The organism is Cellulomonas sp. ES6 (assembly GCF_030053835.1).
Taxonomy (GTDB): Bacteria; Actinomycetota; Actinomycetes; order Actinomycetales; family Cellulomonadaceae; genus Cellulomonas.
This window is the reverse complement of sequence record NZ_CP125655.1, coordinates 2,848,683-2,905,099: the sequence shown is the minus strand read 5'-3', so window position 1 is coordinate 2,905,099 and position 56,417 is coordinate 2,848,683. Positions and strand designations below refer to the sequence as shown.

General features: G+C 72.9%; 55 protein-coding genes (2 of these 55 cut by a window edge). 38 read left to right on the top strand and 17 right to left on the bottom strand.

Features of this window, described 5'->3' with window-relative positions:
• Nucleotides 1-278: the start of a TetR/AcrR family transcriptional regulator gene (locus P9841_RS13520; RefSeq protein WP_283319168.1), read on the bottom strand. The gene continues 361 nt to the left of window position 1, outside the view; 278 of the gene's 639 nt are visible here — the first part of the coding sequence; its start codon is at nucleotides 276-278; its stop codon lies off the left edge, out of view.
• 83 nt (nucleotides 279-361) lie between these two features.
• Here P9841_RS13520 and P9841_RS13515 point away from each other — a divergent pair, with 83 nt between their 5' ends.
• Nucleotides 362-1,837: an MDR family MFS transporter gene (locus P9841_RS13515; RefSeq protein ID WP_283319167.1), complete on the top strand. Its 1,476-nt coding sequence runs from the start codon at nucleotides 362-364 to the stop codon at nucleotides 1,835-1,837.
• A 135-nt stretch (nucleotides 1,838-1,972) separates the two neighbouring features.
• Here P9841_RS13515 and P9841_RS13510 read toward each other — a convergent pair whose 3' ends face one another.
• The 5 genes from P9841_RS13510 to P9841_RS13490 form a co-directional block, all read right to left on the bottom strand.
• On the bottom strand, nucleotides 1,973-2,557 hold the full coding sequence (locus P9841_RS13510) for a DUF305 domain-containing protein (protein WP_283319166.1): 585 nt from the start codon (nucleotides 2,555-2,557) through the stop codon (nucleotides 1,973-1,975).
• Nucleotides 2,558-2,663: 106 nt separating this feature from the next.
• Complete coding sequence (locus P9841_RS13505; RefSeq protein ID WP_283319165.1) at nucleotides 2,664-3,290, bottom strand: peroxiredoxin family protein; 627 nt, start codon at nucleotides 3,288-3,290, stop codon at nucleotides 2,664-2,666.
• Nucleotides 3,287-4,255 (bottom strand): cytochrome c biogenesis CcdA family protein, encoded by a 969-nt coding sequence (locus P9841_RS13500; protein ID WP_283319164.1) that lies wholly within the window; start codon nucleotides 4,253-4,255, stop codon nucleotides 3,287-3,289. The genes P9841_RS13505 and P9841_RS13500 overlap by 4 nt, the downstream gene beginning before the upstream one ends.
• 210 nt (nucleotides 4,256-4,465) lie before the next feature.
• Complete coding sequence (locus P9841_RS13495) at nucleotides 4,466-5,614, bottom strand: sensor histidine kinase (protein ID WP_283319163.1); 1,149 nt, start codon at nucleotides 5,612-5,614, stop codon at nucleotides 4,466-4,468.
• Nucleotides 5,611-6,342 carry a response regulator gene (locus P9841_RS13490; protein WP_283321958.1) on the bottom strand — a complete coding sequence of 244 codons (732 nt, stop codon included), beginning with the start codon at nucleotides 6,340-6,342 and terminating at the stop codon, nucleotides 5,611-5,613. The genes P9841_RS13495 and P9841_RS13490 overlap by 4 nt, the downstream gene beginning before the upstream one ends.
• Before the next feature lie 309 nt (nucleotides 6,343-6,651).
• Between P9841_RS13490 and P9841_RS13485 the strand changes: the two genes are divergently transcribed.
• From P9841_RS13485 to P9841_RS13475, 3 genes are all read left to right on the top strand, one after another.
• On the top strand, nucleotides 6,652-6,927 hold the full coding sequence (locus P9841_RS13485) for a glutaredoxin family protein (RefSeq protein ID WP_283319162.1): 276 nt from the start codon (nucleotides 6,652-6,654) through the stop codon (nucleotides 6,925-6,927).
• A 699-nt stretch (nucleotides 6,928-7,626) separates the two neighbouring features.
• Complete coding sequence (locus P9841_RS13480) at nucleotides 7,627-8,301, top strand: hypothetical protein (protein ID WP_283319161.1); 675 nt, start codon at nucleotides 7,627-7,629, stop codon at nucleotides 8,299-8,301.
• Nucleotides 8,302-8,715: 414 nt separating this feature from the next.
• Nucleotides 8,716-10,218: a ParB N-terminal domain-containing protein gene (locus tag P9841_RS13475; protein ID WP_283319160.1), complete on the top strand. Its 1,503-nt coding sequence runs from the start codon at nucleotides 8,716-8,718 to the stop codon at nucleotides 10,216-10,218.
• Here P9841_RS13475 and P9841_RS13470 read toward each other — a convergent pair.
• The gene (locus P9841_RS13470) at nucleotides 10,178-11,071 is read right to left on the bottom strand and encodes a DNA adenine methylase (protein ID WP_283321957.1); all 894 of its coding nucleotides are present in this window, start codon (nucleotides 11,069-11,071) and stop codon (nucleotides 10,178-10,180) included. The genes P9841_RS13475 and P9841_RS13470 overlap by 41 nt on opposite strands.
• A gap of 527 nt (nucleotides 11,072-11,598) precedes the next feature.
• Between P9841_RS13470 and P9841_RS13465 the strand changes: the two genes are divergently transcribed.
• The 30 genes from P9841_RS13465 to P9841_RS13325 all read left to right on the top strand — a co-directional run bounded on the left by P9841_RS13465 (nucleotide 11,599) and on the right by P9841_RS13325 (nucleotide 40,751).
• A complete protein-coding gene (locus P9841_RS13465; RefSeq protein ID WP_283319159.1) occupies nucleotides 11,599-12,126 on the top strand; it encodes a pyridoxamine 5'-phosphate oxidase family protein in 528 nt (175 codons plus the stop codon).
• 44 nt (nucleotides 12,127-12,170) lie between these two features.
• Complete coding sequence (locus P9841_RS19190; protein ID WP_502847667.1) at nucleotides 12,171-12,488, top strand: transposase; 318 nt, start codon at nucleotides 12,171-12,173, stop codon at nucleotides 12,486-12,488.
• The gene (locus P9841_RS13460) at nucleotides 12,428-12,739 is read left to right on the top strand and encodes a hypothetical protein (RefSeq protein ID WP_283319158.1); all 312 of its coding nucleotides are present in this window, start codon (nucleotides 12,428-12,430) and stop codon (nucleotides 12,737-12,739) included. Before P9841_RS19190 ends, P9841_RS13460 begins: the two co-directional genes overlap by 61 nt.
• A gap of 188 nt (nucleotides 12,740-12,927) precedes the next feature.
• Nucleotides 12,928-13,128, top strand: coding sequence for a hypothetical protein (locus tag P9841_RS13455; protein ID WP_283319157.1), 201 nt, complete (start codon nucleotides 12,928-12,930; stop codon nucleotides 13,126-13,128).
• A gap of 99 nt (nucleotides 13,129-13,227) precedes the next feature.
• Nucleotides 13,228-14,043, top strand: coding sequence for an abortive infection family protein (locus P9841_RS13450; RefSeq protein WP_283319156.1), 816 nt, complete (start codon nucleotides 13,228-13,230; stop codon nucleotides 14,041-14,043).
• A gap of 1,187 nt (nucleotides 14,044-15,230) precedes the next feature.
• On the top strand, nucleotides 15,231-15,812 hold the full coding sequence (locus tag P9841_RS13445) for an LbetaH domain-containing protein (protein ID WP_283319155.1): 582 nt from the start codon (nucleotides 15,231-15,233) through the stop codon (nucleotides 15,810-15,812).
• 211 nt (nucleotides 15,813-16,023) lie between these two features.
• Nucleotides 16,024-16,905 carry a tyrosine-type recombinase/integrase gene (locus P9841_RS13440; protein ID WP_283319154.1) on the top strand — a complete coding sequence of 294 codons (882 nt, stop codon included), beginning with the start codon at nucleotides 16,024-16,026 and terminating at the stop codon, nucleotides 16,903-16,905.
• On the top strand, nucleotides 16,905-17,912 hold the full coding sequence (locus tag P9841_RS13435) for a hypothetical protein (protein ID WP_283319153.1): 1,008 nt from the start codon (nucleotides 16,905-16,907) through the stop codon (nucleotides 17,910-17,912). The genes P9841_RS13440 and P9841_RS13435 overlap by 1 nt, the downstream gene beginning before the upstream one ends.
• 250 nt (nucleotides 17,913-18,162) lie before the next feature.
• Nucleotides 18,163-21,411: a hypothetical protein gene (locus P9841_RS13430; protein ID WP_283319152.1), complete on the top strand. Its 3,249-nt coding sequence runs from the start codon at nucleotides 18,163-18,165 to the stop codon at nucleotides 21,409-21,411.
• Nucleotides 21,408-21,551: a hypothetical protein gene (locus tag P9841_RS13425; RefSeq protein WP_283319151.1), complete on the top strand. Its 144-nt coding sequence runs from the start codon at nucleotides 21,408-21,410 to the stop codon at nucleotides 21,549-21,551. The genes P9841_RS13430 and P9841_RS13425 overlap by 4 nt, the downstream gene beginning before the upstream one ends.
• A gap of 270 nt (nucleotides 21,552-21,821) precedes the next feature.
• A complete protein-coding gene (locus P9841_RS13420; protein WP_283319150.1) occupies nucleotides 21,822-22,265 on the top strand; it encodes a hypothetical protein in 444 nt (147 codons plus the stop codon).
• Entirely contained in the window at nucleotides 22,262-23,281 is a 1,020-nt protein-coding gene (locus P9841_RS13415) for a helix-turn-helix domain-containing protein (RefSeq protein WP_283319149.1), read from the top strand. Before P9841_RS13420 ends, P9841_RS13415 begins: the two co-directional genes overlap by 4 nt.
• Nucleotides 23,278-24,093 (top strand): DUF2637 domain-containing protein, encoded by an 816-nt coding sequence (locus tag P9841_RS13410; protein WP_283319148.1) that lies wholly within the window; start codon nucleotides 23,278-23,280, stop codon nucleotides 24,091-24,093. The genes P9841_RS13415 and P9841_RS13410 overlap by 4 nt, the downstream gene beginning before the upstream one ends.
• A gap of 17 nt (nucleotides 24,094-24,110) precedes the next feature.
• Entirely contained in the window at nucleotides 24,111-24,800 is a 690-nt protein-coding gene (locus P9841_RS13405; RefSeq protein ID WP_283319147.1) for a hypothetical protein, read from the top strand.
• Nucleotides 24,801-24,923: 123 nt separating this feature from the next.
• The gene (locus tag P9841_RS13400; protein WP_283319146.1) at nucleotides 24,924-26,060 is read left to right on the top strand and encodes a C40 family peptidase; all 1,137 of its coding nucleotides are present in this window, start codon (nucleotides 24,924-24,926) and stop codon (nucleotides 26,058-26,060) included.
• Complete coding sequence (locus P9841_RS13395) at nucleotides 26,057-26,707, top strand: hypothetical protein (protein ID WP_283319145.1); 651 nt, start codon at nucleotides 26,057-26,059, stop codon at nucleotides 26,705-26,707. Before P9841_RS13400 ends, P9841_RS13395 begins: the two co-directional genes overlap by 4 nt.
• Before the next feature lie 7 nt (nucleotides 26,708-26,714).
• The gene (locus P9841_RS13390; protein WP_283319144.1) at nucleotides 26,715-27,005 is read left to right on the top strand and encodes a hypothetical protein; all 291 of its coding nucleotides are present in this window, start codon (nucleotides 26,715-26,717) and stop codon (nucleotides 27,003-27,005) included.
• 93 nt (nucleotides 27,006-27,098) lie between these two features.
• Nucleotides 27,099-27,431, top strand: coding sequence for a DUF6112 family protein (locus tag P9841_RS13385; RefSeq protein WP_283319143.1), 333 nt, complete (start codon nucleotides 27,099-27,101; stop codon nucleotides 27,429-27,431).
• Between the two features lie 7 nt (nucleotides 27,432-27,438).
• A complete protein-coding gene (locus P9841_RS13380; RefSeq protein WP_283319142.1) occupies nucleotides 27,439-29,292 on the top strand; it encodes a hypothetical protein in 1,854 nt (617 codons plus the stop codon).
• Nucleotides 29,292-30,740, top strand: coding sequence for an SCO6880 family protein (locus P9841_RS13375; RefSeq protein ID WP_283319141.1), 1,449 nt, complete (start codon nucleotides 29,292-29,294; stop codon nucleotides 30,738-30,740). The genes P9841_RS13380 and P9841_RS13375 overlap by 1 nt, the downstream gene beginning before the upstream one ends.
• Nucleotides 30,737-32,215, top strand: coding sequence for a putative type IV secretion/conjugal transfer ATPase (locus P9841_RS13370; protein WP_283319140.1), 1,479 nt, complete (start codon nucleotides 30,737-30,739; stop codon nucleotides 32,213-32,215). Before P9841_RS13375 ends, P9841_RS13370 begins: the two co-directional genes overlap by 4 nt.
• Nucleotides 32,212-34,029, top strand: coding sequence for a type IV secretory system conjugative DNA transfer family protein (locus P9841_RS13365; RefSeq protein ID WP_283319139.1), 1,818 nt, complete (start codon nucleotides 32,212-32,214; stop codon nucleotides 34,027-34,029). Before P9841_RS13370 ends, P9841_RS13365 begins: the two co-directional genes overlap by 4 nt.
• The gene (locus P9841_RS13360) at nucleotides 34,026-34,250 is read left to right on the top strand and encodes a hypothetical protein (protein WP_283319138.1); all 225 of its coding nucleotides are present in this window, start codon (nucleotides 34,026-34,028) and stop codon (nucleotides 34,248-34,250) included. The genes P9841_RS13365 and P9841_RS13360 overlap by 4 nt, the downstream gene beginning before the upstream one ends.
• Nucleotides 34,247-34,840 carry a hypothetical protein gene (locus P9841_RS13355; protein WP_283319137.1) on the top strand — a complete coding sequence of 198 codons (594 nt, stop codon included), beginning with the start codon at nucleotides 34,247-34,249 and terminating at the stop codon, nucleotides 34,838-34,840. Before P9841_RS13360 ends, P9841_RS13355 begins: the two co-directional genes overlap by 4 nt.
• Nucleotides 34,837-37,125: a hypothetical protein gene (locus P9841_RS13350; protein WP_283319136.1), complete on the top strand. Its 2,289-nt coding sequence runs from the start codon at nucleotides 34,837-34,839 to the stop codon at nucleotides 37,123-37,125. The genes P9841_RS13355 and P9841_RS13350 overlap by 4 nt, the downstream gene beginning before the upstream one ends.
• A gap of 85 nt (nucleotides 37,126-37,210) precedes the next feature.
• Nucleotides 37,211-37,720 (top strand): HNH endonuclease, encoded by a 510-nt coding sequence (locus P9841_RS13345; RefSeq protein WP_283319135.1) that lies wholly within the window; start codon nucleotides 37,211-37,213, stop codon nucleotides 37,718-37,720.
• Nucleotides 37,717-38,628 (top strand): glutaredoxin family protein, encoded by a 912-nt coding sequence (locus tag P9841_RS13340; RefSeq protein ID WP_283319134.1) that lies wholly within the window; start codon nucleotides 37,717-37,719, stop codon nucleotides 38,626-38,628. Before P9841_RS13345 ends, P9841_RS13340 begins: the two co-directional genes overlap by 4 nt.
• 5 nt (nucleotides 38,629-38,633) lie before the next feature.
• Entirely contained in the window at nucleotides 38,634-39,488 is an 855-nt protein-coding gene (locus tag P9841_RS13335) for a bifunctional DNA primase/polymerase (protein ID WP_283319133.1), read from the top strand.
• A gap of 181 nt (nucleotides 39,489-39,669) precedes the next feature.
• Nucleotides 39,670-40,005 (top strand): hypothetical protein, encoded by a 336-nt coding sequence (locus P9841_RS13330; RefSeq protein WP_283319132.1) that lies wholly within the window; start codon nucleotides 39,670-39,672, stop codon nucleotides 40,003-40,005.
• Entirely contained in the window at nucleotides 40,002-40,751 is a 750-nt protein-coding gene (locus tag P9841_RS13325; RefSeq protein ID WP_283319131.1) for a nucleotidyl transferase AbiEii/AbiGii toxin family protein, read from the top strand. The genes P9841_RS13330 and P9841_RS13325 overlap by 4 nt, the downstream gene beginning before the upstream one ends.
• A gap of 186 nt (nucleotides 40,752-40,937) precedes the next feature.
• Here P9841_RS13325 and mobF read toward each other — a convergent pair whose 3' ends face one another.
• Entirely contained in the window at nucleotides 40,938-45,848 is a 4,911-nt protein-coding gene (gene mobF, locus P9841_RS13320; RefSeq protein WP_283319130.1) for a MobF family relaxase, read from the bottom strand.
• A gap of 11 nt (nucleotides 45,849-45,859) precedes the next feature.
• On the bottom strand, nucleotides 45,860-46,318 hold the full coding sequence (locus P9841_RS13315; protein ID WP_283319129.1) for a hypothetical protein: 459 nt from the start codon (nucleotides 46,316-46,318) through the stop codon (nucleotides 45,860-45,862).
• A 348-nt stretch (nucleotides 46,319-46,666) separates the two neighbouring features.
• Between P9841_RS13315 and P9841_RS13310 the strand changes: the two genes are divergently transcribed.
• From P9841_RS13310 to P9841_RS13300, 3 genes are all read left to right on the top strand, one after another.
• Entirely contained in the window at nucleotides 46,667-47,584 is a 918-nt protein-coding gene (locus P9841_RS13310) for a hypothetical protein (RefSeq protein ID WP_283319128.1), read from the top strand.
• A gap of 251 nt (nucleotides 47,585-47,835) precedes the next feature.
• Nucleotides 47,836-48,132, top strand: a complete 297-nt coding sequence (locus P9841_RS13305; protein ID WP_283319127.1) for a hypothetical protein — start codon at nucleotides 47,836-47,838, stop codon at nucleotides 48,130-48,132.
• Nucleotides 48,129-48,938 carry a hypothetical protein gene (locus P9841_RS13300; RefSeq protein WP_283319126.1) on the top strand — a complete coding sequence of 270 codons (810 nt, stop codon included), beginning with the start codon at nucleotides 48,129-48,131 and terminating at the stop codon, nucleotides 48,936-48,938. The genes P9841_RS13305 and P9841_RS13300 overlap by 4 nt, the downstream gene beginning before the upstream one ends.
• Before the next feature lie 413 nt (nucleotides 48,939-49,351).
• Here the strand turns inward: P9841_RS13300 and P9841_RS13295 are convergent, their stop codons facing one another.
• The 6 genes from P9841_RS13295 to P9841_RS13270 form a co-directional block, all read right to left on the bottom strand.
• Complete coding sequence (locus tag P9841_RS13295) at nucleotides 49,352-49,747, bottom strand: hypothetical protein (protein ID WP_283319125.1); 396 nt, start codon at nucleotides 49,745-49,747, stop codon at nucleotides 49,352-49,354.
• Nucleotides 49,748-49,947: 200 nt separating this feature from the next.
• On the bottom strand, nucleotides 49,948-50,373 hold the full coding sequence (locus P9841_RS13290; RefSeq protein WP_283319124.1) for a hypothetical protein: 426 nt from the start codon (nucleotides 50,371-50,373) through the stop codon (nucleotides 49,948-49,950).
• 32 nt (nucleotides 50,374-50,405) lie between these two features.
• Entirely contained in the window at nucleotides 50,406-50,714 is a 309-nt protein-coding gene (locus P9841_RS13285) for a hypothetical protein (protein WP_283319123.1), read from the bottom strand.
• Between the two features lie 61 nt (nucleotides 50,715-50,775).
• Nucleotides 50,776-51,189, bottom strand: coding sequence for a hypothetical protein (locus P9841_RS13280; RefSeq protein ID WP_283319122.1), 414 nt, complete (start codon nucleotides 51,187-51,189; stop codon nucleotides 50,776-50,778).
• A gap of 31 nt (nucleotides 51,190-51,220) precedes the next feature.
• Nucleotides 51,221-51,721, bottom strand: coding sequence for a thermonuclease family protein (locus P9841_RS13275; RefSeq protein WP_283319121.1), 501 nt, complete (start codon nucleotides 51,719-51,721; stop codon nucleotides 51,221-51,223).
• 38 nt (nucleotides 51,722-51,759) lie between these two features.
• Nucleotides 51,760-53,289 carry a hypothetical protein gene (locus tag P9841_RS13270; RefSeq protein ID WP_283319120.1) on the bottom strand — a complete coding sequence of 510 codons (1,530 nt, stop codon included), beginning with the start codon at nucleotides 53,287-53,289 and terminating at the stop codon, nucleotides 51,760-51,762.
• A 440-nt stretch (nucleotides 53,290-53,729) separates the two neighbouring features.
• On the opposite strand from P9841_RS13270, the gene P9841_RS13265 reads away from it, so the two are divergent.
• On the top strand, nucleotides 53,730-54,026 hold the full coding sequence (locus tag P9841_RS13265; RefSeq protein ID WP_283319119.1) for a hypothetical protein: 297 nt from the start codon (nucleotides 53,730-53,732) through the stop codon (nucleotides 54,024-54,026).
• A gap of 349 nt (nucleotides 54,027-54,375) precedes the next feature.
• On the opposite strand, the gene lnt is transcribed toward P9841_RS13265, so the two are convergent.
• A complete protein-coding gene (lnt, locus tag P9841_RS13260) occupies nucleotides 54,376-56,010 on the bottom strand; it encodes an apolipoprotein N-acyltransferase (protein ID WP_283319118.1) in 1,635 nt (544 codons plus the stop codon).
• A 176-nt stretch (nucleotides 56,011-56,186) separates the two neighbouring features.
• On the bottom strand, nucleotides 56,187-56,417 hold the 3' portion of the coding sequence (locus P9841_RS13255; RefSeq protein WP_283319117.1) for a flagellar basal body-associated FliL family protein. 261 nt of this gene lie beyond the right edge of the window; 231 of the gene's 492 nt are visible here — the last part of the coding sequence; its start codon lies beyond the right edge, outside the window — the gene reads right to left on this strand; the stop codon is at nucleotides 56,187-56,189.

Sequence of the window (56,417 nt, the reverse complement as noted above, 5' to 3'; positions counted from 1 at the left end):
ATGCCTCCGAGCAGGGCGAGCAGGTCCCCGCGCAGCGTCCCGGTGTCGGGCAGCTCGACGGGGTGGGCGCGGCGGTTGTGCTCGGTCGCGGCGAGCACCAGCTCGACCTTGTTCGCCCAGCGGCGGTACAGCACCGCGACACCGGTCCGTGCCCGGGCCGCCACGGACTCCATGGTCAGGTTCGCGAAGCCGGCCTCGACGACCTCGTCCCACGCGGCCTCGAGGATCGCGTCCTCGAGCGCCTGGCCGCGGCGGCGACGGGCGGGTCCGGAGGTCACCCGGTCGATTCTAGAGAGGCTTGTGTTCCCTAGCCACCGGTCCTACTCTCCAAGAGACACTTCCCTCTCTTCGTGGACGAACCATGCCGACACCGACTGACACCCGGCCGACCCCGGACCTGCGTGGCGCGCTCGCGGCGCTGATCGTGGGCGGCATCGCCGCGATCCTCGACTCCACGATGGTCGCGCTCGCGATCCACACGCTGTCCCTGGAGCTCGGCGCGACCAGCGCCGACATCCAGTGGGTCTCCACCAGCTACCTGCTCGCGATCGCCGTGGCCATCCCCGTCACCGGCTGGGTCGAGAGCCGGTGGGGCGGCAAGCGCGCGTGGGCGGCCGCGCTCCTGGTCTTCGTGACCGGGTCGGTGCTGTGCGCGATCGCCTGGAGCGTGCCGAGCCTGATCGCGTTCCGGGCGGTCCAGGGCCTGGGCGGCGGCCTCATCATGCCCCTGATGCAGACGCTGGCGGTGCGCGCGGCGGGCGGGCGCGTCACCAGCCGGATGATGGCGACGGTCGCGCTGCCCATGGCGCTGGGGCCGATCCTCGGGCCGGTGATCGGCGGCGTGATCCTCAGCTGGCTCAGCTGGCGGTGGCTGTTCCTCGTCAACGTGCCGCTCGTCGCCGTCGGGCTGTGGATGGCGTGGCGGTACCTGCCCGACGATCGGCGTGCCGGCGCCGCACGGCCGGGGCGCCTCGACGTCGCCGGGCTGGTGCTGCTGGCCGCCGGCCTGGCCGCGTCCCTGCTCGGGCTGACCCGGCTCGCCGCGGACGGCGGGATCGGGCACGTCGACGTCCTCGTCCCGGCCGCCGCCGGCATCGTGCTGCTCGGCGTGTTCGTGGCCCGGGCGCTGCGCCCGGGTGCCACCGAGCCCGTCGTCGACATCCGCCTGCTGCGCGTGCGGTCGCTGGGCTCCGCGTCGCTGGTCCTGTTCGGCACCGGGGCCGTGATGTACGCCGCGATGTTCCTGCTGCCGCTGTTCTACCAGCAGCTCCACGGCCAGAGCGTGCTGCACGCGGGCCTGCTGATGATCCCGCAGGGCGTCGGCGCCCTGGCCGCGCGCTTCGCGGTCGGCAGGCTCGTCGACCGGTTCGGTGCCCGCGCCGTCACCGTCGCGAGCTTCGTGCTGACCGCCGTCGCGACGGTCCCGTTCGCGCTCGCCGGGCCCGGCACCAGCCTGTGGTGGCTCGGCGCGGTGCTCCTCGTGCGCGGCATCGGGATCGGCGCGGTCCTGATCCCCGCGATGTCGGTGGCCTACCAGGACGTCCCCCACGACGACGTCCCGCACGCCACGGCGAACACCCGGATCGCCCAGCAGGTCGGCGGGGCGTTCGGCACCGCGATCGTCGCGGTGGCCCTGCAGTCCCTGCTCGACCAGGGGGCGACCGCGGCGTTCCACGGGGCGTTCTGGTGGGCGATCGGCCTGGCGTGCCTCGCGGTGCTGCCGGCGCTGGCGCTCCCCGGCGGCTCGGCCCGGCGGGAGGACGAGCGGCCGGACCCGCCTGCGGAGACCGTGCCGGGCGCCGTCGCGCGCACCGGGTCGGGCTCCGCGCGAGCCTGACGCCGGAGGTACCCGTCGCGGCAGCCTCGCGGCGAGCCGGGCGTGGAACCGTCGCTCGACCTCGGCGACCGAGGCGGCGGTCGCCGCTCGATGCAGCGCAGCTCGTCGACCGCACCGACCTGCCCGACGCCCGGCTCACAGGTCCGCGAGCAGGCGCTCCATCTCGGCGATCTCGGCCGTCTGGTCGGCGATGATCGCGTCGGCGAGCCCGAGGGCGTCCTCGTTCTGCCCGCGGTCGCGGTAGGCCTCGGACATGGCGATCGCGCCGGCGTGGTGGTCGATCATCATCTCCAGGAACAAGCGGTCGAATCCGGCGCCGGCGTCCTGGAGCCGCTGCATCTGGGCCTCGTCGGCCATGCCGGTGGCCCCGCCGGAGTGGTCCATGCCGCCCATGGCGTCGTCGGCCCCGACCGGGCGCTCGCCCCACGTCAGCAGCCACGAGGTCATGAGGTCGATCTCCGGCTGCTGGGCGAACTGGATCCTCGCGGCGAGGTCCTGCACGGGCTCGCTCTGGGCGCGACCCTCGGCGAGGACGGCCATGTCGAGCGCGCCCTGGTGGTGCAGGACCATCATCTGCGCGAACTCGACGTCGGCGTCGTTGTGCACGACGGACGTCGCAGCGGTGCTGGACGCGGCGGAGGGGTCCGGCCGGTCGGCCGTGGTCCGCTCGCCGGTCGAGCAGGCGCTGAGCAGGGCGCCGAGCGTGAGGGTCGCTGCCACGGCGGCGACGGTTCGGGGGTGCTTCGGGGACATCGGATCGCTCCTCGGTCGGCGGGTGCCCGTCGGGGGTCGGGACGGGCGTGGTCGTGCCGGTCGGTGGGTGGTGTCAGCCGGGCAGCCGGGCCTGGACCTCCTCGAGCAGGTCCTGGGGCGCGAGCCACATGGACGGGTAGCTGCCGGACCACGCGCGGCGGCCGTCGGCGTCGACCAGGACGAAGCTGTGCCCGGGCAGCCCCTCGTGCATGCCGGTGCCGAGGGTCCCGTACTCCTCGGAGACGGTGCCGTCGTCGAGGAGGAACGGCGTGGTGACGCCGTACGTCGCCATGTCGGCGCTGATCTGCTCGGCGGTGTTCATCACGATCGGCAGCACGGCGATCCCCGCCTCGGCGAACGCGGGGTCCTTCTCGATCTCGCCCATCTGCTGCAGGCACGACCCGCAGCCGGCGCCCTCGTTGAAGTACAGGACGACCGGTGAGCCGCGGAAGTCCGCGAGGCTGACGCTCGAGCCGTCGGTGGCCCGCAGCGTGAAGTCCGGTGCCGGCCCGAGGTCCTCGGCGGTCGTCTCCCGGGCGCTGAGCAGGGCCGCGGTCACGACGGCCACGAGCAGCACGACCACCAGCGCCGACGCGGCGGCCATGACGAGCCTGCGCCGCCTGCTGTGACGGCGCTGGTCCTCGTGGACCTGCGCGAGGGCGACGGCCCGCTGCTCCCGGGCGACCTTGGCGGACGTCATCGTGCGGCTCCTTCGTGCTCGCCGTGGCAGCCGGTCCCCGCCGCGGCGTGCGGCTCGGGGTGGTCGTCGGGCGCGGTCCCGGCGGCGGGCGGGGGCGTCCCGGGGCGTCGTCGCTCGGACAGGGTCGCCCAGACGAACAGCGCGGCGAGGGCCACGAGCGCGAGCCCGAGCACCGGTTCGGGGACGGGTGAGGTCCAGTCCTCGAACCGCGAGAACACCGCGGTCAGGCCACGGCCGATCGCCGCCTGCGCCTCGGTGCCCCGGGTCATGTCGGGGCTGCCGGCCAGCAGGATCACGGCGACCCCCATGACGGTGAAGCCGACCGCGACCGCGATGTTCAGCGAGCTCGTCACCAGGGAGCGCCCGGCCAGGCGCACACGGACGGGCCGGGGGCTGGTCCAGCGGCGGTCGCGCAGCCGGGCCTTGTCCCAGATCAGGGCCATCACGAACAGCGGGAACACCATCCCGAACACGTACGCGAGCCCCAGGAGCAGCCCGCCCGCGGGTGACCCGGACAGGGCCGACAGCGTCATCACCCCGGCCAGGACGGGTGCGCAGCAGCTGGACGCGATGCCGGAGAACACCCCGAGCGCGTAGAAGCTGCCGGTGTCGCCGCGGCGGGTGTCCGGGGTGCGCAGCGCGCTCGGCAGCGACCACATCCGTCCCGAGACGGCCAGGGCCGCCAGAGCGAGCATCAGGGCGCCGCCCGCGTAGTACAGGGGCGCGTGGTACCGGGCGATCGCCCCGGCGACCATGCTGACGCCGAGGGTGATCGGCAGCAGCACCGTGGCCAGGCCCGCCGCGAACACGAAGGTCAGGGGCAGCAGCCGCCAGCGGCGGTTCTTCACCGCACCGGCGAGGTAGGAGGGCGCCAGGAACACGATGCAGCAGGGCGCGAACAGGGCGACGCCGCCGGCGAAGAACGCGGCCAGGACGCTGCCGGTGGTCAGCAGCTGGGACCCCATCAGCGCACCGCCGCGAGGGGGACGCCGCCGCCGCGTCCGGGCGTCCGCGACGCGCCGTCGCACCGGCCGGTCGGGCGGGCCACCGTGACGCGCGGGAGGAGCGCGCCGCGGGGCGCTCCGGGGATGTCGAGCATGCCTCCCACGGTGCCGCCCGGTTCTTGTGCGGCGGTCAGGGCCGCGTTGAGTTCCGGTGAAGGCTCGGGGCGCGGCTCACCCGGGGGTGGTGGCGCGGGGCACGGAGGGCAGGGCGGCGGGGAGCCGGACGGTGAACGTCGCGCCGCGGCCGGTGCCGTCGGAGGCGGCGCGGATCGACCCGTGGTGGGCGTGCACGAGCGCGCGGCAGATCGCGAGGCCGACACCGGACCCGCCGCGACCGCGGTCGCGCGCGCTGCCGACCCGGTAGAACCGCTCGAAGACGTGCTCCAGGTCCGCGGCGGGGATCCCCTCACCGGTGTCGGCGACCACCAGCTCGACGGTGTCCGGCGTGCTCCGGGCGGTGCGCAGCGTGACGGTCCCTCCGGCCGGCGTGTGCCGGACCGCGTTGACGACGAGGTTGTCGAGGACCTGCGCGAGCCGGACCCGGTCGACCCGGACCGTCCCGGCGTCGGGCGCCGCCTGCACCTCGATGCGCACGCCGGCGGAGTCGGCGCGTTCGCGCCCGGCCAGCGCCGCGGCGTCCAGGAGGGCGGCGGCCGGGACGTCGGTCAGCAGCAGGTCGAGCTCGCCGCTCTCGGCGCGGGTCACCGCCGCGAGGTCCCGCGCCAGCCGGGCGAGCCGCTCCGCCTGGTCGCGCAGCACGGCGACGGTCTCGGCGTCGAGCACGCGCACTCCGTCCTCGACCGCCTCGACGTACGCGGCGATGGTCGCCGCCGGGGTCCGCAGCTCGTGCGCGACGTCGGCGATCAGCCGGTCGCGCAGCCGCGCGTCGTCCTCCAGGTGCGCAGCCATGGTGTTGAAAGCGGAGGCCAGCGTGTCGAACTCGGTGCCGATCCCCGGCAGCGGGACGCGGGCGTCGAAGCGCCCGGCACCCACCTGGGCCGCCGCGCGGGACATCTGCGCCACGGAGCGCCCGACGCGGCGGGTGAGCAGCACGCTGACCGCCAGCGCGGTCGCACCGGCCACCACCAGCGCCAAGGCGAGAGCCAGGGTGCTCGCCGACCGGAACGCCTCCTCGACGTGCAGGTCGGCGAGCTCGTGGTCCTCGATGCCGGCCCGGACCAGGTGCTCGTGGAAGAGGGCCGGTCCGACGAGGGTCGCCACGACCCAGGCGGTGACCGCCGCCGCGAGGAGCACCAGGGCGATCGAGACCAGCAGGCGCCGGCCGAGCGTGCCCGGGCCGATCGCGCCGCGGGTGCTCACCCCGGGCCCATCCGGTAGCCGACGCCGCGCACGGTGCGCACGAACCGCTGCTGCTGCGCGGTGTCCCCCAGCTTGCGGCGCACGTGCAGGACGTGGACGTCGACCAGGTGCTCGTCGCCGACCCAGCCCTCACCCCAGACCGCGCGGATCAGGGCGGGTCGCGAGAACACGAGGCCGGGACGCGAGGCGAGGGTCGCGAGCACGTCGAACTCCAGGCGGGTGAGCAGGGCGCGCTCACCGTCCACGTCGACCTCGCGGGCACCGAGGTCCAGCCGCAGCCCCCCGATCGTGAGGACGTGCTCGTCCGGCGCGGGCACGGCATCCGACACGGAGGGTGCCGGCCGCCGGGGCCGGCGCAGCATCACGCGGATCCGCGCGACGAGCTCCCGGGGGCTGAACGGCTTGCTCATGTAGTCGTCGGCGCCGACCGACAGGCCGATGAGGGTGTCGACCTCGTCGCTGCGCGCGGTCAGCATCACCACGTAGCAGTCGGAGAACGTCCGCAGCCGCCGGCACACCTCGATGCCGTCGAGGCCCGGGAGCCCCAGGTCGAGCACCACCACGTCCGGGTCGACCTCGCGGAGCACGTCGACCGCCCCCGCCCCGTGGTGGCACAGCGTGACCTCGAAGCCCTCGCGCTCGAGGTAGCCGCCGACCACGGCGGCGAGCGGCCGCTCGTCGTCGACGACCACGGCGCGCAGGGCGGCAGGAGGTCTCATGCCGGCCATTGTGTCGTCGGCGTCGGGCGGGAGCGGGGTGCCGGTCGGCGTCTTCACCGAACCTTGATCGGAGGTCAACCGTCGTCGCGGGGTCCCCTCAACCCGCCCGCGGGACCGTGGCCGTGCCGGCTCCCCGCCGGCCGTCCCCTCGCCGCCCTCGCGATCGCCGGGGTGCTGTGGTGGGCCCGCCGGTGGCTCCCCGGCGCCGGGCCGTCCGGCGGTCGGCCCGCGCGACGACGGCGAGGACCGCGACGCCACCGACCCCCGCGTGGCGGCACCCGCCGTCGTGCACGAGACGACCCGACCCGAGGAGGACCCGTGCCCACCACTCCCCCCGACCTGCCCGTCATCACCGTCGTGCAGGCCCCCGCCTGCCACTTCTGCGACGACGCGAAGCACGCCCTGGCGGCCCTGGCCGAGCAGACCCCGCTGCTGGTCCGCGTCGTCGACATCGACAGCGACGCCGGCCGCGCCCTCGTCGCCGAGCACCGGCCGGCCATGAACCCGCTGGTCCTGCTCGACGGGCGGTACTTCTCCTCCGGTCGGCTGCCCCGCAGGAAGCTGGCGAAGGCGCTCGAGGGCCGGACGGGCTGATCGACCCTTCCGCGCTTCGCAACGACGCGTGAGGTCGCGAACGGCCCGCCCGGCGGGACACGAGGCACCCGTGGGAGCGGCATCACGCACGGCGATGGCGATGAGGACGCCGCGGCGAGCACCCTTCGCTTCCTCGGTGCTCCTTAGCCGCCTGAGACCGCCTGTCACCTACTCATACAGCAGACCCGGGCACCGCTGGCTACCAAGGCGTGGGCTTGGCGTCGGTACGCCCTGCGACTGACCCCGAAGCGCCGCCAAGCCGGACCCCAGATGCATCCGTAGGCGACCTGTGCTCGGAAGCCTGCCGAATCGCACACATCGCAGATGCGACGGGTGCAACACTGTCGCTCAGCAGCGGGCGGCTAACCATCGAGCATCCGCGCGCAGGGGGTGCAGTGTGGCCGATGAGAACGTGGGGCGCGCCGACTCCGCGGTCGGGCGCCGGCCTGACCACGCGCATCGTGTCCGGCTGAGTCCGGCCGACCGTGCTCGACGTCCACGGCGCCTCGACGGCGAGCAGCCGTCCTCGCGAGAGCCTCGTCGAGAGAACCGATCGTCCTGTCGCGCGCGCGGTCCCATCCGCCGTGCCTCAGGTCCGGAAGTCGTCGCCGACCCCTTCCGTTTCGCCGCGAGTAGCGTCATCGTCGCCCGCACACCACAGGCCAGACCCAACGGTCAGAGCCAGAAATGCAGGGGAACATGAAGGTACGCAAGAGGATCGCCGCTGGTTTGATCGGCGCCGCCATGCTGGCAACGTCGACCGCAACGACTGCTCTGGCGTCCAGCGATCCGGGAGACACGATCGCGGAGCCGGAGTCAGCGATCGCGTCGGTGTCATCGACCCAGAACTGCGCCTACATCCAGGCCGTCGCCATCAAGCTCGAAGGAGACGCGGCCACCTACGCACTGGACGACGCTGGCGAACTCGTCGCGTCCGGCCCGGACGTGACGACCGATGGCTGCGTCGACGCGACGGATCCCGGCACCATCACCCCGATGGCGATCTCGTACGGGTCGAAGACCTTCACGCTGGCGTCCCCGTCCTACTCGAAGTCGGACACCAACGGGATCTTCAGCTCGCAGGTCACGTACGGTAACACCCGCTCCCTGGCCTGGGCCTACAGCCTGTCTCCGGCGCTCAAGGCGATCTCCACCGGCAACGCCACCGCGACCGTCAGCCGGGCCCCGGGCAACTGCAGCTACCACAAGACCGGGGTGACGACCGCGTACTTGTTCCACGGTTCCTGCCCCACCCACGCCTACAGCACGGCCTACACGCTCAACGGTGCCGTGTCGTTCCCGATTCAGGTCGCGGGGGTGAACGGGACGGCCGACGTGGCCTGGACCTTCAACTACCGGATCAGCAGTCTCTGACCGATGACGCGGATGGGAGGCGCCAGACCGGGGTCTACTTCCTGACCTTCTCGGGCCCCCGCTGAGGCAGGAACCCAACCCGTGTCTGGCCTTACCGTCAGGTCGGCCACCCACAGGCCACGATAGCGGCGAGCGGGTGTTCGGGCGATGTGCCCGGACGCCCGCTCGCCGTTTCTGTGCCCGGAAGCTCGGTGACCCGAAGCCAGCGGGTTCCGTCCGCGATGGCGACCCTGCTCAAGCGCGCAACGAGACCAGCCGATCGAACAGGGCGCCGGTGACCCGGCTGTCTCCGCGCAGGAACCGGTTCAGGCGCTCGGCACCAAGTGACACCACTTTTCGTCGCGGGATTGGCCAAAGTGTCCCGCGCACCCGCCGGGCTGTGGGATGCTCCGGTCGAGCCGAAGGGAAGATCACGTGGCCTACCAGCAGTTGCCGATGGACCAGGTTCCGGTCAAGGACCTCGCGCTGGACCTAGACAACTACCGGGTACCGATCCGCCCCGAAGACGAGGCAGCCGCGCTGAACTACCTGTTCGCCGAAGAGGACGTGTTGGAGGCCGCCACACTGATCCTCCGTGAGGGGTACTTCGACAACGAGGTGCCGATCGTGGTCCAGGAGAACGGCACGCACGTCGTTCTGGAGGGCAACCGGCGAGTCAGCGCGCTCAAGGCGCTTCACGAACCGGGCCTGGTGCCGTCCCACAGGGCGGAGATCGAGCGACTGCTCAAACGGTACGCGATCGAGGCCAACGACCTGCCCGACACGATTCGTGTTCTTGTGGCGCCGTCACGAGAGATCGCCCGTCCTCACATTGCACGCCTGCACACGGGCCTGCCGAAAAAGCGGTGGAGCCGGGACCAGCAGGCGAACTACTACTACTCCCTTCTGGCAGACGGGACCACCGTCGATGATCTCAAGCGCGCGTACCCAGACGTGGAGATTGTCCGGTTCCTCAAGATGGTCCCGATGCGCAAGTTCCTGACCGGTGTGAAGTACTCCGACGCGAGCCTGCTCGAGTACGTCAAGAGCAAGCTCACAATGTCGGCGTTCGAGTACGCGTATAACAAGCCCGATATCGCTGGTGCGATCGGTGTTGCTTTCGACCGTGACGGACGCCTGCTGCCCACCTCCTCTACGCCGGAAGCTATCGGGGCGGGGCTCAACTCCACCCAACGCGCCGGTGTCGAACTGTTGATGAGTCGGTTCCGGGCGAACGCTTTGAACACTCGCTCGGTCGAGTTCAAGCGGGACAACCCACAGCGCAACTTCCTGGTTGCCGAGCTCAACGGCACGCATGCAACCGTGGCACACCGACCTGTCGGGGCGTCCACGTCAACCACAACGAGCGAGACAGCCGGCGAAAGCACAGAGAGGGACCCTGGCAGCGGCGACCCGTCCCGGGGTAGCGGAACTGCAACCACGCCTGGCGGCGGTGCGGCGTCAACGACGACGACGCCTGGCTCGCGCGGATCGAACCACCCCGACACCAAGAAGACACTGTCCTTGTCCGGCCTTGACTTTGCGACGCACGCCTCACGCAACCTGCAGCTTCGATACCACGAGCTGAGGAAGCTCGACCTCACCCAGGTCCCAGCCGCTGCGGCGATGCTGCTGCGATCGGTGCTGGAGACCACGATCAAGTTCCATTTTGAGTCCACTAGCACACCGGCCGAGGGCCAGCTTCAGGTCGTGTTCAAGCGAGTCGCCGAGACCTACGGCAAGCACAAGCCGTTGCAGCACTCGATCGCTCGGATCCAGTCCGCTGGGTCGAACGTCCCTGGGAGCGTGACCTGGTTCAACATCGCGTCGCACAGCGCGGAACTCGTCGTCGACGCCCAGCAGGTGCGAGACGCGTACAGCCTGATCGAGCCGGTCCTCAGGCGCCTGCTGCAACCGCCGGCGCACTCAGCCGAGTGAGGGCCTCGCCCACTCGAGGCGAGGCCACCACGAGCTCCTGCGCGCGCCCGGGGTACCGGGCGGAGTAGTTCAGGTCGAGCGTCGCCTGGAAGTGGCCTGCGTACAGGCGCTCGATCAGGTGAGCGAGGTCGTAGGTCATCAGCCAGTCCGCACGAGGGATCTGCGCGACGATCTGAGCCAGTGCTTGGTGGTCTCGCGAGTCGAAGGCGTTCAGGTAGAGCTGTGATCCCGCCTGCACGTACGGCGGGTCGATGTACATGAACGCCGACGGCTGGTCGCCGTACTTGAGGATGACCGATCGGCCGTCGAGGTCGCTCACCTCGATCGCGTCGGCGAGCCCGCCGAGGGTGAGCAGTCGTTCGGCCAGGGTGTCGCGGTTGAACCTGGCGTCGATCTTGTACCGCCCGGCCTGAGCCTTCCCGCCAATCACCCCAGCATTGAGGACCCCGGACCGGTTGGTCCTGTTGAGGTAGAAGAACGCCCGCCCCAGGTCAAACCGGTCGGCCTCACCGGCCCGGTACACCTCGCGCTGGCGCATCCACTCCTGCAGTGTGAGCGGCACGGTCCGCACCCACTCGACGAAGTCCTCGTTACGCTCGATAACCGATGTCCAGAACGCGAACACGGCCGGGTCGATGTCGTTGATTACCAGACGACTGACCAGGCCCTGGCGCAGTAGGGCGATTCCAGCCCCAACCCCTCCGGCATACGGCTCGACATAGACCACGTCTCGCAGGTCGAGGTCGGCGATGAGGTCGGCGAACAACCCTGCCAGGGCCGACTTTCCGCCCGGATAGCGCAGCGGAGAGAGCGTCCCGAACCTACGCGAAGCCTTGACTCTCAACGGTGCCATCACGCGCCCTCTCCCAGCCGGTCACGGTAGGCCGCCGTGCGGCAGCGCCCCGAGCAGTACCGCGCATCTGCGCGCCCCAAGAACCTGCGCGAGCAACTGAGACAGCTGCGCCAGCACTCGCCCCGGCGCAGGCCCTCTAGGCGCACTCGCCGACCCAGATCCCGCAGGACGGCGTCGTCGAGTTTGGCCAGGTTCATCGCTGACGGATCATCTGCCACGTGACGAATATATCTGTCACAACACGCAAATGTCCAGCACGACTGCGGGTCGCCCTGGGTCGATTCGTAAGGCGATCGATCCGAGGTTCAGGCTGAAGCACGCGTGCGCCGCAGCCGCCGACGAGCGGCCGGTGTCTGGCCGCCGGCAGAGGTGGCCTCAACACACGCGAAATTGTCGGTGGCGCCGTGGACGTCACGGCCCGCGGGTCGGGTGGCGGCACTGCCTTCGTCGGAGAGGAGCGTGGGTGGCGAGACCACTCGGGCGCGTCTCTCAACCCGTGGGGTGGTACGACCTGCGAGGATCGCCAGGTGCCGCTGACGAACCCCTGGCTTGCAGGTCCGTCCCCTGACCGGGCTCTCCCTCGTGCGGAGCTCGAGGAGCGGATTCTGAACTTGCTGTCGAGTCAGAACATGGCCGTGGTGGCGACGGTGAGCGCCGACGGATCGCCGACCGCTACCCCGGTGCGGTACTTCAGCCTGGGCGTCGAGATCTTCTACACCAGCTGGAACGCCTCGTTGAAGTCGCGCAACCTGCGCCGTGAGCCCCGGGTCTCAGCTGGGGTCTTCGCTCCGCTGGTCGGGCAGGCGAGCAGCCGCGGGGCGCAGCTGTTCGGCACGGCCCGCACGCTCCAGCGTGAAGACCCGGACGCGCAGCCGTACTGGGAGGCGGTGCGCTGGCAGTCCGACCATGTCGAGCGCGGTCGCTCTCTCGATGACCCGCCGACAGATCCGCTCACTGTGATCACGCCTGCCCGGATCCTGTACACCGAGCACTGGCTGCGGCGCATCGGGTACGCCCCGCGCCAGACCTGGCGCCACGACGACACGCCGTCCTGATGCCGATGCCTCGCAAGCAGCGTGGACGGTGACAGCGTCGTCACGTGTCTCGTGATGTGGTGTTGTCCGATGCCGAGTGGGAGTTGATCGCCGGCCTGATGCCGTCGATGGCGTCTGGTGGTGGTCGCCCGTTCGCTGATCACCGTCGGGTGGTCGAGGGGATCATCTGGCACGACCGGACCGGGTCGCCGTGGCGGGACCTGCTCACCTCTTTCGGTCCGTGGCAGACGGTCTGGAAGCGCCACGCCCTGTTCTCCAGGGACGAGACGTGGGGGCACCGGTCCCGCTCGAATCGAGTGCGATGCTCGTCGTCGAGCGCCCCGATCCGTGGCACGCGCATGTCAGCCCCACGGCCGAAGTAGACCGCCTGCGGGGCTGGGTTCTCTCCACGGCGCTGCCGATGCTCGTCACCGGGTCGACCTCGGCCTCTCCCTTGCTGCCGGAAGCGATGTCGCTCGACGACGACGGCCGAACGCTGCGCGACCGCATCCGCGATCCTCGGCGCGACCCCGCGTACACGCGGTTGCGCCTGCTGCACGAACGGCGCTTGGCAGAGGCCAGCTCGGCGCCCTGGTCTTTCCCTGAGGTCGTCAACGAGGAGTTCACGGACTGAGCGCCCTACGGCGAGTCGCCGGCGCGCACCGCTGTGCGCCTCGAGAATGCCGAGGTCGTGGTCGTGGCCGGTGTCGGGTAGCGCTTCTCGGGTTAGCGCTCGGGCGTTGAGCACAACCCGCAGAACACAGCACTAGCCTGAGCGCACAGATGTTGAGGTGCAGCCATATGACGACGATCGGAGATCGCATGCCGGAGCCGCTATCGCCGGACGAGCAGGACGCCATCATTGGGCAGATCGGCGAGATCCTCGAGCGGGACGGGGGCGAGGGAGAAGTGGAGACGCTGTACGACCAGCTCGACGCCGAGCACCGGTCGCAGGTCGACGACATGATTCGGGAGTACGCGGACAACGCGGTTGGTGACGAGCACTGGGACTCCGACTCGTGAGGACTCGCGCTCGGGAGTCTGCGTCCAGGGCTCGATCCAAGGATCCCGCGGTCGGGCGACGTCGGACGGGACCCAGCGGTGGGGCGCTAGCGTGACCCCATGAGAGGCGCGCCCGTCAGCGATGACATCGCGGCCGCGATCGCGGCCTTCTTTCACGCGGGACGAGGACCGTCGCACACGGCGGTGACCAGGGCGATGACTGGGGCCGGCCTCAACGACGGGTACCAGTACAGTCCCGATGGCAACGGTCCGACGAAAGAGGACCGGGTGCTGTCGGCATTCCGGCGCGCGGAGCGCAATGGCGGCGGTCGCAAGCTCGTCGAGGGCCTCTTGTCCGCGCTGCGCCACCAGAGCCTGATCGGGACGGACTCTTCTAGTCACTCGGAGGACGGGAAGCGCCTGCGACTTGCGCTGGGCCGCACCGGTTGGCTGCTGTCCGACGACGGGCAGCTGCGCGCTTTCGCTGGCGCCGACGTCGACACCGGCGGCCGCGAAGCGCTCGATGAGAGCCTCGCGCGCCTCCGAGGTAGCACCTCAGACCCCGCGCTCCTGATCGGCACCGCGAAGGACCTTCTGGAGTCGGTAGCGAAGTTCGTGCTGGAGGAGACAGGCATGCCGGTCCCGTCGTCGATGGGGTTCGACGCTCTCTGGCACATTGCGCGAGAACGCCTCGGCGTCTTGCCCGAGCGCGTTGACAAGTCGCTGCCTGGGTTTGACGCTATCCGGGCGATTCACCAGTCGTCCTGGAGCATCGCGAAGAACGTTAACGATCTGCGGAACCTGCAAGGCACTGGCCACGGCCGGACACTCCCCACCGGCGTCACAGAGGATCTGGCCCTACTCGTCGTCCGTGAGGCATGTAGCGTCGCGGAGTACATGCTCCGACGCCTGGACGCGACCCAAGGTCGCAACTAGCCGTCGCAGCCGCGCGCCCCGTACGTCGAACGCAAGGTCGCCCGACCGTGAACGCGCCGAACTCGGTCGCCCTAGGGGCGTCGGAGGCCGGTCGCAGGATGTGCCCATGGACCTGCGACTTCTCCTCGCGCGCCTCAGCCTGGCTGAAGCGGTCCAGGCGGTCGCCCCTCCCTCCACCTGGACAACCCGCCCCGCACTCCGAGAACCCACGCGCCGACCGCGGGAGGAGTCTCAGGCCGCGTCAGGCGAACGCCCGCGGTCGGCTTCGCTGGCGCCTGCCACGCCACGTCTCGCATCTGTCACCCGATGCATTTGACACCGCCGGCAACGCCCGATGGCGCTCGACCGCACCTGAAGGTGTCGAGATGTGCACGCCCCCGGATCTCGGGTCACGCCGGACGGCTACGCTTCGAGCACGCGCGAGAGTGAGGAAGCGTGTGACGCTTGCGAGCCGTGGGGCGGAGTTGCCTCTCGCCGAGTGGTGTCGTGAGCCGCGTGAGACGTCGTGGCCCATCTCCACGTGGATCGGCCTCCGCTCAGCGCTCGGCCCTGCGGGAGTTCGCGGGGCCCGAGGGGTGGAAGGGATGGCTGTCGTTGTAGGTCGTCTCTACGCGCTCGACCTCCGCCATCAGGGCCGTCTCGATGAGAGCGGAGAAGGGTACTGGGCCCCTCGGTGGCCATGGTGTGGAGCAGTGCTCCGCGCGCCCGGCGGGTCCCTAGGGTCTTGGTAGTAGGAGACCTTCGCTCGACGCTGCTCTTGGACCTGTGGAGCGCGGGACTCCGCGGCGGGTGCCGCCGCCGCCGGCTGCTGGTGTTCGGATGTCAGCGGGCGAGCCTCAGGCGGTGCAGTGGGTGGGGTGCAGGGACTTGCGCCGGCGAGGGAGTACCGGCGGGGCGTGGGCCGGGTCACGGGTGCCCGTCGGGATCGTGTCGAGGTGGCCTTCATAGCTCGTGCCGAGTGCCCTGGCGTCTGCGGTGCCCCACTCGTCTATGCCGCAGCCTGCCTCGACGGCGCCCGCGGGGGACGACCTTGCGCGAGATCGCGCGAGTGAGCACGTCGAGTCCGCGCTCCGCTGCCACTGTGCAAGCTCATGCATCCAGGTGCGGCCGCTGACGGTTCGCTGGTCGTGCCGGCCTGGCGACGCCCCGGTCACGGAAGTCCCCTGGACACGACGAAGGACGCACACATGCGATCGAGATTCCTCAGCGTCGACGCCCTCGCCGGCGCCACGACGGACCACCAGGTGCTGGACCCGCACTCGGTGCTGATCAGCCGGTTCGCCACCCTCGGTGAGGGGAACGTCTTCTACCCCGGCGTCGTGATCCAGTCCGACGAGGACTCCGTCCTCACGGTCGGCTCGCACAACGTCTTCTACCCGGGCGCGTTCCTGCTGGCCGAGAACGGTGGCCACCTCGAGATCGGATCGCACGGCTCGTACGGGCCCGGCGGGGTGCAGCTCAAGGCCGACGCACGCGGCACCGCGATCGTCGTCGGTGACCGCGTGCGCCTCACCAACGGCCCCGAGATCGTCGGCGCGACGTCGATCGGCGACGGCGGGCAGCTCATCGGCCCGATCCGGGCCCAGTCCGTGCAGATCGCCGGCGGCGGCGACCACACCGAGCCGGACGTCGACCGCCGGGCGGGCGTCCTCAAGGGCGTCGGCCTCGCCCGCGGCACCCGCGTCGAGGTCGGCGAGGTCGTCAACGGCCTCGGGAACTTCGCCGACGCGCGCGTGGAGCGCCAGAGCGTCTACCACCCGCGGGCGTGACGCCGGGCGTCCGGCGTAGGGCGGACCCGAACCCCCGACCTTCTGATCCGAAGTTCGGTGGTGCCGACATCTCCCACCTGAGTGCGGGTGCGCGGAGCACTCAACTTCCCTCGTCCGAACCACTCTGGGACGCGGACCTTCCGCTCGTGGCGGGGCTGTGAGGCACGGACCCGCCACTGAGGGTGCCCTGGTCTCTGGTAGCGACGTGCGGATGAACGGTTCTTCGTTGTACGCGTGCCAGTGCAGGGGGCAGGCGCTGTCGCGCTGGGTCGAGCACATGGACATGGGGGCGCTGTCGCGGCGCACGATTGGCGAGCGGGAGCGCATCGTGCGGGCGATCTCCCGCGACTTGGCAGTTCCCGACTGCGCGATGAGCCCGGACCTTCTGCGCGCTTGGCTGCGAACAGTCCGCAACCCGTCGTCGCGCTCAACGTACTACCACGCCCTGCGCGCGTGGTCGCACTACCTCGTGCGCGAGGGGTACCGAGACGACGACCCGACGATCCGGGTCGCCCGCCCGAAGGTGCCGCGGGCGCAACCGCGCCCGGTGCTCACGATGGATGTCCGGCGTCTGCTGGCCTCGGGCCAGCACCCGCAGACGATCGCCCAGGCGACGCTGTGCGCCTGCGCCGGGCTGCGGGTCTCGGAGGCGGCGAAGGTCAGCGGCGAGGACTTCCGCCGCGTCACCGACCTCTTCGAGGTGGTCGGCAAAGGCGGCGGGCGAGACTACCTGCCGCTCAACGATGACCTGCGCCGGCTGATCGACCAGTGGCCCAGCTCCGGGAGCTGGTTCCCCTCCCCCGGCGACCCCTCGCGACACGTCTCGCCGAACTCGGTGTCCGCCGGCATCTCGCGGGCGTTCCGCCGGATCGGCGTGGCTGCGACGGCGCACCAGCTGCGTCACTGGTTCGGCACGACCCTCCTCCAAGAAGGCGTGCCCGTGCGCGTCGTGCAGGAGTTGATGCGCCACCGCTCGCTGGCAACAACAGCGATCTACACCGGGGTCGGGCAGGAAGAGCGTCAGGGCGCCATGAACCTGCTGCCGAGTGTCACGGTGCTGACCTCGTCCCGCCTCTACGAAGGACGTGTGTGATGAGCCAGACCATCCGCGTCCCTGCGCCCGCATCGAGCAGGTGGCCGTTCCCAGGCTTGCTGATTGCCGGGGCCATCACCGTCGTCGTGGTTGCGCTCGGCGTGGTGTGGGGTGTGCTGGCGGCCCAGGAGCGCCAGCTGCAGGCGGCGCTCGAGGACTTCCAGGCCGCGGTCGAGGACTACACCGTGGCCGTGGCCGACCTGGGTGAGGCGCGCACGGCGGCCGCGACGGTGCCCGGTCTGGACGGAGAGGTAGCCGACCGGGCCACGGTCGAGTCCCTGATTTCGATCCGAGAGACCACGGAGGTTCCTGAGCTCCCTGCGGTCGATGTCGACGCGGCGTCGGCCGACGAGCTCCGGTCCGTGACGGCGAGGGTGGACAACCTTGCGCGCGAGGCGCAGGCCGCCACCGAGACCCTGGTTGCCGCGACCGAGGAGGTGCGGGCGTCGCACGAGCGGTGGCTGGTCGACCAGGCACGCGCCGATCACGCCGCTGCCGTGGCTGAGCTGGCGGCGGCGATCACGGTCGGCGAGGACGTCCTGGCCGGCTCGGAGTCGAGGGTCGCGGACAACCAGGTCCGGCAGGGACTGCGAGACGCGCTCGATGCCGCGATCAGGGTCCGAGACACCGCGGCGGCCGACGACGCGACGCTCGAGGAGCTGGCAGCCGCTTTGTCGGCGACCCGCGAGCAGGTGCGCGCCCTCGACGGGCCCCGCCAGGCCGTCATCGACGCCCAGAACGCGTGGCAGGCCGAGGCCGATCGGGCCGCTGCCCAACAGGCAGCTGCTGCAGCCGCGGCGACGCAGAAGAACGCACCGGCCCGCAAGCCGGGGTCGAGCAAGCCCGGCGGCGCCGAGTCGAACACGACCTCTGGCGGAGCCCCGGGCCCGACCGGCACGGGCTCGTCCACCTCCAGTGGTGACGGCTCGTACTGGGTCGAGGAGAGCACGGACTTCTGCGGCGGAGGCACTCTCGGGCAGGACCCGTCCTGGTGGGGAGAGTGCTGATGCTCAAGCACGCGGACAGGAGGCCATTGCAGATGACGTGAGGCCCCGATGACAGGTGAGGGGCCCCGGGCGGCAACCCGGGACCCCTCTACTTCCGACACCTTGGAGAGCAGCGAAAGCGATGACCAATCTACCCATGCGCGCGCGTGCGCGCAGCGTCCTGAAGGCGGCTCTGACCTGGGCAGATGCCCGGCGACGGCCGTCTCATCGGCGTGTCCTGACCAAGACCGTCCCTGCCGTCGCGGCGGCCGTGGCGCTGGCCGGCGTGGGGCTCGTCGGCCCCGGGCTGCAGCCGGCTGAGGCGGTGACGGCAGGTGTGCTGCAGCCCGGCGTGCCGATCACCGGCGTCACCTCCTGGGGTGAGAGCTGGCTGGGGGCGATGAAGTCCCCGAACGGCGTGGAGGACTTGTACTTCTGCGTCCAGTCCGGCAACGACGACCCGGTGGGCTATACCCCGGTCGGCACCGAGATCGTCAGCGACGCCCAGCTCGCGTGGATCTACGAGACCAAGCGTGGGATCGCGGATGCGACGTCGCGGGCGGCGATCTCCTACCTGACGCACATGCGGCACGAGACCCAGGGCGCCAGCGCGGTCTCCCCGGAGACCCGCAAGGCCCGGATCGAGGCCAACGCCCCGCAGGCCGTGAAGGACGTCGCGGCGGCGTACCTCGCGGAGGCGGCGGTGCAGGCGGGCCCCTACCGGGGGTCGACGTCGACGGTCGTCACCGCGGACAAGCGCACCGGGGCGATCAACAACCTGGGGTTCCTGTCCGACGCGAGCAACTGGATCGCGGGCAAGCCGATCAGAGTCACCCTGACCGGGCCGGCGGTGTTCGACGCGACCGGCACGAACGTCTGGGAGGGCACGACCTCGAACGGGCCGATCTCGCTGTCCTGGACCGCGACCGGCAACGGCACCGTGAACTACACGTGGGTCGTTGGGGGCGCGGGTCGGGTCACGCTGACGAAGTACTCGATGTCCGGTGCGGTCCAGGATGGCCTGTCCTACGCGGGTCGTCCGCCGTCGGACCCGGAAGAGCTCACGACGGTGGGGACCCCGTTCGACGTGGTGCTGGACTTTCAGCCGGAGGTCCGGACGCAGGTCGCGACGGTGTTCGTCGCCGAGGGGGGGTCGCTGGTTGACCAAGTGACCGCGGCCGCCGCAGCGGGCGATGTGTGGACCCAGGTCGGTGGCTCCTACGTGCCGGTCGTGGCCGAGGGCACGCTCTACGGCCCGTTCGCCGAGCAGCCCGCACAGTCGTCCGACGTCCCGGCCGACGCACCGGTCGCCGCGACCGAGACCCTGACGTTCAACGGTCCGGGCACGCTGGACTCCCCGAGCACGCTGCGGGCGAGCGAGGCGGGCTACTACACGTGGGTCTGGTCGATCAAGAAGGCCTCGCAGTCCGCGTCCGTCGCGCAGTACATCCGCGGCGACGCCACGCACGACTTCGGGTTGGTCGCGGAGACGCACATCGTGCCTTTCACCCCGACGATCACCACCCAGGTCGAGGACCGCTACCCCGAGCTCGCGACCGAGGACCTGGTCGACGTGCTGACGTTCGGTGTCGCGACGGGGCCCGGCTGGCTGGCCAAGCAGGACGGCACCCCGGTCGAGACGGTCTGGGACGGCACGCTCTACGGCCCGTTCGACGTGCCGGTGACCGAGGTGGCCGACGTTCCGGCCGGTGCCCCGGTGTACGGGCATGACCAGCTCGTGGTGGACGGCACCGGGACCGAGCGCCTGCCGGCGACCGCGAGCAGCGCGGCCGGTTTCTACACGTGGGTCTGGGAGATGGACAAGGCCCGCCAGCCGGTCGAGTCCCAGCCGTACCTCGCGACCTCGGTCCGGACGGCGTTCATGATCGAGGACGAGACGCACTCGGTGAAGCACCCCGTCTCGCTCACCTCGATGATGGTGGACTTCAACGTCGTCCAGGGGGGCCAGCTGCGCGACGTCATCACGCAGTCCGGGTTCCCCGACTCGCACACCGAGTTCGGCGGCCTGGGCGGCTGGGAGGCCGACGGCCAGGAGGTCGTGCACACGGCCTACGGGCCGCTGGCCGAGCAGCCCACCGCGGACCTCGACCTGAGCACCGCACCGGTGCTCGGGGTCGACACCACGCCCGCCCAGAACGGCACGTACGTCGTCGGCACTGATGGGGAGTACGCGATCGCGGACTCCAACGCCGGCGCCGGCTGGTACGTGATCGTGTCCACCTGGGCCGGCGACGACCGTGTGGAGCCGCTGGCGACGTCCCCGGGTGACCCGCTCGAGCAGGCGTACGTCCCGTACGACGAGACCGCCGAGGTGGAGACCTGGCTCGTCACCGATGCCGACGAGCGCGTGGTCGCGGGCCAGCCGTTCAAGGACACCGCGCACCTGACCGGCACGATCCACGCCGGCGGGTACCTGGAGTTCGAGGCGTACGGTCCGTTCGTCGACGGTGTCGAGGCGGTCGAGTCCGCCGAGAGCCTGCTGTGGACCTCCGAGCAGATCCCCGTGACCGCGGCCGGGACCTTCCGGTCCGGGTACACGACCACGGACCTGCCCGAGACCGCCGCCTGGGGTGACGTGTACTGGGTCGCGACGTACTACGACGCGGACGGCCAGGTCGTGGTGCGCGGCGCCTTCGGTGACCCGTCGGAGATCACCCGCGTGACCGCACCGGAGCGCCCGGTCGTCACAACGCTCGCTCAGGGCACGGTCGCGCTCGGTGACCCCGCCCACGATGTCGCGTTCGTCTCTGGGCCGGTCGAGCCGGAGTCGACCCTGACGTGGGCGGCCTACCGGCAGGCCGACTCCGAGGATCCCGCCGACGACGAGCTCGTGGCCGAGGTCGGCCCCGTGACGATCTACCACGGTGGGACCTACGAGTCGCCCGCGGTGGTGTTCGACGAGGTCGGGACGTACTACTGGGTCGAGACCCTGACCGGACCGGACGGCGAGGTCGTGCACGTCGGTGAGCCCCGGCTGCCGGGCGAGACCACGCAGGTCGTGCGGGTCACCACGCAGGCCCTCAAGGAGATCGCCGAGGGCGAGGCGGCGCACGACGTCGCGCTGGTCGAGGGCACCCCGGTGCCCGGATCGACGCTCACGTTCGCGGTGTACCGGCAGGCCGATGGCGACGACGTCGCCGACGACGAACTGGTGGCCAGCCTCGACCCGGTCGAGATCACCGGTCCCGGTGAGGTGCGCTCAGCGGACGTCACGCTCGACCGGTATGGCACGTACTACTGGGTCGAGACTCTGACCGGCCCGGACGGTGAGGTGGTGCACGTCGGTGAGCCCCGGTTGCCCGCGGAGACCACGACGGTGGTGGTCCAGTACCAGGACTCCGCGGCGGCGGCTGCGAACAGTGACCAGGCTCGGGCGCTGGCGGTCACCGGGGCGAAGACCTACGGGCTGCTGCTCGGTGCTGCGCTGCTGATCGCGCTCGGTGCCGGTCAGATCGGGTACGTCCGCTCCCGGCGTCAGGGGACCGGAGCTCGGTCGTGATCACCCGAGCGCGCGGCGCCGCACTGGTCGCGTGGGCGTTCGTCCGGGCACTGGTGTTCAGTCCGGTCCTGGTAGTCGCGGCGGCGGCCCAGCTGAGTGCCGAGGACACCCTCGGCATCGATCCGGCCGAGGGGCTGTAGTCCCCTCGGCCCAAGGCGGCGGGTCGTGGTCTCCCTGCCCCTGAGATCACGACCCGCCCCGCCTCGGGCGCCTGGACTTCCTGCCAGGCGCCCGAGGCCCGACCGGGCACCGGTGTGGGTGTGGTGAGGACCCAGACCGCGGGCGAGACCCCTCGGTGACCGGCGGGCGGGTGGTGACCCTCACGCACCACCACCCGCCCACTACCCCTTCCACGTGGATCGGAGCAGACGACGATGGGGATCAAGGGACCGGCGACTAGACCGGTATCGGTGGATGAATCCACCCGGGTGCGGGTGCTGCAGGCGTTGGCCGGCGGTGCGTCCCGCGAGGACGTCGCCGTCGCGGAGCGCCTGGACTTCCGGTGCGTGATGCAGTTGGCCGCGGCGGCCGGGTGGCCGCGCCGCGACCGACTCGCGGTTGCGGCATCCGCGGCGCCATCATCCCCGCCGCTTGCGGCGTCGACGCCGCAGCGGACCGTGGTCGCATCGCAGCTCGCCAGGGTGCCACTGCCGCGTCTGGTCGAGGCGGCGATGGCCTCCCGGCACCCGGGAACCCATGCCGCCGCTCGAGCGGCGGTCCTGGCGGTCCACCACCTGGCGCGGGTTCTGGCTGCGGACACCTCCGCACCGGATCCCACCAGCCGCCGCCGCGGGCCGCGGGCCGCAGCCGGGGGGCGCCATAGACGGGCTGCCGGCATGGAGCAGGGCGAATGAGCGGTGTGACACCCGCGGCGCCCGTCGCCCAGGTGCTGGTCATCGACGCGACTGGCGCTGACGCCGAGGTGATGTCGGTCGACGCCGCCCGCGGGGTGACCGACCGGATCCGTTCAGCGGCCGTCACCGCGTTCGACGCGCTCGCCGAGGTCGACGGCGCCGTGCAGGCGGCCTACGACGGCCACGCCTGGGTCGCTCTGGGCTACGAGTCCTGGGAGGCGTACTGCGCCGCGGAGTTCTCCCAGACGCGGATGTGGGCCACGGTCGAGGAACGCCATGCCCGCACCCTCGCCCTGCGCGAAGGCGGTATGTCGGTGCGGGCGATCGCCGCGGTGCTCGGCGTCTCGCGCGGGACCGTTGGCAACGACCTGCAGAAGCCCACGCCGCTATCAGGTGTCCAAGATTGGACACCTGATGGCGGGCGGTCGGTTGGCCGCGATGCCCGCTCGTACCCGGTCGCCCGGGCCTCGACCGCGCAGGTGCTCGAGCGGCAGGTGCAGGTCGCGCGCCTGCGGTCGCAGGGGCTGTCTCAGACCGAGGTCGCTCGCGAGCTCGGCGTCTCCCAGCCCACGGTCTCGGCCGACGAGTCCGCCCTGAGCGCAGCGACCGCCGGCCTCGAGGCGGGTGCCCGCGGGCGGGTCGAAGCGGTCATCCATGGGGGCGACGTCGTCGACGTCGAGGACCTGGCGAGTGCGATCGGCATCACCCTCGCCCCGGCGGCGACCCCCGGCGCCCTGCTGCTCGAGGCGGCCCGGGCCGCGGTGCGGGACCTGGTGGCCACCGCGGGGTACCTGCGCGACGGGGTGGTGTTCTCCGAGACGTGGGTCAGCGACCGCGACGCGGCCGTACAGTCCAGCGCGGTCCTGCTGATGCCGCTGACCGGCGTCGTGCGGGACCTGGCCCAGGCCCTCACCCGCCTGGACACGGGCCGGGTGAGCGAGCGCGACCTGCTGCGCGCCCGGGAGGACGTCGCTCGGGCTGGGCAGTGGCTGGCCGCGTGGGGTGGTCAGCGATGAGCCGCCGCGGCTTCGCCCACGCCCTGTGGCCCGGGCTGTGGCTCGCCGGGCTGCTCGCCGTCCTGGCGTTCTCGCTGTCGTTCCTGGCGCTGCGCGCGGTGGGCATCGCCTCCGGGGTCGACCCGGCGATCGCGTGGATGTTCCCGGTCATCATCGACGGGTTCATCGTCCTGGCGACGTGGGCCACGTGGCGGTTCCGCGCGCACGGCCTGCGCGCTGCCTGGTACCCGGCGGGGTCGCTGGTGGTGTTCTCCGCGGTGTCCCTGACGGGCAACGCCTTGCACGCCCACCCCGTCGAGGTCGGTGACCTGCTCATGGCCCGGTGGGCCGCGGCCGCGTTCTCCGCGGTGCCGCCGGTCGCCCTGCTGGCCGCCAGCCACATGCTGGTGATGATCGCGACCCACCGCGCCCGCGACCGCGCCGAGATCCCAGCTGAGCCGGCGCCGGCGGAGGAGCCGGCCGCGGCCGAGCCCGCGGCGATCGACGTGACCCTGGCGCCGGTCCAGGTGCGGGTCGAGGAGACGCCGGTGCTCGAGGAGCCCCGTCCCCTGCTGCAGGCGGTGCCGGCGCAGCGGGCACCGCAGCTGCACGCGGTCGCGAACGTCGAGGACCTGGCGCAGGCCGACGAGGACCCGCTGCTCGCGTGGGTCCGCGGCCGGGTGCGTGACGGCCTGCCGGTCTCGGCGCGCCTCGCGCATGAGGACGGTGTGGTGGGTGCCGAGTCGACCGGGCGACGCCGTCTGCGGGTCCTGCGCGAGCAGCACCCGGAGCTGTTCGCCGAGGCGGAGCCCCGCACGGCAGGTCCGAGGTGAGCGCGCAGGTGCTGAGCATGAACCGTCCGACACCGGCGCAGCGCCCGTGGTCCAGCGCGGCGCCGATCGGGCTGGGTGCGGCGGCGGACATGGTGGAACCGAACTGGGCCGAGTTCGCCGGCGCGGTGCGTGAGCAGGAGCCGATGGTGCGCCGCTGGCTGTACCGGCTGGGGCGCTCGTGCGACGTCGACCTGGTGATGAGTGAGGTGCAGTCCACGGCGTGGCTGAGGCTGCCTGCGTGGCGGTCGCTCGACCCGCGCCCGCCGCTGGGCGCGTACTTCAACGGGATCGCCGTGCGTTGTGTACAGGAGTGGCGTCGCGGTGACATGACCAAGCGCGGCGGGACCGGTGGGCCCGGGCAGGACATCGCCGGCGACATCGGGGACCTGCCGCCCGGAACCGGACCGTGGGCGCACCTGGACGGGCGGGTGGACGCCGAGGAGCAGCCCGACACGCTGGCTGAGCTGGCGGTCGCGCTGCGGACCCTGCACGCCCTGGTCATCTCCCGGCCCGGCGGGACGGCCGCGTGGCAGCGGCTGCTGTCCGACGCGCTGCACGACGTGCGCGGCGAGCAGCTGCGCACGGAGATCCGTCTGTTCCTCGACTGCCACCTCGAGGGCCGGCCCGCCCGGGTCGGTCCTCGCCTGCAGCAGATCCTCAAGGGCACGGGCCGCTCCGCCGTCCCCACCCGGCGGCGGGTGGTCTGACGTGGCCGGTGATCAGGCTTCCACGCCGGCGACCGGGTGCGCGCGAACGGGCATGTCCTCGCGCACACTGGTCGAACCTCCTAAGCCCTGCACCCGACCCGGCCGCGATCAGGCGGCGGGCTGATGCCCGCGCCGGTCGCGGTCGGCGCGGCTGCGAAGGTCGCCGGCGGCAAGTCCGGTGCGCTGCGCGCCGCCGGCGCCCTGGGCGGCAACAAGGGCAAGAAGAAGGGCGGGCGGGGCTGCCTGATCACCGCGGTGATCGCCGCATTGGTGGTGATCGTGACGGTCGCCGCGCCGCTGCTGCTCCTGGTCGTGCTGCTCGGCGGCGCGGAGGGCGGCAAGCAGGCCACCTTGTCCGAGCGGTCGCAGGTCCCCGAGGAGTACCTGGCGGTCCTGATGTCCGCGGCCGGAACCTGCGAGGACGTCGGGGCGCCGCTGCTGGCCGCGCAGGTCGACGTCGAGTCGGACTGGGACCCGCGGGCGGAGTCGTGGGCCGGCGCGATGGGCCTGGCGCAGTTCATGCCCACCACGTGGGCGCAGTGGGGCAGCGACGGCGACGGTGACGGCCTGGCCGACGTGTTCAACGGCAAGGACGCCATCACCTCCCAGGCCGCGTACCTGTGCGACCTGGTGGCCCGCGCGGAGTCGGCGATCGCCGCCGGGACGATCACGGGCGACCCGGTGTCGGTGGCGCTGGCGGCGTACAACGCCGGGTGGTCGGCCGTCGCCGGCGCGGGCGGCATCCCGGCCGTGGCGCAGGAGTACGTCACCAAGGTCCTGGCCGCGATGACGGGGTACCTGTGGCTCGACCCGACAGCCGGCCCGGGCGGGACCGCGTCGGGGTCCGCGATCGTGGACGCCGCGATGGTGTGGGTCGGCTACCCGTACGTGTGGGGCGGCGGCACGATCAACGGGCCTAGCAAGATCGGCGTCGACGGGCGCGGCCCCGGGTTCGACTGCTCCGGCCTGGTCCTGAACGCCGTCTACGCCGCGACCGGTCTGCAGCTCGACCACCTGGCCGACTCCCAGGCCCGTGACAACCGCGGCATCACCATCGCCCGGGACTTCTCCCAGATGCAGCCCGGCGACATCGTCGCGTTCTCCAACTCCGGCGGCCAGCGCTACCAGCACGTCGGGATCTACATCGGCGACGGCCAGATGGTCCACGCCCCGACCACCGGCAAGAACGTGCAGGTCGTCGACCTGCAGAACAACCGCTACTACGGGGCCATGGTCTGGTCCATCCGGAGGTTCGCATGAAGGACGAGCTGAGCGCGCCCATCGTGATCGGGTGGGTGGCGGCGCTCATCGTCATCACCGGCATCGCTCTGTGGGTCGTCACAGCTGCTGGTGGCAGCGCACTGCCCTGGAGGACCCCCGCTGCGAGCGAGGCACCCACCGTCGCGGCGAGCCAGGAGCCCACCGCGCCCACGCCAACCACCCGCCCGGATGCGGGCGGAGGCGAGGGGGCTACTGCTGCGGGCGGCGACGAGCACCCGGCGAGCGGCGCCGACGTCGACGCGGTCGCGGCCGCGTTCGCCGCGGCGATGGTCGAGGTCGACGCGGCCACGGACACCGGCCCGGCCGCCGCGGTCGAGCGTGCGACACGCTGGACGACGCCCGAGCTTGCGGCCGAGCTGCAGGCCGCGCAGGTGACGTCCGGTGCGTCGTGGTGGTCCGAGCTCCAGGCGCACGGCGGGGCGACCACGGCGCAGGTCACGCCGGTGGAGGACTCCGGTCAGCCCGAGGACACCGCGACCACGGCCTACCGGGTGCGGTGGGTCGAGCGCCTCGCGACGGCGCCCGACGGCTGGGAGGGCGAGCCCTACGGCCAGACCATGTTCATCACGCTGACCCGGACCGACGCCACCGCCGCGTGGCTGGTCTCGGACGTCACGGTCGGCTGAGGAGGACATGATGCGTCGGCTCGACGACTCCCTGAACCGGCTCCAGCTCGACGGGTCCTGGCTCGGCTTCACGGTGAACCTGCAGGACCTTGCCGGGGCGGCGCTGGCCACCGGCATCGTCCTGGCGGTCGCCGGCCTGGTCACCGGAGCGCTGATGCTCGCCGCGACGCAGATCTTCGGCGCCGAGATCCCGTCCAAGGCGCTGCGGCGGATGATCACCGCGGTCCTCGCCGCCATCGTGCTGGGCTCGCTCAGCGGGATGGTCGGCTGGGGCATGCAGTACGACATGCCGCTGTAGGGCGGTATCGACCGAGCGGTGCGGTTCGACCCTCGACGTGGAGGGTCGAGCGCCCACCCACAGGGGGCGGGTGCACCGACAGCGAGGTGCCCGATGAGCCGCGTGCTGACCACCTTCTCCGCCCTCCCGGCCCGACCGCCGCTGCTGACGGCGAACGACCCCGGGGTCACGATCAACTTCGACTACTGGCCGTTCGCGGCCGAGCTGCAGAACGCGGTCGGTGGTCTGGCCGGCATCGCGCTGATCCTGCTGGTCGCCGCCGTCGTCATCTCGGGCGTGGCCTGGGCGATCAGCCGCGCGGCCGGTGCCGGCAAGATGCAGACCGTCACGGGTGCGGCGTTCCTGGTCGCGGCCCTCGCCGCGGTGATCATCGGCTCCGCCAGCGGGGCGATCGGCTGGTTCTCCGAGCGCTACCTCGGGTTCTGACCGACCCATGGACGAGATCGTTGCCGTCTGGCAGCCGGTGCGCGCTGGCCTGATCGACCGCGCGCACCGGCTGCGACGCGCCATCACCCGCGCGCCGCGGCGGGCCCGCGCGCTCGCCGTCGCGGTCGTCGCTGCGGCCTGCTCGGCGTGGTCGCTGCTCCCGGACGTCAACGATGTCCTGACCGACTGGTCCGGTGCGCTCAGCGGGTCGACGACCGGCCTGCTCACGGGTGCGTTCTCCGGTCAGCTCGGTTCGATCAGCGCCGGGGAGTGGAACATCGCCACGGCGATGACCGGCAAGCTTGGCATGGTCATGGGCGTGGTGGCCGTCGCCCTGTGCGGGGTGCAGGTCATCGCCGCGATCGTCGCCGGTGACCACGCCCGCCTGGGCTACGCAGCCCTGTGGGCGCTGATCGCGTGGCCGGCCACCGCGACCGCGGTGTGGCTGATCGTGAAGGTCACCGCGGCGATCGACGCCCTGGCGATCGGGATGCTCTCGACGTCCGGGTCCGCGCAGGACATCGCCCTGGTGTTCACCATGCTGCTGGCCAACGCCGGCAACCAGCCGTTCATGCTCGTGGTGTGGGCGGTCCTGCTGTGGCTGCCGTCGCTGGTGCTGTCCCTGGTGATGGCGTTCCGGAACTACTCGCTGCTGCTGCTGGTCGGGTTCGCCCCGGCCGCGGTCATGTCCCAGGGGTGGCGGGCGCTGCGCCCGGTCGTGACCAAGTGGGCGCAGGCCGTGGTCGCGCTGATCCTGGCGAAGGTGTTCGCCGCGGGGATCCTCGTGCTCGCGATGGACCTGGTCACCGGGTCCCCGGACCTGGGCGCGCTGATCACCGGGATGGTCGGGCTCTGGATGGCGTGCATGTCGCCGGCCGCGTCGATGGCGGTCATGGGCTGGGCCGGTGGGCAGCTGGCCGACGCCGGCGCCTCGAGGGTGACGTCCCGCGCCGGGCAGGCGGCGGCCGCGCCGCTGCGCAGCGCCGGGCAGACCGCGACCAGCCGGCTGGTCGACCAGGCCACGCACCGTGTGCGGGAGTCGATGAAGGCGCGCGCGACCGCCAGCAAGCCCGTCGACAACCCGGCACCCGCCACAGGCACGAACAGCAACGACCCCGGGCAGCAGCCCACTGGTACCCCCGGGCAGTCCGCCGGCGGCGCCGGAGCCAAGGCGACCTCTGGCGCCGGGGCGCCGGCCGGGGCTGCGGGGGCGTCCGGCGCGGCAGGCGGTGCAGGCGCTGGGGCCGGTGGCGCGGCCGCGGGAGGTGCCGCGGCCGGGGCGAGCGCCGGTGCGGCGGCCGGCCCGGTGGGCGCGGCCGTCGGTGCCGGGGCCGGTCTGGTCAAGTCCGGCATCGACAAGGTCCGCAGCGCGGTGGCCGGCGCGGCCGCGCAGGGCACCCCGGACGCGTCGTCCGGGCAGGACACGTCCGCCGGGCGCGGAGGCGCTGGGGAGTCCGGTGACCGGCTGCGCAGTGCGGTCGCCGCGATGTCCGGGGCGAACGACCACCTGCTCACCGCACCCGGCTCGAGCGGGCCGTCCGCGGGTGGCTCGTCCGGGATGGCAGGCGCGCCCGGGACGGCTGGCTCGGCCGGTGCGTCCGGGGTCGCCGCCGGATCTGTGGTGACCGCACGCACCGCTCCCGGCGGTCCGGGCGGAGGTAGCGGCGGCGGCTCCACTGCGGAACGTGGTGGCGCGCAGGGCGCTGCCGGCAGCAACCAGCCGGGGCCCGACGCACCTGCGGCGGACACCGGGGCGTCGCGGCCCCGCACCGCTCCGGGTGGCGGCAGCGTCCGCCGGCCTTCTGGTCCTGGTTCGTCGTCCGGGGGCCAGTCCGGTCCCTCGCTGTTCGGAGGTCGCTGATGGCAGAGCAGTCCGTCGTTCCCGTTGCGTCGTTCGCGCCGCTGTCCCGCTCGGGTGTGGTCGCCGGGCTCAGCTGGGCGCAGATGGTGATCGTCGCGGCCGGGGTCGCTCCGACCGCGGTGCGGTTCATGGGAGGGGACCTGCCCGGCGGGCTGCTGCAGACCCTGTGGTGGTCGCTGCCGGTGGTGATCTTCGGGGCCGGCTCCTGGGCCGGCCGCTCGTACGTGTCGCGGGTGGCGACGTTGGGGGTGTTCATGCTGCGCAGGAGGTTGGGGCAGACCCGGGCCGTCATCGATCCGATGGCGAGTCGGGAGCTCGGGCGGATCAACGTGCCCGGCGCGGTCGGCGAACGGGTCAAGACCCTGTCGCTGGTCGGCACCCGGTTCGCCGGCGCGGCGTTCCTGTGGGACCGGGCCGCGGGCACCGCGACCGCGGTCCTGCGGGTCGCGACGCACGGGTGGATGCTCGCCGACCCGGCGGTCAAGGCCTCCCGGGCGCGGGCGTTCGACGAGATGTGCCGGGCGCTGGCCGACCTCGCGGGCGTGGTGCGGGTGGTCTCCCACGCCCGCACGTTCCCCGGGTCGCGGGCCGAGCTCGACCGCCCCGGCATCGGCAGCTGGGTCGATGACGAGTACGCCGAGCTGCTGGAGCACCCGACCCTCGGGGAGGTCCTGCACCGTGACGTCCTGATCGCGGTCACGGTGTCCAAGGAGAAGGTCCGCGGGGAGATCCGCGCCGCCGGCGGCGGCCGCGCGGGCATGTCGGCTGTCCTGGCCGACCGGATCGCCTCGATGCTGGCCTACCTGCCGGCGTGCGGGGTGCGCACCGAGGGTGCCGCGTGGCTGTCCGAGGCGCAGATCCGCGGCGCGGTGCGCCTGGCGTTCGACCCGCAGGCCGCCTCCTGGCTCGCCGAGCTGGACGGGTGCCTGCCCCAGGACGCGGTCCTGACCGGCGTGGTCGACGAGAAGCTCGACCACCTGGTGACCGACTCCGCGGTGCACAAGACGCTCTGGATCGAGCGGTGGCCCTCCACCGAGGTCCCCGCCGGGTACCTCTCGGAGCTGCTGGGCGGCGGGCTGTTCCCGCACGTGGTCACCCAGGTGTGGGAACCGGTGCCGATCCACAAGGCCGAAGTGCGGCTGCGCCGCGCGGAGTCCTCGCACTCCTCCGTCGCGCGGATCAGCGAGAAGATCGGCCGGGCCACGACCAGCGACCACGACGCCGAGGCCCGCGAGCTCGCCCAGCGCCGCCAGGAGCTGTCCCTGGGCTTCGGTGACACCAAGTACGCCGGCTACGTCACCGTCTCCGCGCCCGACCTGGCCAAGCTCAAGGAGGCCATCGGGTACGTCAACACCCACACCGGGGAGGCGCGTCTCAACGCGCTGCGCGGCCAGCAGTTCGCCTCGTTCATCACCTCCCTGCCGCTCGGGATCGGACCGCGAGCATGAGCCGCAAGAACGCCACCCCCCGGGTCCTGGTCGCCGACACCCGCCGCGCGACGTGGCACGAACGCCGCCGCGCCCGCGGCCACCGGCACAAGGCGGCCAGCACCGCCCTGACCGAGTACGGCACGAAGCACGGTGAGGTCGACGTCGCCGACGACGGCGAGCTCGACGAGATCCCGATGCGCCGCTGGTGGGGCCGGATCGGCAAGCAGGCGATGTGGGGCCCGCCGGGGGTCAAGACCCCGCTGCACGAGACCTCTACGGCCCGCATCGGGGTCCTGACGCCGTTCGTGGCCGGCTCGAGCGCGAACATCCCCGGCCCGGCCATCGGCATCGACACCCACTCCGGGGCGGTGTTCTGCTTCGACCCCTGGGGTGCCTACGCCGCCGGGCTGGTCACCAGCCCCGGCGTCGTGGTGTTCGGGATCATGGGGTCCGGCAAGTCGATGTGCGTCAAGACCGTGATCGTGCGGCTGATCAAGGCCGGGCGGCACGTGATCGTGCAGTCCGACCCCAAGGGGGAGTGGGCACCGATCGGCTACGCGGTCGGCGGGGTGGTGATCCGCCCCGGCGTCGGCACGGTGATCAACCCACTGGACGAGGGCCGCCGCCCCGGCGACGTCGACCCCCAGCAGTGGCAGCGGGTCGTGGAGGACCGGCGCGGGAACGCACTGCGGTCCATCGTGGCGATCCTGCGCCCGGGCAAGGCGCTCGACGAGTTCGAGCAGACCACGATCGACACCGCGGTGACCGCCATGTCGGCTCACGCGGTCGGAGCGACGATCCGGGACCTGGTCGCGTTCCTGACCGACCCGCCGGCCGACCTGGTGCAGCTGGTCGGGCCGGACGCACCGCGGGTGCTGTCGCTGATGTTCGGGCGCCTGGTCACCGGCCCGATGTCGGGGATGTTCGACGGGCCCTCGACGGTCGCGCTCGACCCGGACAGCCCGATGACCGTGGTCGACACCTCCTCGATGCGGCACGCGGCCCCCGAGGTGCGGGCGGTGGCCACGGCCTGCATCTCGTCGTGGATCGACGCCACGCTGCGCTCGAGGGACGGCCGGTTCCGGGTCGTGGTGTCCGAGGAGGGCTGGGACGAGCTGCGCAACCCCTACCAGGTCGCCGCGATGGACGAGCGGCTGCGGATGGCCGGTGACTGGCGGGTGTCCTCCTGGCTGATCTTCCACGAGCTGGCCGACCAGTCGATGTTCGGCGAGTCGGACTCCGCGCACCGCAACCAGGTCGCCGGGATCATCTCGAAGTCCCCGATCAAGATCATCTACAACCAGTCGGCCGAGTCGCTGCCGCTGTTCAAGGAGATGATCCGCCCCACCCCCGCCGAGCTCGACCTCGTCACCCGGCTGCCCCAGAGCGTCGGGCTGTGGCGGATCGGCGCCCACACCCCAGTCCTGGTGCACCCCCTGGTGCCCCCACTGGCCTACGAGAAGTTCAACACCGACGAGGGGCGTGCCGGATGAGCACCATGACCCTGCCCGAGAACGCCGAGCAGCTCACCGCGAAGGTCCGCGCCGTGGGCCGCAGGATCAGCCGCGGGCCGGTGGCCCGGGCGCTGCGCCGGCACACCAACGCCTACCGGGTGCTGGTCGACCTCGATGACAAGACCATCACCGGCGTCATCGGCGCCGGCGCCCTGGTGTGGCTGGCCGGGCTCGTCGTGACCGGCTCGGTCGGCGTGCACCCCGTGGCCCGGACGATCGGCGGGGCGCTGACCCTGGTGTGCTGGCTGGTGGGCTCGACCTGCCTGCTGGTGTGGTGGGTGCGCTACCGCCTGTCGGCGACCCGCCAGCGCCACGACCTGCTCTCGCGTCCCGGGATGGCCCGCGCCCGGGAGATCGAGACCACCGTCGGCCCGTCGGCCGTGCTCGAGCGCGGCAAGCGGGTGCGCCCGACCCTGGCCGCGACCGGCAAGCTGACCGCGACCGACGTCGCGTGGCGGCTGGGGACCTCGCGCACCGTCGACGTCATGGTCTCCAGCGAGCAGCCGGTCTACCTGGTGGGCCCGGCCCGCTCGGGCAAGGGCCTGGGCGTGCTCATCGCCTCGATCGCAGAGGCACCCGGGGCGGTGGTGGCCACCTCCACCCGGGCGGACAACATGGCCGCCACGATCGGGCTGCGCGCCGCCACGGGCCCGGTGCTGGTGTTCGACCCGGAGCGGGTCAGCCATCGGGCGACCACGATCAAGTGGCCGCCGTTCGCCCGCTGCGAGGACCCCGCGATCGCCCAGCGCCGCGCGGCCACCCTGGTCTCGCGCACCGGCCTGTCCGGGGAGAACCAGGTGTGGGCCACCTCCGCCGGCGGGATCGTGCAGGCGCTGCTGCACGCCGCGGCGATCGGGCACCGCTCGATCCACGACCTGCACCGGTGGTCGAAGTCCCCCCTGCAGGCCGCCGAGGCCATGCAGATCCTCGAGCGGGAGTCGGCCGCCGGGTGGGACCGCACGATCGAGGCCGTGCGCGGCGACGACCCGCGCATGCGGTCGAACAAGTGGTTCGGGGTCGAGACGGCGTTCGCCTCGCTCGACGTACCGGCCGTGCGGGAGATGTTCGACGTCGACCCGCGCGACCCCGACGCGTTCGACCCGCGGGCGTTCCTCGCCGAGGCGGGCACGCTCTACCCGATCTCCCGCTGGCGGGACTCGGCCTCAGTCGGGGCGTCGGTCGGTGGGTTCATGTCGATGCTGCTCGACACGATCGCCGAGGCAGTCCGCGAGGCCGCCCAGACCTCCCCGGCCGGGCGGGCGGAGCCCCCGGTCACGATGGTCCTGGACGAGATCGCCAACATTCACCCCTGGCCGGCTCTGCCGCAGGCGATGGCCGCAGGGTCCGGTGAGGGCCTGCAAGTCGTCGTGGCGTTCCAGTCCCGCGCGCAGGCCCGCGACGCCTACGGCGACGACGCCGAGCAGTCGATGTGGGACAACGCCGTGCGGGTCCTGCTCGGCGGGTCGATGGACGAGCCGCACCTGCGTGAGCTGTCCGCGATGCTCGGAGAGCGCACCGTGAAGCAGACGTCGCGGTCCTGGAGCACCCAGACCACGACCAGCATGTCCGAACAGCCGCACATGGTCCCCCTGGTCTCGGCCGCCGAGCTGCGCCGCCTGCCCGAGGACCTCGCACTGGCCGTGGCCGGGCGCACCCGCCCGATCGCGGTCGACCTGGTGAACTGGCCCCAGCGTCCCTGGGCCGAGCAGGTCCGCGCCTCGCTCGCCTGGCACCAGGAGCACCCGGTCGTGCCCGGCCAGGTCGCCCCCTCCTACCCGGTGCGCGCGCAGTGAGCAGCGCCCAGGAGCGCACCGCCCAGGAGCGCAGCTGCATGCTGTGCCAGGGTCCCGGCGCCGAGCAGCGCCCCGACCTCGGGCCGCTGTGCGACGGGTGCCTGGCGGCCGTGACCCGCCAGGTAGCCGGCGGCGGTGACCCGCGCGCCGCCCTGTTCCAGGTCGCCGGCCGGCTGCTCGCGGCCGCCGGCGGTCAGGTCGCGGCTGCGGGGGCGCGGTGAGCACCCGCGAGCACGACGACGCCGTCCAGGCCGCGTTCGCCGCGCTCGGCAGCGACGACGCCGACCGACTGGTCACGGCGACCCGCATCCTGGCCGACGCCTCCGCCGAACAGCAGCAGCCCGTGCCGACGGCGCCGGCAGCCGCCGAACCGATGGACGCCCCGCCCATCGGTCCGCCCAAGGTGTTCTGGTGGGCGGCCGCCTCCGAGCACGACGTCGAGGCCGCGATGGGGCGCCTGGCCTACTTCGTGGAGTGGCTGGTGGAGGTCTACGACATCTCCCGGCGCGTGGTGCCGGCGTGCTGGCCGAAGCACCCGGACCTGGTGCAGGAGCTGTGGGCCCTGATGTGCCTGCACCACGCCACCCACGGCGCGAACCAGCACGCCGGACCGATCGCGTTCGCCAGCAACCTGACCCACGCCCGCACCCGGCTGGGCGAGATCGGCGCCGGGGCCCGGTGCCTCGACAGCCACCAGGCGCGCGGCGCGGACGACACGTCCGCCGACCAGCGCCGCAGCGGGTACGGCGCGCAAGCCGGGCCGTTCACCTGGACCTGGCCCGTGGCCGAACGCGACGAGGAGCCGCGATGAGCACCGACGTGCGCCCCGAGGCCGCGCCCACCCGTCCGGTCTCGCTGATCGAGCAGCTGGCCGCCGGCGGCGTGACGCCCGGCGCGCGAACCGCCGACGCCCCGGTTCCCGAGAAGAAGGGGCGGCGGCGCATCGGACGGCGCCGCGGCACCGTGGCCCAACCGCCGGCGCCGAGCGAGACGCCACCGCCCGACCCGCAGTCCGCAGCGCTGGTCCCTGTCCTGCAGCCGACCGAGCCCGTCGCGCCCGAGCCCGAGGACCTGGAGCTCGCGGTCCTCGAGGTCGTCGACGACCTCGGGGTCGAGGTGGTCGACGCCGAGGTCGTCGACCTGGGCGAGCCTGACGTCCTCGACGCCGAGGTGGCCGGCGAAGAGGGCGACGCGATCGACGTGGCGGCGATCGATGCCCGTGACGCCTGGGCCACCCAGCGGGATCTGCGCGAGGCGATGGCCGCCGAGCGCAGCCGGGAGGCGGCCGAGCACGCGGCGCGGGAGGCCGCGGCCGCCAAGGCGCGGGCGCGCGCCGAGCAGGTGGCGCGGATGGCGCGAGAGCTGCGCGACGCCCAGGAGCGGGCGCGCGCCGAGCAGGCCGCCCAGCGGGAGGCGGCGCGCCGAGCCGCCCTCGAGCAGGAGGCCCGCGGGCGCGCCCTGGAAGCACGGGCCGCCGCGCACCAGGCGCTGAGCGAGGCCGTGGACGCGGCCGTCGCCGCGTTGGCCGCCGTGCCCGCCGACCTCGAGGCAGCCGCCGGGCGCAGGGCGCTGCTGGACGCGGTCGACGCCGCCGGCTGGCTGCTCGGCGCCGCACCCAGCCAGGAGCTCGGTGAGCTGACCGCCGCGGTGACCGCCGCGGTCACCGCCCGGGCCACCGTCGCGGATGCCACCGCCGCACTCGGCTCGGCGATCGCGGCGTGGGAGCAGGCCCAGGCCGCCCAGCGGGCAGCCGAGCAGGAGCGTTCGCAGCAGGCGGCACGCGAGGCCGCCGAACGGCAGCTGCAGGACGCACGCCGGGCAGCCGCCGCCGCCCGTGAGCAGGCGCTGGCGAGCCCGCCGCCGGGTCCGCGCGAGGCCGACACCGCACCCCTGGCGGCCCTCGGCCAGGACGTGCCCGGCGACGACGTGGACGACGTCCCGGCCGAGGTGCTGGCCGAGGCGCCCGCAGCGGTGCCGGCGCAGGTCGCGGCGCAGGACACCTCGGCGCCGGCCAGGGGTTCCCGCCGGCCGCGCTGGTGGCTGGTCGTGGCGGTCGTCCTGGTCGTCGTCCTGGGTGGTGCCGGGGCGCTCGGGTGGCGGGCGGTCGCGCAGAACGCGGCGACCAGCGCCTACAGCCTGTGGGTCGAGGAGCGCATGACCCTGGCCGAGCAGATCCAGTCGGCCGAGCAGGTGCTGCAGGACTCCGAGGGCAAGGTCACCGACGAGCGGGTCCGCGACGAGCTCAGCACCGCGCTGTCCGCGGCCGTCGAGGCACGCCGACGCCCGGGCGAGCACGCCGAGGACGCCTCGAGCGCGCAGTGGCAGCAGGCGACCCGCGGTGTCATCGCCGCCAGCGCGGTGCTCGCCGCGGCCGTCGAGGCGGTCGCCGCCGATCAGCAGGCGTGGGAGCTGCAGCAGGCGACCGACGGCTGGCTGCAGGCGCGTGACGAGCTCACGGCGGCGATCGACGCCGCGGCGAGCCTGGTCGCCGCCAGCGCGCAGCAGGTCGCCGACGACGCGGTGCGCCAGGGGCTCCAGGCCGCGATCGACTCCGGCAGCGCCGTGCGCGACCGCGAGGTCGACGCCGAGTCCGCCGAGGACCTCACGCTGGCCGCCGGCGACGCGACCGCGGCCACCGCGGCCCTGGCGAGCGCGTCGCAGGCCGTGAGCGACGCGCAGGCGGCGTGGCTGACCGAGCAGCAGCGTCAGGCCGAGGCGCGCGCGCAGGCCTCCGCTGCGGCCACCGGCAAGGGCTCGGCAGGCACCGCGGGTACCACGTCGAGCCCGTCCACCCCGGCGGCCGCGGATCCGCCGCGCACGCCGACCACGGGGCAGGGACCCTCGACGAACATCCAGATCAACCCCGGCGTGGTGTCCTCCGACTCCCGCAAGCCGGGCCAGGTCAATGTCAGCGCCGTCACCTCCGGGGTCAGCGGTCCGGTGGTGGTCACCATCGGCTCGGTCTCGCAGACGATCGGCACGGGCTCGGGGTCGTTCTCGGGCACCATCACCGGCCTGACCGCGGGCTCCTACCCCTGGTCGGTGTCGGCCGACGGCCTGGTCGTCAGTGGCCCGGGCATGGCGGTGGTCCCGTGAGCCGCCGACGCCGGCCCGGGGCGGTATCGGCCTTGCAAGGGTGCGTGCGGCGGCGCGTGGGTGGACACACACCCAGGAGGTCACGATGAAGCGGTTCGTCCGGCGCTGCGGGGCCGTCGCGATCGGGGCGGCGGTGCTCGCTGCTGGGATCGGGTACGTGACCGGCCGGATCCCGCTGCGGCCCGCTCCCGCGCTGTTCGCGCTGGCCGCGGCGGTCGCCTACGTCCTGGCCATGGTCGGCCCGGACCTGCGGCCCAGCCACGACCCGGTCCGGTGGTTCACCACCGAGCAGCGGGCCGGTGCCCGGGCCCGGGCCGGTGGCCAGTGCGAGTACACGGCCTGGGGCAGGCGGTGCGAGCGCCCGTCGCAGGAGATCGACCACTTCATCCCGTGGTCGCGCGGTGGTGCGACCAGCCTGGCGAACGCCGTGTGCGCGTGCCGCAAGCACAACCAGCGCAAGGGCGGGCGGATGCCCTCGACGTTCGAGGCGTTCGGGCTGTTCTGGCGGCGCCGCCGCTACTTCACCGACCAGGCCAACCGGTGGCCCGGCGAGCAGTTCCGGCGGGGGCGCCGGCGAGAGGAGCAGTGCCGATGAACGCCGAGAACGTGACCGTGCGCAGCCAGGTCGAGCTGGACCAGGCGGTGGCCCGCGCGGTGGCCGCCGATGCGCCCGACCAGCCCGGGCGGATCGTCGTCGACAGCCCTCCGGGACAGGTGCTGCGGCTGGCATCGACCCGGCCCGTGCAGGTCCGGGTGATCGGCAACAGCCGCCTGGAGGCGGCGGGCCGGCACGTCAGCGTCGAGGCGAACGCACACGCCGCGGTGTTCGCCCGCGGCGCCGTGGTGTTCGCGAGCGACAACGCCACGGTCGACGCCTGCAGCGGGTCCGTCGTCATGGCCAGCGGCCAGGCCCGCGTGCGGGCGACGGCCGGGGTGGACTGCGTCGCGGTCGGCGCGGGCGCGACCATCAGCCGCGACGTCGACACCGCGGCCGACCGGGCGGTCTGGGCACCGCCAGGGGCGGTGCTGGTCGCCTCGCCGGCCACCGACGGCACCTGCATCGCCTACCCGTCCGAGCACGCCCCTGCCGGGTTCGTCCTGACCGCCGATGAGGGCCGACGGCTGGTGGCCGCCGGTGAGCTGACCGGCCTGTCCTCCCAGGCCACCGGACCCGCCGGGGGGACGATGACCGCCCCGCCCGGCATGGTGTTCGGGCCGCACACCCCGTGGCAGCAGGTCACCGGCTCCAGTCAGCCGGCCGTGGTATACGGCAAGGACCACTGCCCGGCGTGCACCGCCACCGAGCGGGAGCTGAACAAGGTCGGTGTGCCCTACGTCAAGGTGAACCTCGCCGACCTCGACCCGCAGGAGTACGCGCGGATCACCGCCGGGCACCTGCAGGCGCCCGTGGTCGTGCCGCCGGCGGGCGAACCCTGGTCCGGGTACCGCCCCACGCTCATCGGCGAGATGCCCGCCCCCACCGAGCCCGGGCCGTCGCTGTGAGCGCCGTGGCCACCGGGCCCGCCCTCAGCGCCCGGCAGACCGCGCGCACGGCGCTGGCGATCGCCCGCGCCGGCGTCGCGGTGTTCCCGCTCGCGCCCGGCTCGACCCAACCGCTGGAGCCGGCCGGCGTGCGCGAGGCCACGCACGACCTGGCCCAGGTGCACGAGTGGTGGACCCGCGCACCGGCGGCGAACATCGGCCTGCCGACCGGCCCGGGCGGGTTCGACGTCGTGGACATCGACACCTACCCCGGCGGCAGCGGGTTCGCCGCCTACCGCCAGCTCAAGGACGCCGGCCTGCTGGACGGCTGGGCGATGAAGGTCGCCACCCCGAACGACGGGCTGCACATCTACTTCCCGGCCCGCCCCGACGGTCAGCGCGACCGCGCGTGGCCGCACGCCGGCGTCGACTTCCGCGGCGAGGGCGGCTACGTCGCCGCCCCACCGTCGGCGGTGCTGCGCGACGACGGGTCCGTGGGCGGGTACACCGTCCTCGAGCGCCGCGAGCAGGGGTGGGGCTACGTCGACGCCGCGGCGATCGCCGAGCTGCTGCCCGCACCGGCGCGCCAGAGCACGGACAACCACCTCGCGGCGCGGGTCGCCGGCATCGCTCACCGCGTCCGCGACGCCGACCCTGGACAGCGCGCGGCACTGCTGTCCTGGGCCACCCGCACCTGCCTGGAGATGGGCGCCGACCTGGCTCCCGTCATCGAGGCCGCCGTCGACGCCGGACTCGACTCCCGCCAGATCAACCAGACGGTGGCCGCCGCGACCGACCGGTTCCAGGGCGCCGTCGACCACACGCCGGCACCCGTGCCCGCGCCGGTCGCCGCGACGGTCGGGGAGGTGGCCGGGCCGTGACGACACCGACCACGCCGGCACCCGAGGACCGGCTCCTGCTGTTCCTGGCCGTGATGGGCGACCTCGCCGACGGCGCCGACGAGGCGGACCCTCGGTGACGACGGTTCGCGCGCACCGCCGCCGCACCCGGGTTCGCGCTGGCGCGCGTCGCTATCGTGGTGCTCGAGGGGAGGTGGTCACCATGGCGTTCGCACCGGCGACACGCGGCGCCTGGGCGCGCCACCAACCCGCCCCCGTCGTCCCGGACTCGCTGTCCGAGCTGCGTGGCCCGACGGCCGGTCGCGTGACGCTCCCGATGCACATCCAGTGGTCCGGGCACCGCGACTACGACCTCACCGACGATCAGGACGTGGTCTGGCTGTACAGCCGGACCATCCGAGAGGCGTCCAGCGTGGCCGACCTGCACGCCGTCCTCGACGGAGCAACGCTCGTGCGGCTGTGGCCGCAGCTGCGCCTGCCCACCGCGCACGTGACCGCATGGCAAGCCGCGTTCCCGCAGCTTCGACCCACGCCGTGATCGACCCCCAGCAACGCCGGCTCGCGGCCGCCGCACTGGCCGTGGCCGGCGAACACGGGTTCGCCCTTGCCGGCGGGCTCGCGCTGGCCGCGCACGGCGTGGGTGCGCGACCCTCGGACGACATCGACCTGTTCACCTCGAACGCTGACCCCGAGGCATTCGCCACCGCCGTTGACGCCATTCATCACGCGCTGCAAAGCAACGGCTGGCACACCGAGCAACACCGCCGCGGCCCCCAGTACGCCCGCCTCATCGTCGAGCTCAAGCCCGGCCAGCACTACGAGCTGGACCTCGCCGTCGACTACCGCACCCACCCGCCCGTGGCCGTCGCCGACATCGGCCCGGTCATCGACGTCGCCGACGCCGTCGGCTCCAAGATGACCGCCCTGTACGCGCGCGGGGAGGCCCGCGACTACGTCGACGTCCGGGAAACCGTCCTGTCCGGCCGGTACACCCGCGAGCAGGTCCTCGACCTCGCCGACCAGCGCGAGGTCCACCCTCTCGACCGCAGCCTCCTGGCCGACCGCTTCCGCCAGGCTGCACGTCTGCAGGAGAAGGACCTCGCCCCGTACCTGACGCCCGCCGACGCTGCCGAGCTACGCGCCTGGTTCACCGCCTGGGCCGGCGACCTGGACGCTCCGGCCCCCGGAACGGCACCCACCGTCACGCCCGGATGGCTCGTCGACCCGGCCCGACCCCCGATCGCCCCGCACCACAACCCCCATGACCCGGGGCTGGCGCTGTAGTCCGACCCTGGGCACTTGGCCGCTCTGCCGACGCCGGTCAGCGCGCGAGCCGGTTCTCCGTTCGCTCGACCGGCAACTTGAACGCGCCGCCGTAGGTCGGCGTAGACGGGTCTGGGGGACGCCGGGTTGGCTCACGGGCTGACCCTAGGCAGCGACCCCACGTGCCAGGTGGCGTTCGCAGCCCCGCTACAGACCCACCCCCGGTGTGTCGCGCTCATAGGGCTCTACCTCGGGCAGGACGTAGTCGATGGGCTCGGCCTGGACCGGGGTGTAGGCGTCGACGACCTCGGCGAGGATCGTCGAGGGCATGAGCCCGTCGCCGACGACGGCCTGCAGGTGGTCGGTGGCGGCGATGACGGCTTCGGGTGGGAGCCGGCGCAGCCTGGTGGCCATCTGGCGGACGAACGCGATGCGTCCTTCGACCTCGTCGAGCGCCGCGGCGTCGGCGTACGCGTCGATCACGGCGTGGGTCAGCGGTGCCGGGCGGGCGAGCGTGGTGCGCAGGGTGTCGAGCGCGCCGGCCTTGACGAGGTCGGCGGGGTCCTGGCCGGCGGGCATCGTCGCGATGCCGGCGGTCGCGGCCTCGTTCGGGCTGAGCAGCTGCCACACGTGCTCGGCCGCCTTGGCCCCGGCGGTGTCGGGGTCGGTGGCGACGATCAGGTTCCCGAGTCCGCCGGCGGCGCGGCGGAGCTCGTCGAGCTGGCCGGCCGTGACCGAGGTCCCGCACGAGGCGACGGGCACGAGGTCCTCGGCGCCGAGCTCGCGCACGGCGGCGACGTCCATCGCTCCCTCGAGCAGCACCGGGGTGGCACCGGCTGCCAGGCGCCGGCGGGCGCCGGCGTCCAGGCCGTAGAGCACCGCGGACTTGTCGTAGGCCTCCGTGGCGGAGGTGTTCAGGTACTTCGGGACGGCCGGGTCGGTGATCTCGGGGTTGGCTCTGGCGGTGAACGCGATGATGCGGTCCTGGCCGTCGCGGATGGGCAGGGCGAGCCGGTCGCGGAACCGGTCGATGAGCCGCCCGGTCGACGCCCGGGTGGCCAGGCCCGCCTCGAGCAGGGCGTCGTCGCTGATCCCGCGGGCGCGCAGGGCGTCCAGGGTGGTGGTCCAGCCGGCCGGTGCGTGCCCGGCTTCGGGGTGCAGGCCGCGCTCGGTGAGGTGGCCGGTCACCCACGAGTCCGCGGCCCGGGACTGCCACAGCTCCCAGGCGGCCGCGTTCACCGCGGCGATGCGCTCGACGGTCCGCTCGTCGGTCACCGGCTCCGGGTCGGGTTCGGGGAACGGGTCCTCGGGTGGTTCGGGCGGCAGGTCGTCGATGGCCGCGGCGAGGTCCTCGGTCCACGGCTCGATGTCCAGGACCTCGGCCGGCCAGTCGACGTCGGCCCACGGGTCGGTGTCCGGCCAGGGGTCGCTCAGCGGCTGGTCGACCGTGTCGCGGTCCCAGGTCTCGACGACGCCGGTGACCCGCTGCCAGTCGCGGTCTCGGCGCCGGTCGGCTCCGCGCGGGCGTGGGCCGAGCGGGTCGGGTCCCTCGACCTGGTAGGTGTCCCGGTAGACCGCGACCGCGGTCACCATCCGCTGCCACGCCTCGGCACGCGCGGGGTCGGTGGGCCTGGGCGACAGGCGGTCCAGCCAGGACGGCCCCTCCTGGTCGAGGGCTGCGGTCTGCTGGGCGATGCGGGCGGTGATGAGGGCCGCGCACTGCGAGGCGAGGTCGCTCAGGACCGGGTCGGCGCCGGTGAGCTCGGGCACGACGCCGGCGACCCACCCGGGCGTGTGGGGGCCGATGTCGGCGTTCTGCACGATGCCGGCGTGCAGGCGGTGCTGCAGGATCGCGGCCGGGTCGAGGACGGTGTCGGTCGCGGTCTGGGCGCCGAACAGCACGCCCTGGCCGGCCTGGTCGGGTTCGGGGCGGGCGATCGGCAGGGCGAGCAGCCGCGCGGTACGGGCGGGGTCGACCGCCCGGGCGCGGGCGGCGGTGGCCACCAGCGCGTCCCAGGCGGGGCTGGCGGCGATCGCGTCGGCCTCGTTCTGGCCGCGCACCGCGACCAGGTGGGCGTGCAGGGTCGGGCCGTGGTGCCAGCGCGAGAGGTACTCGTACTCGGCGACCAGGCGCCCGAGGTTGTGCGCCTGGTCGTGCTCGCGGACGGCCGTCTCGTGTGCGGTGCGCTCGGCGGTCTCGGCGGCCAGCGCACGGGCCAGGACCGTGAACGGGGTCGGGCGGTCGGTGACGACCTGGTGCTCGGCGCGCAGCTCCTCGTCGCTGGGCAGCCCGACCCAGGCGACGTTGAGGGACCGGCCGCGGGTCATCGCGACGTAGGTCAGCTCGCGGGTCATCCGCTCGCCGTAGGCGATCGCCAGGTGTCCCTCGTCGACCGTGACGCCCTGGGCGCGGTGTGCGGTGGTGGCGTACCCGAGCTCGACGGACTCGGTCAGGTACGTGGCCGGCAGGGTGATGCGGGCACGGCTCTCGTCGCCACGTTCGGCCAGCACGGACCCGTCCGGGCCGATCGCCATGACGGTGAGCAGGTCGCCGTTGCGGATCGGGACGCCGGCCTCGTCGCGCAGGGTGCGGTCGACCTTGCGGGCCAGGATGACCTCCCCGACGCCGGCGTCCGCGGATCCGCGCAGCGGGACCAGGACGGTGGTGTCGACGTCGCCGGCAGCGCGCCGGTCGAGGGTGAAGCGGGTGTTGAGCTCGTCGACCTGGTCGTTGGTCGCGGCGATCAAGATCGCGGAGCGGCCCTCGGCCCGGGCGGTCAGGACGGCGCTGTAGGCGGACTCGAGCATGTCCTCGGTGCTGCCGCCGCGCAGCCGGCCGGCTTCCTCGTACTCGAGGAGGGCCTGGACGTCGCCGGTGCGCAGCGCGAGGGACGCCTCGGCCTCCCACTTCTCGTGGAACCGCCACACGGAGGTGAGGCCGGTGGCGTGCCCGGTGCGGTCCAGCCAGCCGAGCATGCCGCCGGCGGCGGGCGCGTCGAGCTGGGCGGGGTCACCGACCAGCAGCATCTTGGCGCCGGCGGCCTCGACCTGGCGGGCGAGCTGGGCCAGATCGAAGGTGCCGGTCATGGAGGCCTCGTCGACGATCACCAACTGCCCGGGCCGGACCTGGTAGGTCGCGGTGTCCGCGTCGACCTGGGTGAGCAGCCGGGCGCCGGCGGCCTGCGCCCTGGGGGAGCGGCGCGCGGCCATCCGGGCGGCGTTCTCGCGGCGTTCGGCCCTGGCGGCCAGGCCGCCCGGGCTGGTCTCCCAGAGCATCTTGGCCACGGTGTGCGCCTGGACCCCGAGCGCCGCGGACAGCTCGGCCGCGGCGCGCGCGGAGGTCGCCAGGCCAACGACGGTGCCGGGGCCGTGCTCAGCCTCCCAGCAGGCCCGCACGGCGGCCATCGTGGTGGTCTTGCCGGTGCCGGCCGGGCCGACCACCGCGGTGATCGTGGCCGGGTCGGTGGTCGCCGCCAGGGCTGCGGCGGCCTGGTCTTCGGCGAGCGGGTGCGGGGTGCGCACCTGGTCGAGGACCGCGCGGGCGGTCGCCTCCGGCACGTGCGGGGCACTCTGCCGCGGGGCGGTGGCCAGGTCGCGCAGGTAGGCCTCGGCGTCCAGCACGCGGCGGTGGGTGAACCGGCGCGCGAGCGGGTCGTCCATGCCCGCCGCGGCGGCGGTGCGGGCCACGCGCGGGTCGTCGCGCCCGGCCTCGGGCAGGGCGTACCGCTGCGGGGTGAGCGGGACGCACTCGGCCACGGCCAGGTCGGTGATCGCGTCGATGAGCGCCGCTCGCTCACCCCGGGCGCAGCGCACCATCCGGGTCAGCCGCTCGGCCTCGGCGCGCAGGTTCGCCCGCGACCACGTCGCCCGCGACGACAGGGCCCCGTCGACGACCTGGGCGACCGCGCGCTCGCGCAGCACGGTCGCCTCCGGGTCGTCCTCGAGGTCGACGGCCTCAAGCGCGCGGGCGGCGCTCGGGCTGGTGCGGCGCGCCTGCTCGAGCAGGCGCCGGGCGAACGTCTCGACGGCCGGGACGTCGGCGCGGACACGATCGGCGGCCACGATCTGGCGATCGCGGCCGGTCGCGCCGGCCACGATCGCGGCCGGGTCGTGACCGAGCGTGCGCAGCTGCTCGCGCCAAGCGGCGACCAGCTCCCCGAGCGGGCGCGGGGTCTTGTCCTTCGGTCGGCGGGTGGCCGCCCACGCCTTCTGGTGGATGCGGTCCATGTCCCGTCGCCCCGGGGTTCGCCCGTCGTGCTCGGCGGACCACGCCGCGACCAGGTCGCGCTCGACCTGCTGGATCTGCGCGGCCCGGGCGGAGAACTTCTCGACGACCTCGGCCGGGACCCCGTCGACGTCCAGCACCACGGACTTCGTGGCCCGGGAGGTGGTCCGTGCCCGTTCGGTGAACGTCAGCCCGAGGCGCTCGTGCAGCACGTCGAGCAGCACGTTCTCATGCAGCTCGGACGCGGCGACCGCCGACCGGTACAGGCTCGCGCCGTCGACGGTCATCCACTTGCCGTCCGCGGCGCGCTGCACCCGGTTGGCGACCACGACATGCGAGTGCAGGTGCGGGTCGCCCTCACGGGTGTCCCAGTGGTCGAACCGGGCAGCGACCATCCCCACCACCGGGGACGACACCACCCCGCCGCGCCCGGACCTGGTGCACAGCACCTCGTCCTGCACCCAGGACAGCGCCTGGTCGATCGCCTCGTGGTGCGCGGCCAGGATCGCGACCTGCGTGGCCTCGTCCGCGGTGCCCCACAGCACCGAGACGGACTTCGGGATCCGGAAGGTCAGGTCGAACCCGGAGACGGTGTTGGCCGACACCTGCTCGCGCGCGGTGTGCAGCTGCACCGAGGACTGCCCGAGCGGTGCGCCGGTGAGCGGGTGCGCGAACCGGGAGAACAGCGCCTCGGCGCCGTCGTGGGTCACCGGCTGACCGGCGCTCAGCCCGATCGCCGCGGCGCCGGCGCCCCACCACCGGCCCGGCGGGGTGCCGGCCGCGGTGTAGTAGGCGCTCATCCCGCCCTGAGCGGTCGACGGGCGATCACCGGTCGCGACCGTGTTGAGCAGGTACCGCACGCCGGCGAGCTGGGTGATCTTGGTGATGTTCATGGCCACGGTGATCACTCACCCCGATCGGTGAGCGGCGCGCGGTCGATCAGCTGGCGATCGACGATCACCTGCAGTGAGCGCTCGTACCCGCGCCAGTCGCGCATCTGGAACACCCGCCGCACGATCAGAGCGAGCGCTCGAGCATCCGCCCGGGTCGCGCTCAGCTCGGCCTCGAGCGTGACCACCCGGGCGCGCAGGCCCACCGCGGTGTCGACCGCGGCGGACATCTCCCGTTCGATCTGGACGGCCGCGGCCGCCCGCTGCTGGTGCGCGGCCGCCAGCGCCAGGGCCGCCAGGGTGGCCGCCGCGGCGTGCGGGGCATCGGTGCTCGAGGCGGCCTTGCGGGCCCGGTAGCGGCGCTTGCGTTCGGTGTCCGAGCAGCGGTTCGAGGCGTACAGCCGGCGGCCCGCCGGCAGGGCCTGGCCGCACCCGCAGACGCAGACCCGGGAGGTGGTGGAGGGGATCGTCACGCCCTCTCGTGCGCGCCGCCGGCGCCCCGCGTCGAGGCTGATGGGCACCGCGGACCGTGTCCACGGTTCGTCCACGGGTGCAAGACGCCCGTAACAGTCTGGGCTGATAACTGATGGGCGGCTGAGGCGAGAGGCGTCGGGGTGGTGAGGGAGGTGGGGGTGGCCTGTGGTGTGGGAGGTGGCGGTGTGCTGGGAGAACTGGGGCGTGGAGGTCATCTGAGAGGTGCTGGAGGCCTTCGTTGATGGAGGGGGAGTGGGCACTGCGGGGGTGGTCGGTATCGGTCTGCTCGGATCTGGTCGGGGTCTGCATGAGGTCGTGTCAGACGGACACGACGCGAGGAGACTCCGATGGACGAGCAGGACGCGACGGCCGGCGGTCGTCGCGGCGGCGACGAGCTGCGCGAGCGGATCGCGGCCGGATGGTCGGCACTGCGTGACGAAGTGGCCGGCTGGCTGAACGAGCAGACCGCGTTCGGGCTGAGTCGGCGAGAAGTGATCGCGGGCCGTGCGAGCACGGCCGCGCGCGCGACCGTGGGCGCGTGCGCGGCCGTGGTGCTCTGGGGGCTGATCGGGCCGAGCGTCGTGGCGAGAGTCCGAGAGATCGCCGAACGCGTGATCGCGAGCGGACCGCCCGCGCAGAACGCGGTGATCGCTGTGGTGATCGGAGGCTGGCTGATCGGGCGCTGGTTCAGATGGGCGGTGAGGCGCCCGCCGGTGAGCGCGGCCGCGGTCACGCTCGCCGCCGCGCAGGTTGCGTCGATGCTCACGCCTGGCGACGTCGACGAGCGAGTGGCGCGGCACGAGGCGGCGCACGCCGTCGTGGCGCACGCGCTCGGCGCCCAGGTGCGGCAGCTGCGCGCGCTGCCGGTCGGCAACACCGGTGGGCGCTGCGAGTGGGGGTTCGAGGCCGACCGGACGTCGGCGGTCGAGAACGCCTGGGTGTCGCTGTGCGCGCTGGCCGCCGGTGAGCTCGAGGTCCCCGAAGGCCCGTACGCGTGGCCGGGCGCCAGCGGTGACACCCACGAGGCGATCGCCGCGGCGACGTTCATCATCCGGCGCGGCGAGCACCCTGCCGAGTACGACGGACCGCTCACGATCGAGGGGTTGCTCGCCGGCGCGCATCGCAGAGCGACCGCGCTGCTGGCCGAGCTGCAGCCGGCACTCGGGGCCGTGGCGGCGGCGTTGATCGCTCGCGGCCGGCTCGACCAGACCGAGGTCGCGGCGGCGATCGCAGGCGCGGGCGGCTCGACGGGACGCGACCGATGACTCGGGCGGGCGTCGGGCGTCCGTGCTGCGCTGGTCGAACCGCCGTCACGGTCAGCGTGAGGCCTCCGGAGATGGCGGACTGGCTGGTGTGCAGCGCGTTGCCCGATCTGAGCGCGATCGCAGGGTTCGCCGATCGGGGGGACTGGTTCCGCTCACTCCCGCAGTACGACGGGCACGACCGCTCCGGCCGGGTCCGCGGGTGGGCGGGCGCGCTCACCCGTGCCGGGACTCTCCGCGATGAGTTGCACCAGGTGTGGTGGCGGGGAGTCGAGGCGGTGCAGGGTGCGGGCGGTCGCGTCGCGGCCGCTGCTGCGCTCGATCACTGGCAGGTCATCCTGGCCGCCAAGCGGGAGCTCGCGCCGTCCACCCTGGGCCCGGTCGCGCACCAGGCGATCGCGAGAGCGATCGACCTGGTGCTGGTCGCCGGGCAGTACACGGGTGACGACGGCGAAGCTGTCGACCTGGTGCGCCGGACCTGGCACACGAGCCTGCACGCCCTCGCCGACCGCGCCCTGGTGCGCGAGCTCGCAGCCCCGGAGCAGCCGTGAGCACGGCGGCCGAAGTCGTCACCGCGGTGCGCCGACTGTTCGGCGCCGAGCGGGACGGAGTCGGCCCGGAGTGGGCGGCGCTCGAGGAGTTCACCGGAGGTCCCGGGGCATGGGGGTGGTCGCGCCGCGCGGACCTCTTCCTGGTGCGGGCGTGGTCGGGCCGGCCCCGCGGTCACGAGCGGGTGCTCGTCGAGGTGAAGGTCTCCCGTGCGGATCTCGCGCACGAACTGGCCCACCCGGACAAGCTCGCGACCTTCGCCCGCTACGCGCACCGGGTGTACTTCGCGACCCCTGCCGGCCTGGTGCGCGACGAGGACCTCGGCGCCGGCGTGGGTCTGATCGAGGTCAAGGGCGAACGAGCGCGGGTGCGCCTGCAGGCGGAGCGGCGTGCTGACGTCGAGCACGCACCGGAGTCGTTCATGGTCGAGGCGTTCCGCCGGGCCGGGCGCGCCGAGGCCCGTATCCGCCAGGCCGACGACGGCGACGCGCCCGCCCGCGTCGCCCAGCTCGAGCGCGAGCTCGCGGTCGCCCGGCGTGCAATCGACACCGCACGCGCGGCGGCGGACCGCGACCGGGACCGGCTGAACAAGTGGGTCCAGACCATCGCCTACGCCGGCGGGGTCGCGTGCGTGTGCGGCAAGCCGATGCGCACGCCGCTGGACCTCGGCCGTCGCCGGCTACGGCACGCCGATGGCACCGGGTGCCCGGAGGCGACCTACGGCGACGACGCCGAGCCCGACGTGCTCGGACTCGCCCGGAGGTTCGGAGCGATGTGGACCGAGCCTGAGCCGGCCGAGCTCGCTTGAGCCGGCGACGACGTGCGTGATGGGCGAGCGCTCGGTCAGGGCGACGTACTGCGGTCTGCGGCGCTGGGGCGCCCGGGTGGGCGTCGCCGGGCCTCGATGCCCTCGAGCGCGCTGGCGGTCCAGACCGGCCCGCCGTTGAGCCACCCCGCGGGGTCCGGCAGCCACGAGACACCCCGGTTCCGGAACGACCGGAGGGTCGTCGGCGTGACGCCGAGGCGCGCGGCAAGCCGCGCGACGTCGTACAGACCCTCGGGACCGGGCCCGGGGTCTACTGCTGGGTCGACCGACAGCCAGAGACCCGCTCACCCGACACGGCCCCACGGAGGGGAATGCGTGCACATCGTGGGGTCAGGCGTCTGCCCGTCGCCGAGGCAAGCGGCAAGGCGAGGATCGTCCACGTGCGAAGCGGCGGACTAGAGGCGCGTCCCGGCCAGCATGCCGTCCAGGACGTCGATGTTCATTTCACCCTGCTCACCCCGCGGCTCCCAGGAGCCCGGCGCGCGCACCCGCGCGAGCTCGGCGTTGTCCAGGTCGTAGGGCCAGGGCGTACGGAGAAGCGCGCACCGGCCCGTCCTGGCGTTCTGCGCGTTGACCTCGTAAGCGATGAGGTGGCCTTCCTCTGATGCAGGCGACGGCTGCGCCCGGGTCACGAGCCACCCGCCGCGGTGCATTCCGCCCGGCTGCCCCTGTCCACTCAAGCGGATTCCCCAATCCGCTTCCACGGGAAAGCCCGGTCGCTCGGGGGGTCGCTCACTCAGCTCCAGCCCGATCGCAGCGGCGAGGTCCTGGGCGTTCTCGAACAACTTCATCTACGACTCCTTCATCAGAGGCTGGGCCTTGCCGGTCCCATCGACCAGGGGCGCCGAGGAGTGAGGCGTCGAAGCGGAGGTGAGCGGTCGAGTGGTGAACCGTCACCGTCCTGACCAGCGGTTTTGTCAGAACCACCGTTAACGGCACTTTCGGGAAGTGGTGCAGAGGGCCACCGGGGAGGTCCGCGGCACCTCCGCCGTCATGCCGTTCCGTCCTCGCTTCTGCTAAGCCTGAGCCAGGCGTCGTCAGCCTCGATGGTCACCGCCCGGTCCCAGGCGTCGCGCTGACCGCCGGCGTGAAGGAGCGCCGCCGCCAGCAGGGGGAGCTTGGTCCCGTCGACCGAGACCAGGTCCCCGATCGTGACCTTCGGTGCGTCGATGACGTCCGACAGCGACGCGGCGAACATCAGCAGGCGGCGCTCCCCGGACGACAGCGGCCCGACGTGCTCGGGAATCTCCGCGAAGTCGATCCAGATGTCGTCCGGATCGGTCCCGCCGGACGGCTCGCGCCGGACCCAGGGGTTGCCAACGCGCGCGAAGCCGGTGCGGATCAGCAGCTCGGTCGCCGCTTCCGTCGGGTAGATCCCGCGCGCCCAGGCCCGCAGCCTCGTGTGGAGCTCGTCCATGCGTTCCTCCGTCGTGATCGTGATCGGGATGGTCAGTGGCTGACCTTGCGGCGGTGGCTCCGCACGCTTTCCGGGGTCCCGGGGTAGCCGCAGCCCGACACCGGGCAGCGCTCCCAGGCTCCGACGGACACGGCTGCCGCTGTGACCGACTTCTCGGGCTCGGGGCCGAACCCGTGATCGAGAAGGAGCTGTGCGACTTCACCGCCGTACTTCGCCGCCAGCAGAGCGCCCTCGGCGACCTTGTCGTGTCCTCTGGCGAAGAAGGCGCGGCGACCCACGTCGGCGCCGCATCCGCACCAGCACGTGCCGGCGGGCAGCGCGCGAGGGGTTTCGGAGTTCATACGCTCAAGATAGCCGATCTAGAAGGTCGGTCAAGAGTGAATCGAGCGGTCTCGCGCAGCCTCAGAGCAACCACGTCGCCACGAGTTGAGCCAGAGCGGCCGCCGTCGCGAGGTTGCTCAGCAGGCCAGGGAGCCCGTACACCACTTCGTCGCGGCCATCGCACAGCGCGTCGCGACGTGCGCGACGCAGGACGTGTTGATGGGCGAGCTGCGCCGCCCACCACGTCGCCAGGGTGAGGAACAGACCGACGCTCAGCCCGAACATGACAGGGCGGAACTCGTAGCCGTCGCCAACTTCGGCCCACGCGCCGATCGCGGAGATGAGCACGATGACGGTTGCGACGATCATGGTCGCGAACGTCCCGACCACGAACGCAACCTGTGCGATCGCGAGCATCCGGATTGCGCGCTGACGCTCCGGCGCGTCCGCACCCCACGCGTCGTGTTCGATCACGACCCAGTCCCCGTTCGTCATGTCTCGCCTCTCTCGTCGCGTCTGGGCGGGATCAGGCATGCCCGGCGCAGGTCTCGGAAGACCACAGGCCCCGCTCATGAGCCTTGGCGTCATCCTGCGCGGTGGCGAGTGCAGCCTGGTGCACGCCCGGGGTGGAGTAGGTGTACTCACGGGCGTAGCCCTCTGCGACGAGTGTCTGGTTGACCATGACATCGCCGAGCCAGACGTACGCGAGGGTCCGGCCGTAGGCGTCGACGGCGTCCTGGCTCGGGTCGTACTCGAGGCGCACGGTCTGCCCATCGAGCAGCTCGGTGGCTCGCGCGGAAGCCTCGGGCCCGAAGCACTCGACGGGGCTGTCGGGCTTCACCGTCTCAGGAGTGTCGATGCCCAGCAGGCGCACCCGCACGTCATCTCCGCCCTGCTCGACGACGATCGTGTCGCCGTCGACGACGCGCACGACGCGGACGTCGGTCATCGAGGGACCGTCAAGGATCCCGCCGTCTTGGCGGTTGCCGAGGTGCACCACGAGCACCGCGACGGCGAGCGCGATCACCAGGGCCGCTACGCTGCCGCGGCGTCGCCGGGAGGCCATCACGCCGGCCGCTCGCGAGAGAGGCGCTCGCGCGAGTCGAGCGACGCCGCGTTAGTCGGCGGGTCGGTCAACTCCAAGCGCCACGTGAAGAGTTCGTCGCTGCCCGAGCAGAGTTCGTCCGCCTGGGGGGCCCTGGCGTACTCCCCGCGGACCGCCGGACCGGAGGTGCTCACCACCGCCGCACCAACATCTGTGCACTCGACGAGCGCGCGGCCACCGTCCACCGGCACCCAGACGCCCATGTGCTGGTCATCGCGCACCGGGACGTCAGCGCGGGCGACGCGATCCTTGATCACCCAGCGGTAGTAGCCGTCGCCTCGGACCTCGTCGGGCGCGGGAACGCTGTAGCGATCACCCGCCTGGGCGTACTGGTTGAGGTCCGGTCCGGCGGCTCGGCGGTCTTTGCAGCGCTGATCGAGTGCCGTGTCGCGAACGTGGGCGACGTTGACCCCAGCGACCGTGATCCGCCACGCGAGGGTGTTCTCGTCACAGAGCACGTCATCCAGGTCGCCGGAAAGGAAGGCGAACGAGTCCGTCGCGGCCGGGCCCTCGCTACCCAGAGAGTCGACGACGACCGTGTTGAAGAACGGCTCCGGCTGAGCGGCATGGATTGCCCACGCCGTGCCGCCGGCCGCTGCGAGAAGGACGACGCCTGCGACCACGGGTCCTCGCCACTTTGGGGCACGGGGCCTGACCGACTCCTGGGGCCGCCGCGAGCTCGGACGGATGAAGCGCCGCCGTAGGTAGGCGTCGCCCGGCTCAACTGCGCTGGCCTCGCAGACGTCGATCCATCGGGCGTAAGCCCCGGCGACGGAACGCTCCCAGGCGCCGGCACCAGTCCGGGCGGTGCCGGCCTGGTCGGGGCGCGGCGCAGCGATCTCCCACAGGGTCGCCTGTACGACCTCGACCATGTCGGGACGCACCTCGACGATGTCCGCAGCCTGTCGGAACAGACCCGTGTCGTCGGTCCTCGCGTAGGCGACCCTGGGCTCACGGTCGACGACGAAGGCCGGTTCGATGGCGGGAAGCGTCCGACATGCTGCGAGCGTGACCGCGGCCGCGCGCCCGCGACGGAAGACGAACTCTCCGACGCCTTGCTGCGTCAGGAGGACTACTGCGAGCGTGGCGACGAGACGCCACCACGCCGAGTTGTCGGGGAAGGCTTCGCGCAGCCCGAGGTTGACGCACGCGCCGACCACCAGGCTCACACCGAGACCCGACCAGCTCACGCCCCGCTCCTGACGGGCTGCGCGCCGCGACCAGCCTGCGGCCCGCTCGATCGGCCTGGGGTCGACACCCGCGGGGACAACGAGCACGGGGCTCGTCGCCGGCTTGGATCCGGGGAGAACGAGGAGCCCGTAGAGGGGATCGCGAACGCGCGGCGCCGGCGTCACCCGATCCGCCTCGCCGCGCGGGACACGCCCTCGCTGAAGGTCGCCGTGGAACACCTCTCGGTCTAGCAGGTCGTCACGCCGCGTTGCGTAGCGACCCCCCGCCTTGGTCGTCCCCTTGCGCTCGATGCCTTCCATGGCTTCCCTCCTGAGTTGCAGCTCAGACAAATTGCCGGGTCTACGCGGCAGTTTAGCACAATTGCAGCGCGTCCGATGCTGTTACGCTCCCCGCATGACTCGTGAGGCCACCGACCCGGGCCCTGGCCCCCGGGGCCTGTACGACGTTCCCCGACTCGCGCAGCGCCTTGGAATCGAGGCGACTTCACTGGCGTCCGCGCGGCGACGCGGAGTGCCGTGGCTTCCGGAACCCGCTGGGTGGATCAATGGCGGACCCGTGTGGACCCAGGAGTCGCTGGAAGGGGTCGAACAGCGTCGCCGCCGACCTGGCCGCCCCAAGTCGGACAGCGCTTCGCTGACCTCCTGATCGACCAGCGCGGAGCCCCGCTGAGCGGACTTAGGTCCCGCTGGCCAGCAGCTAGACCGCTCGTCGGGTCGGTACGCCGTGCCAGGGTGGGTACGTGACGGAGCTGCTGATCTGGACCTCCCCCCGGGACGTCGTCGTGTGGGCACCAGACGCCACCGCTGCTGGCACCGTGCGCGCGACGCTCGAGACGGCGGGCCTGCGGTGGTGGCCGGTTCAGATCTACGGGGTGCCGCGGGCAGCAGCGACCAGCCTGGACATCGGCGTGGACGCCGACAACTGCCTGCGCGCGCTCCTCGCCGCCGGGTACACGTTCGCGTGGCACCCGTCTCAGGCACCCGAGAATCGGAGCCCGATGCGGTTCGGCTTCGACGTGGCGCCGGCAGCCGAGTAGTCGGAGCGCCAGCAGCTAGGGCCCCGCGGGCGTGGCGACCTCGTCGACTGGGACGTCGGGCCGGACACCTGGCGGCGTCTTGTATTCGAGACCGTCGGTATGCCTGGCTGCTCAGCCGATACCGGTGATCACGCGGCTAACTAGCGCCAGGCAGCGCTTGCTCAAGCGTCGCGTGGCTGGCCCGCCAGCCGACTCGTTGCGCTACCGCGCACGCTCCTGGCTGCGGCTATTCGAAACGCAGCAGAGGCGCTGGCGCAGGGCCATTCCGGTGCGACAGAGCTGGCGCCACAGGAGTTTCTGCCAGGTTGGTGGATGACCATCCCGGCACTCTCAAGGTCGGCGACCGGCTTCACGAGCATGCGCGAGATCGTGCGATGCCCCATCGCTCGCTCCGGTGTCGTCGGTCGATCTTCGGCACCCGGAGCCGCGCGCGTGGGGTTGCACCCCCGAGCACCGCCGCGAACGCAAGCGCGGCGGCCAGGACGGTAGGGACGCCGCCGAGGCGGTCTGAGGTGGTGAGCGTCGTCCGCAGCGGCAGGCGAGCAGCCATCACGCCCTCGGTGAACAGCTTCGTGCGGTTGAGCACTGTTCCGTCCGGAGCGATGATCGCGCTGACTCCGACGGTCGAGATCTGGACCGTGGCGCGTCCGTGCTCGACGGCTCGCAGCCGTGACATCGCGAGCTGCTGGGTGGACTGGGCGGTGCGCCCGAACGATGCGTTGTTGGTGGGGACGAGCAGGATCTCGGCTCCCCTGGTCACTGCGTCGCGGACGACGTCGTCGTACGCGACCTCGAAGCAGATGACCGTAGCGGCGAGCACATCCCGGCCCAGGCGGGTCGAGGGCACCGGCAGCAGCGCAGGCTTCTGACCGGCCACCATGTCGACCGGAACACGGTCGACCTCCGTCGACAGCATCCGGACGAACGGCCGCAGCGGGATGTACTCGCCGAACGGCGCCGGTCGCTGCTTGGAGTACGACGCGGTCGGGCCGCGCTCGGGGTCCCAGACGAGGACGTCGTTGTAGCGCGCGCCGGGCGCGTACCGCATCGCCCCGAGCAGCACCGGCGCACCGACCGACTCGGCCGCTGCTCGGACCTGAGCCGCGGCGCCCTGGTCGGTCCGCGGGTCGATGTCGGTGGCGTTCTCCGGCCACACCACCAGGTCGAGGGGCTCGGACCGCGACTCGTCGAGCTGACGGGTCCCGCTCACGTGGTTCTCGAGCACCTGGTGGGCACGGCCCGGCCCGGCGAGCTCGGGGACGTTCCCCTGGACGGCACCGAGGTTGAGCTCGCCCGACTCGGGCTCGGTCGGGAGCGCCATGAGCGCACCCGGTGCGAGGGCCGCGACGACGGTGGCGGCGATCACGGCCGCGGCACGGCGCAGCTCACGTCGCCTCGCCGCGACGACCGCCCCCGACAGGGCGTAGCCGCCCAGCGCGACCGCGAACGACACCCCGGGGGCACCGGCCACAGAGGCGATCGGGAGCAGCGGACCGTCGACCTGGGAGAACGCCAGGCGCCCCCAGGGGAAGCCGCCGAACGGCACAACCGACCGGAGGTGCTCTCCGGTGACCCACACCGCCGCGAACGCGACGGCGCGCAGACCGGGGAACCGGTCGAGGAACGCGGCCCGCCGCGCCAACGCCCACGCCGCTCCGGCCACGGCGACCACCGTGGCCTCGAGGACTGCCAGAGCCACCCATGCCGACGGGCCGGCAGCCTCGCGTGTCCAGCTCAGGTGGGGCAGGAACAACGCCAGCGCCCAGGCGAACCAGGCCAGCGAGGTAGCGCCCGCACCGAGGCGACGGCAGGCGAGCGACAGGGCGGCAAGCCCGACGAATGCGACCGGCCACCACCCCAGATCGGGGAACGCCATGCTGGTCAGGGCACCGCCCGCCGCGGCGCAGATGATCGGGACCACGGGCCGACGGGCGCGGGAGGGCTCAACGGTGGTCGCCGTCGCGGCCGGGAGCACGACGGGCATGTCCGGCGCGGCTCCTGCGGTCGAGGGGGGGGTGCGGTGGTCCCCGCGGCGGCCGAGAGCTCGGATCCATCGAGAGGACCGCCGCGGGGTGCTTCCAACGTAGGCGCCCGGGACACCGAGCTCGGCTGCGGCCGGTTGAGGTTCGATGAAGAACCGGGGCCGGGCGCCTTCCATGGTTACTGGTAGACGAAGTTGCTGAAGTAGACGTCGACGACCTCTCCCTCGTACACCTCGGTCAGCTGGGCGGCGAGCTCGCGCTTGAGGGCGTCCCGGCCTTCGGCCGTTCTGATCTCCTCGACGGGCCTCTGGGAGAACAGCGCGATCGCGAGGTCGAGCGCCTTGACGGTGTCCACGTCCTCGGGAACCTCGGCGGTCAGCTGCAGTCCGAGCCCGAGACGCAGGTAGCG

What these genes read in the sequence shown, in the direction of transcription:
- P9841_RS13285 (WP_283319123.1), bottom strand. Translation starts at nt 50,714, where the DNA reads ATGAACTCCGAAACCCCTCGCGCGCTGCCCGCCGGCACGTGCTGGTGC.
- P9841_RS13480 (WP_283319161.1), top strand. Translation starts at nt 7,627, where the DNA reads ATGAAGGTACGCAAGAGGATCGCCGCTGGTTTGATCGGCGCCGCCATG.
- P9841_RS13405 (WP_283319147.1), top strand. Translation starts at nt 24,111, where the DNA reads ATGAACCGTCCGACACCGGCGCAGCGCCCGTGGTCCAGCGCGGCGCCG.
- P9841_RS13370 (WP_283319140.1), top strand. Translation starts at nt 30,737, where the DNA reads ATGAGCCGCAAGAACGCCACCCCCCGGGTCCTGGTCGCCGACACCCGC.
- P9841_RS13390 (WP_283319144.1), top strand. Translation starts at nt 26,715, where the DNA reads ATGATGCGTCGGCTCGACGACTCCCTGAACCGGCTCCAGCTCGACGGG.
- P9841_RS13295 (WP_283319125.1), bottom strand. Translation starts at nt 49,747, where the DNA reads ATGAAGTTGTTCGAGAACGCCCAGGACCTCGCCGCTGCGATCGGGCTG.
- P9841_RS13330 (WP_283319132.1), top strand. Translation starts at nt 39,670, where the DNA reads ATGGCGTTCGCACCGGCGACACGCGGCGCCTGGGCGCGCCACCAACCC.
- P9841_RS13350 (WP_283319136.1), top strand. Translation starts at nt 34,837, where the DNA reads ATGAGCACCGACGTGCGCCCCGAGGCCGCGCCCACCCGTCCGGTCTCG.
- P9841_RS13385 (WP_283319143.1), top strand. Translation starts at nt 27,099, where the DNA reads ATGAGCCGCGTGCTGACCACCTTCTCCGCCCTCCCGGCCCGACCGCCG.
- P9841_RS13310 (WP_283319128.1), top strand. Translation starts at nt 46,667, where the DNA reads ATGGACGAGCAGGACGCGACGGCCGGCGGTCGTCGCGGCGGCGACGAG.
- P9841_RS13440 (WP_283319154.1), top strand. Translation starts at nt 16,024, where the DNA reads ATGAACGGTTCTTCGTTGTACGCGTGCCAGTGCAGGGGGCAGGCGCTG.
- P9841_RS13460 (WP_283319158.1), top strand. Translation starts at nt 12,428, where the DNA reads ATGCTCGTCGTCGAGCGCCCCGATCCGTGGCACGCGCATGTCAGCCCC.
- P9841_RS13435 (WP_283319153.1), top strand. Translation starts at nt 16,905, where the DNA reads ATGAGCCAGACCATCCGCGTCCCTGCGCCCGCATCGAGCAGGTGGCCG.
- P9841_RS13340 (WP_283319134.1), top strand. Translation starts at nt 37,717, where the DNA reads ATGAACGCCGAGAACGTGACCGTGCGCAGCCAGGTCGAGCTGGACCAG.
- P9841_RS13455 (WP_283319157.1), top strand. Translation starts at nt 12,928, where the DNA reads ATGCCGGAGCCGCTATCGCCGGACGAGCAGGACGCCATCATTGGGCAG.
- P9841_RS13470 (WP_283321957.1), bottom strand. Translation starts at nt 11,071, where the DNA reads ATGGCACCGTTGAGAGTCAAGGCTTCGCGTAGGTTCGGGACGCTCTCT.
- P9841_RS13505 (WP_283319165.1), bottom strand. Translation starts at nt 3,290, where the DNA reads ATGACGTCCGCCAAGGTCGCCCGGGAGCAGCGGGCCGTCGCCCTCGCG.
- P9841_RS13445 (WP_283319155.1), top strand. Translation starts at nt 15,231, where the DNA reads ATGCGATCGAGATTCCTCAGCGTCGACGCCCTCGCCGGCGCCACGACG.
- P9841_RS13290 (WP_283319124.1), bottom strand. Translation starts at nt 50,373, where the DNA reads ATGGACGAGCTCCACACGAGGCTGCGGGCCTGGGCGCGCGGGATCTAC.
- P9841_RS13490 (WP_283321958.1), bottom strand. Translation starts at nt 6,342, where the DNA reads ATGGCCGGCATGAGACCTCCTGCCGCCCTGCGCGCCGTGGTCGTCGAC.
- P9841_RS13345 (WP_283319135.1), top strand. Translation starts at nt 37,211, where the DNA reads ATGAAGCGGTTCGTCCGGCGCTGCGGGGCCGTCGCGATCGGGGCGGCG.
- P9841_RS13380 (WP_283319142.1), top strand. Translation starts at nt 27,439, where the DNA reads ATGGACGAGATCGTTGCCGTCTGGCAGCCGGTGCGCGCTGGCCTGATC.
- mobF (WP_283319130.1), bottom strand. Translation starts at nt 45,848, where the DNA reads ATGAACATCACCAAGATCACCCAGCTCGCCGGCGTGCGGTACCTGCTC.
- lnt (WP_283319118.1), bottom strand. Translation starts at nt 56,010, where the DNA reads ATGCCCGTCGTGCTCCCGGCCGCGACGGCGACCACCGTTGAGCCCTCC.
- P9841_RS13515 (WP_283319167.1), top strand. Translation starts at nt 362, where the DNA reads ATGCCGACACCGACTGACACCCGGCCGACCCCGGACCTGCGTGGCGCG.
- P9841_RS13450 (WP_283319156.1), top strand. Translation starts at nt 13,228, where the DNA reads ATGAGAGGCGCGCCCGTCAGCGATGACATCGCGGCCGCGATCGCGGCC.
- P9841_RS13415 (WP_283319149.1), top strand. Translation starts at nt 22,262, where the DNA reads ATGAGCGGTGTGACACCCGCGGCGCCCGTCGCCCAGGTGCTGGTCATC.
- P9841_RS13400 (WP_283319146.1), top strand. Translation starts at nt 24,924, where the DNA reads ATGCCCGCGCCGGTCGCGGTCGGCGCGGCTGCGAAGGTCGCCGGCGGC.
- P9841_RS13365 (WP_283319139.1), top strand. Translation starts at nt 32,212, where the DNA reads ATGAGCACCATGACCCTGCCCGAGAACGCCGAGCAGCTCACCGCGAAG.
- P9841_RS13500 (WP_283319164.1), bottom strand. Translation starts at nt 4,255, where the DNA reads ATGGGGTCCCAGCTGCTGACCACCGGCAGCGTCCTGGCCGCGTTCTTC.
- P9841_RS13375 (WP_283319141.1), top strand. Translation starts at nt 29,292, where the DNA reads ATGGCAGAGCAGTCCGTCGTTCCCGTTGCGTCGTTCGCGCCGCTGTCC.
- P9841_RS13410 (WP_283319148.1), top strand. Translation starts at nt 23,278, where the DNA reads ATGAGCCGCCGCGGCTTCGCCCACGCCCTGTGGCCCGGGCTGTGGCTC.
- P9841_RS13280 (WP_283319122.1), bottom strand. Translation starts at nt 51,189, where the DNA reads ATGACGAACGGGGACTGGGTCGTGATCGAACACGACGCGTGGGGTGCG.
- P9841_RS13395 (WP_283319145.1), top strand. Translation starts at nt 26,057, where the DNA reads ATGAAGGACGAGCTGAGCGCGCCCATCGTGATCGGGTGGGTGGCGGCG.
- P9841_RS13270 (WP_283319120.1), bottom strand. Translation starts at nt 53,289, where the DNA reads ATGGAAGGCATCGAGCGCAAGGGGACGACCAAGGCGGGGGGTCGCTAC.